This is a genomic window from Thalassotalea fonticola (assembly GCF_032911225.1).
In the GTDB taxonomy this organism is placed as follows: Bacteria; Pseudomonadota; Gammaproteobacteria; order Enterobacterales; family Alteromonadaceae; genus Thalassotalea_A; species Thalassotalea_A fonticola.
Genome location: NZ_CP136600.1, coordinates 4,671,390 through 4,729,060 on the forward strand (window position 1 = coordinate 4,671,390; position 57,671 = coordinate 4,729,060).

The 57,671-nt window shown below is 37.6% G+C and carries 52 protein-coding genes (2 of these 52 cut by a window edge); 36 read left to right on the forward strand and 16 right to left on the reverse strand.

Annotated features, from left to right (window positions below; all coding sequences use genetic code 11):
- Both RI844_RS19325 and RI844_RS19330 read right to left on the reverse strand, forming a co-directional pair.
- Positions 1-616, reverse strand: partial view of an aspartate dehydrogenase gene (locus RI844_RS19325; protein ID WP_348396274.1) — the 5' portion only. 197 nt of this gene lie to the left of the window's left edge; the window shows 616 of its 813 coding nt (coding positions 1-616); it begins with the start codon at positions 614-616; its stop codon lies off the left edge, out of view.
- 152 nt (positions 617-768) lie between these two features.
- The gene (locus RI844_RS19330; protein ID WP_348396275.1) at positions 769-2,085 is read right to left on the reverse strand and encodes an MFS transporter; all 1,317 of its coding nucleotides are present in this window, start codon (positions 2,083-2,085) and stop codon (positions 769-771) included.
- Between the two features lie 433 nt (positions 2,086-2,518).
- Between RI844_RS19330 and RI844_RS19335 the strand changes: the two genes are divergently transcribed.
- From RI844_RS19335 to RI844_RS19375, 9 genes are all read left to right on the forward strand, one after another.
- On the forward strand, positions 2,519-3,997 hold the full coding sequence (locus tag RI844_RS19335; protein ID WP_348396276.1) for a 2-hydroxymuconic semialdehyde dehydrogenase: 1,479 nt from the start codon (positions 2,519-2,521) through the stop codon (positions 3,995-3,997).
- 65 nt (positions 3,998-4,062) lie between these two features.
- Complete coding sequence (mhpD, locus tag RI844_RS19340) at positions 4,063-4,899, forward strand: 2-keto-4-pentenoate hydratase (protein WP_348396277.1); 837 nt, start codon at positions 4,063-4,065, stop codon at positions 4,897-4,899.
- Positions 4,892-5,872 (forward strand): acetaldehyde dehydrogenase (acetylating), encoded by a 981-nt coding sequence (locus tag RI844_RS19345; RefSeq protein WP_348396278.1) that lies wholly within the window; start codon positions 4,892-4,894, stop codon positions 5,870-5,872. The genes mhpD and RI844_RS19345 overlap by 8 nt, the downstream gene beginning before the upstream one ends.
- A gap of 9 nt (positions 5,873-5,881) precedes the next feature.
- A complete protein-coding gene (dmpG, locus tag RI844_RS19350; protein ID WP_348396279.1) occupies positions 5,882-6,961 on the forward strand; it encodes a 4-hydroxy-2-oxovalerate aldolase in 1,080 nt (359 codons plus the stop codon).
- 2 nt (positions 6,962-6,963) lie between these two features.
- On the forward strand, positions 6,964-7,755 hold the full coding sequence (locus RI844_RS19355) for a 2-keto-4-pentenoate hydratase (RefSeq protein ID WP_348396280.1): 792 nt from the start codon (positions 6,964-6,966) through the stop codon (positions 7,753-7,755).
- Between the two features lie 43 nt (positions 7,756-7,798).
- Positions 7,799-8,230, forward strand: coding sequence for a RidA family protein (locus RI844_RS19360; RefSeq protein WP_348396281.1), 432 nt, complete (start codon positions 7,799-7,801; stop codon positions 8,228-8,230).
- 45 nt (positions 8,231-8,275) lie between these two features.
- Positions 8,276-8,812: a 3-hydroxyanthranilate 3,4-dioxygenase gene (locus RI844_RS19365; protein ID WP_348396282.1), complete on the forward strand. Its 537-nt coding sequence runs from the start codon at positions 8,276-8,278 to the stop codon at positions 8,810-8,812.
- 57 nt (positions 8,813-8,869) lie between these two features.
- Positions 8,870-9,862: an amidohydrolase family protein gene (locus tag RI844_RS19370; protein ID WP_348396283.1), complete on the forward strand. Its 993-nt coding sequence runs from the start codon at positions 8,870-8,872 to the stop codon at positions 9,860-9,862.
- A 74-nt stretch (positions 9,863-9,936) separates the two neighbouring features.
- Complete coding sequence (locus RI844_RS19375; RefSeq protein ID WP_348396284.1) at positions 9,937-10,548, forward strand: fumarylacetoacetate hydrolase family protein; 612 nt, start codon at positions 9,937-9,939, stop codon at positions 10,546-10,548.
- A 32-nt stretch (positions 10,549-10,580) separates the two neighbouring features.
- Here the strand turns inward: RI844_RS19375 and RI844_RS19380 are convergent, their stop codons facing one another.
- From RI844_RS19380 to RI844_RS19390, 3 genes are all read right to left on the reverse strand, one after another.
- Positions 10,581-10,916: an SUI1 family translation initiation factor gene (locus RI844_RS19380; protein ID WP_348396285.1), complete on the reverse strand. Its 336-nt coding sequence runs from the start codon at positions 10,914-10,916 to the stop codon at positions 10,581-10,583.
- Positions 10,917-11,072: 156 nt separating this feature from the next.
- A complete protein-coding gene (locus RI844_RS19385; protein WP_348396286.1) occupies positions 11,073-11,999 on the reverse strand; it encodes an electron transfer flavoprotein subunit alpha/FixB family protein in 927 nt (308 codons plus the stop codon).
- Positions 11,999-12,748, reverse strand: coding sequence for an electron transfer flavoprotein subunit beta/FixA family protein (locus tag RI844_RS19390; protein WP_348396287.1), 750 nt, complete (start codon positions 12,746-12,748; stop codon positions 11,999-12,001). Before RI844_RS19390 ends, RI844_RS19385 begins: the two co-directional genes overlap by 1 nt.
- A 297-nt stretch (positions 12,749-13,045) precedes the next feature.
- Between RI844_RS19390 and RI844_RS19395 the strand changes: the two genes are divergently transcribed.
- Entirely contained in the window at positions 13,046-14,695 is a 1,650-nt protein-coding gene (locus RI844_RS19395) for an electron transfer flavoprotein-ubiquinone oxidoreductase (RefSeq protein WP_405054430.1), read from the forward strand.
- A 127-nt stretch (positions 14,696-14,822) separates the two neighbouring features.
- Here the strand turns inward: RI844_RS19395 and RI844_RS19400 are convergent, their stop codons facing one another.
- Positions 14,823-15,131, reverse strand: coding sequence for a DUF6170 family protein (locus tag RI844_RS19400; RefSeq protein WP_348396288.1), 309 nt, complete (start codon positions 15,129-15,131; stop codon positions 14,823-14,825).
- A gap of 152 nt (positions 15,132-15,283) precedes the next feature.
- Between RI844_RS19400 and ribH the strand changes: the two genes are divergently transcribed.
- From ribH to RI844_RS19420, 4 genes are read left to right on the forward strand one after another with little or no spacing between them, the layout of a single operon-like run.
- The gene (gene ribH / locus RI844_RS19405) at positions 15,284-15,748 is read left to right on the forward strand and encodes a 6,7-dimethyl-8-ribityllumazine synthase (protein WP_348390456.1); all 465 of its coding nucleotides are present in this window, start codon (positions 15,284-15,286) and stop codon (positions 15,746-15,748) included.
- Between the two features lie 12 nt (positions 15,749-15,760).
- Positions 15,761-16,177, forward strand: coding sequence for a transcription antitermination factor NusB (gene nusB / locus RI844_RS19410; protein ID WP_348396289.1), 417 nt, complete (start codon positions 15,761-15,763; stop codon positions 16,175-16,177).
- 20 nt (positions 16,178-16,197) lie between these two features.
- Positions 16,198-17,166: a thiamine-phosphate kinase gene (gene thiL / locus RI844_RS19415; RefSeq protein WP_348396290.1), complete on the forward strand. Its 969-nt coding sequence runs from the start codon at positions 16,198-16,200 to the stop codon at positions 17,164-17,166.
- Between the two features lie 33 nt (positions 17,167-17,199).
- Positions 17,200-17,673, forward strand: coding sequence for a phosphatidylglycerophosphatase A family protein (locus RI844_RS19420; RefSeq protein WP_348396291.1), 474 nt, complete (start codon positions 17,200-17,202; stop codon positions 17,671-17,673).
- Positions 17,674-18,031: 358 nt separating this feature from the next.
- Here the strand turns inward: RI844_RS19420 and RI844_RS19425 are convergent, their stop codons facing one another.
- Positions 18,032-19,525 (reverse strand): peptide MFS transporter, encoded by a 1,494-nt coding sequence (locus RI844_RS19425; protein WP_348396292.1) that lies wholly within the window; start codon positions 19,523-19,525, stop codon positions 18,032-18,034.
- Between the two features lie 470 nt (positions 19,526-19,995).
- Here RI844_RS19425 and wecA point away from each other — a divergent pair, with 470 nt between their 5' ends.
- The 20 genes from wecA (at position 19,996) to pgi (ending at position 45,352) form a co-directional block, all read left to right on the forward strand.
- A complete protein-coding gene (gene wecA / locus RI844_RS19430; protein ID WP_348396293.1) occupies positions 19,996-21,057 on the forward strand; it encodes a UDP-N-acetylglucosamine--undecaprenyl-phosphate N-acetylglucosaminephosphotransferase in 1,062 nt (353 codons plus the stop codon).
- 124 nt (positions 21,058-21,181) lie between these two features.
- Complete coding sequence (locus RI844_RS19435) at positions 21,182-21,586, forward strand: hypothetical protein (protein ID WP_348396294.1); 405 nt, start codon at positions 21,182-21,184, stop codon at positions 21,584-21,586.
- Entirely contained in the window at positions 21,579-21,716 is a 138-nt protein-coding gene (locus RI844_RS19440; protein ID WP_348396295.1) for a hypothetical protein, read from the forward strand. Before RI844_RS19435 ends, RI844_RS19440 begins: the two co-directional genes overlap by 8 nt.
- A complete protein-coding gene (locus RI844_RS19445) occupies positions 21,716-23,521 on the forward strand; it encodes a polysaccharide biosynthesis/export family protein (RefSeq protein WP_348396296.1) in 1,806 nt (601 codons plus the stop codon). Before RI844_RS19440 ends, RI844_RS19445 begins: the two co-directional genes overlap by 1 nt.
- 4 nt (positions 23,522-23,525) lie before the next feature.
- Positions 23,526-24,311 (forward strand): ABC transporter permease, encoded by a 786-nt coding sequence (locus RI844_RS19450; protein WP_348396297.1) that lies wholly within the window; start codon positions 23,526-23,528, stop codon positions 24,309-24,311.
- A complete protein-coding gene (locus tag RI844_RS19455) occupies positions 24,308-24,958 on the forward strand; it encodes an ABC transporter ATP-binding protein (RefSeq protein WP_348396298.1) in 651 nt (216 codons plus the stop codon). The genes RI844_RS19450 and RI844_RS19455 overlap by 4 nt, the downstream gene beginning before the upstream one ends.
- Positions 24,958-26,385, forward strand: coding sequence for a lipopolysaccharide biosynthesis protein (locus RI844_RS19460; protein ID WP_348396299.1), 1,428 nt, complete (start codon positions 24,958-24,960; stop codon positions 26,383-26,385). The genes RI844_RS19455 and RI844_RS19460 overlap by 1 nt, the downstream gene beginning before the upstream one ends.
- A gap of 25 nt (positions 26,386-26,410) precedes the next feature.
- Positions 26,411-27,541, forward strand: a complete 1,131-nt coding sequence (wecB, locus tag RI844_RS19465) for a non-hydrolyzing UDP-N-acetylglucosamine 2-epimerase (protein WP_348396300.1) — start codon at positions 26,411-26,413, stop codon at positions 27,539-27,541.
- Between the two features lie 15 nt (positions 27,542-27,556).
- Positions 27,557-28,822, forward strand: a complete 1,266-nt coding sequence (gene wecC / locus RI844_RS19470) for a UDP-N-acetyl-D-mannosamine dehydrogenase (RefSeq protein WP_348396301.1) — start codon at positions 27,557-27,559, stop codon at positions 28,820-28,822.
- 73 nt (positions 28,823-28,895) lie between these two features.
- Positions 28,896-31,310 carry a CgeB family protein gene (locus tag RI844_RS19475; protein WP_348396302.1) on the forward strand — a complete coding sequence of 805 codons (2,415 nt, stop codon included), beginning with the start codon at positions 28,896-28,898 and terminating at the stop codon, positions 31,308-31,310.
- Between the two features lie 41 nt (positions 31,311-31,351).
- Complete coding sequence (locus RI844_RS19480; protein WP_348396303.1) at positions 31,352-32,452, forward strand: class I SAM-dependent methyltransferase; 1,101 nt, start codon at positions 31,352-31,354, stop codon at positions 32,450-32,452.
- An 11-nt stretch (positions 32,453-32,463) separates the two neighbouring features.
- Positions 32,464-35,019, forward strand: a complete 2,556-nt coding sequence (locus tag RI844_RS19485; RefSeq protein ID WP_348396304.1) for a glycosyltransferase — start codon at positions 32,464-32,466, stop codon at positions 35,017-35,019.
- Positions 35,020-35,087: 68 nt separating this feature from the next.
- On the forward strand, positions 35,088-36,029 hold the full coding sequence (locus RI844_RS19490; RefSeq protein WP_348396305.1) for a hypothetical protein: 942 nt from the start codon (positions 35,088-35,090) through the stop codon (positions 36,027-36,029).
- A gap of 210 nt (positions 36,030-36,239) precedes the next feature.
- Positions 36,240-38,894 carry a glycosyltransferase gene (locus RI844_RS19495; protein WP_348396306.1) on the forward strand — a complete coding sequence of 885 codons (2,655 nt, stop codon included), beginning with the start codon at positions 36,240-36,242 and terminating at the stop codon, positions 38,892-38,894.
- A gap of 1 nt (position 38,895) precedes the next feature.
- Entirely contained in the window at positions 38,896-39,852 is a 957-nt protein-coding gene (locus tag RI844_RS19500) for a hypothetical protein (RefSeq protein ID WP_348396307.1), read from the forward strand.
- 41 nt (positions 39,853-39,893) lie between these two features.
- A complete protein-coding gene (locus tag RI844_RS19505) occupies positions 39,894-40,676 on the forward strand; it encodes a glycosyltransferase family A protein (RefSeq protein ID WP_348396308.1) in 783 nt (260 codons plus the stop codon).
- Between the two features lie 25 nt (positions 40,677-40,701).
- Positions 40,702-41,463, forward strand: coding sequence for a glycosyltransferase family 2 protein (locus RI844_RS19510; protein ID WP_348396309.1), 762 nt, complete (start codon positions 40,702-40,704; stop codon positions 41,461-41,463).
- Between the two features lie 61 nt (positions 41,464-41,524).
- Positions 41,525-42,481: a DHH family phosphoesterase gene (locus RI844_RS19515; protein WP_348396310.1), complete on the forward strand. Its 957-nt coding sequence runs from the start codon at positions 41,525-41,527 to the stop codon at positions 42,479-42,481.
- A gap of 72 nt (positions 42,482-42,553) precedes the next feature.
- Positions 42,554-43,564 carry a UDP-glucose 4-epimerase GalE gene (gene galE / locus RI844_RS19520; RefSeq protein ID WP_348396311.1) on the forward strand — a complete coding sequence of 337 codons (1,011 nt, stop codon included), beginning with the start codon at positions 42,554-42,556 and terminating at the stop codon, positions 43,562-43,564.
- 144 nt (positions 43,565-43,708) lie between these two features.
- A complete protein-coding gene (gene pgi / locus RI844_RS19525; protein ID WP_348396312.1) occupies positions 43,709-45,352 on the forward strand; it encodes a glucose-6-phosphate isomerase in 1,644 nt (547 codons plus the stop codon).
- 86 nt (positions 45,353-45,438) lie between these two features.
- On the opposite strand, the gene RI844_RS19530 is transcribed toward pgi, so the two are convergent.
- Positions 45,439-46,122: an EAL and HDOD domain-containing protein gene (locus RI844_RS19530; protein ID WP_348396313.1), complete on the reverse strand. Its 684-nt coding sequence runs from the start codon at positions 46,120-46,122 to the stop codon at positions 45,439-45,441.
- A gap of 352 nt (positions 46,123-46,474) precedes the next feature.
- Here RI844_RS19530 and putP point away from each other — a divergent pair, with 352 nt between their 5' ends.
- The gene (putP, locus tag RI844_RS19535; protein ID WP_348396314.1) at positions 46,475-47,962 is read left to right on the forward strand and encodes a sodium/proline symporter PutP; all 1,488 of its coding nucleotides are present in this window, start codon (positions 46,475-46,477) and stop codon (positions 47,960-47,962) included.
- 410 nt (positions 47,963-48,372) lie between these two features.
- Here the strand turns inward: putP and RI844_RS19540 are convergent, their stop codons facing one another.
- The 8 genes from RI844_RS19540 to RI844_RS19575 all read right to left on the reverse strand — a co-directional run bounded on the left by RI844_RS19540 (position 48,373) and on the right by RI844_RS19575 (position 57,011).
- Positions 48,373-49,086: a DUF3379 family protein gene (locus tag RI844_RS19540; RefSeq protein ID WP_348396315.1), complete on the reverse strand. Its 714-nt coding sequence runs from the start codon at positions 49,084-49,086 to the stop codon at positions 48,373-48,375.
- Positions 49,079-49,594: a sigma-70 family RNA polymerase sigma factor gene (locus RI844_RS19545; protein WP_348396316.1), complete on the reverse strand. Its 516-nt coding sequence runs from the start codon at positions 49,592-49,594 to the stop codon at positions 49,079-49,081. Before RI844_RS19545 ends, RI844_RS19540 begins: the two co-directional genes overlap by 8 nt.
- Before the next feature lie 161 nt (positions 49,595-49,755).
- A complete protein-coding gene (locus tag RI844_RS19550; RefSeq protein ID WP_348396317.1) occupies positions 49,756-51,387 on the reverse strand; it encodes a BatD family protein in 1,632 nt (543 codons plus the stop codon).
- Entirely contained in the window at positions 51,381-53,309 is a 1,929-nt protein-coding gene (locus RI844_RS19555; protein ID WP_348396318.1) for a vWA domain-containing protein, read from the reverse strand. The genes RI844_RS19550 and RI844_RS19555 overlap by 7 nt, the downstream gene beginning before the upstream one ends.
- Entirely contained in the window at positions 53,309-54,457 is a 1,149-nt protein-coding gene (locus RI844_RS19560; protein ID WP_348396319.1) for a vWA domain-containing protein, read from the reverse strand. Before RI844_RS19560 ends, RI844_RS19555 begins: the two co-directional genes overlap by 1 nt.
- A complete protein-coding gene (locus RI844_RS19565; protein WP_348396320.1) occupies positions 54,454-55,011 on the reverse strand; it encodes a DUF4381 domain-containing protein in 558 nt (185 codons plus the stop codon). Before RI844_RS19565 ends, RI844_RS19560 begins: the two co-directional genes overlap by 4 nt.
- Entirely contained in the window at positions 54,999-56,000 is a 1,002-nt protein-coding gene (locus RI844_RS19570) for a DUF58 domain-containing protein (RefSeq protein ID WP_348396321.1), read from the reverse strand. The genes RI844_RS19565 and RI844_RS19570 overlap by 13 nt, the downstream gene beginning before the upstream one ends.
- 54 nt (positions 56,001-56,054) lie before the next feature.
- Entirely contained in the window at positions 56,055-57,011 is a 957-nt protein-coding gene (locus RI844_RS19575) for an AAA family ATPase (protein ID WP_348396322.1), read from the reverse strand.
- Between the two features lie 198 nt (positions 57,012-57,209).
- Here RI844_RS19575 and fadI point away from each other — a divergent pair, with 198 nt between their 5' ends.
- Positions 57,210-57,671 carry the 5' portion of an acetyl-CoA C-acyltransferase FadI gene (gene fadI, locus RI844_RS19580; RefSeq protein ID WP_348396323.1) on the forward strand. 849 nt of this gene lie beyond the right edge of the window, so the window shows 462 of its 1,311 coding nt (coding positions 1-462); the start codon lies at positions 57,210-57,212; its stop codon lies beyond the right edge, outside the window.

A 57,671-nucleotide genomic window follows, 5' to 3' on the forward strand; every position in this document is an offset into this window, starting at 1 on the left:
TTTTATCCGCACCAACACCTGCTAGACCTAATGCTGCAGCAACATTTACGTTTGATGGAAATTTTTCAGCCCCTTCTCGAGCACTGCCTTTAAATACTTGCAGTGGTTCGGTTAAGTTTGAAATATCGATGTTGTTCTCAACGATGTATTTCGCTTTGGTCAACGATGTTGGTGGCTTACGGGTAACCATAGTTACTGAGTGAATTGTATTTTCAGCAGCAGCTCTAACTGCATCTAAGCCTAATAGGGCGCCAGTTGCTAAAATTATTTGGCCACCATTATTTTTGGCGACATCAACTATGCTCGGATTTTGTAATATTGCTGCACCGCTCACGGTAACTAATATTTTGCCTTGTTTTAAAGTGGGCTCGGCCACACTCATAAATGCAGAAGTAGGGGCGCACTCAATAACAATATCAACAATGTCGGCTAAATCTTCAGCCGCCACTACATCAATAGAATTGCTATAACCGCTAAGATTTGCTTTGGCTTTAGCTAAATTTCCAGATGTTACCGCTGTTAGCTCTAAACCTTCCATACCGTCATTTAGCGCCTGACCTACTACTTGGCCAATAGTGCCAAAACCGGCAATGCCTACTTTTAATGTGTTCTTCATAATTAAATCTTCAATATGTGTTATTTAAAACGTTATTTATTTTTTGTAATTCTTCCTTTTGTATTCTATACGCAGGAAGAGGGCGAACCCGCAGTACTGGTAAAAGCTACTGCAGACTCTAGGGAGTTTCTAGAACTAGAAAGGTAGAACCATTAGCTTTCGCTTTTACGAATTGGCAACTCAGGGTACTTACCCATCATCAGTATACAGACACAACAGAGAACCATAATCGCTGACATTGCCCATAAAACTTCGGTATAACGCCCTACCGCATCGTAAGTTAAGCCCATGATTAAAGGACCTATACTTGCGCCAAGTTTAAAGCCTGAATAACTATAACCGTAGATTTCACCAAATGAGCGTTGACCAAAGTACTTACTAGTAAAGTACGCCATCACATCAAATTCAGCGCCAATGGCAATACCAATTAATGCCGTACAAATAGCGGCTTCAAAACCAGTCGCGCCCATGGCAAATAAAGCAAGACCGATGACAGGCCCAAACATGAAGGCGATAACCACATAAGGGGCAAAGAACTTATCCATTAAATAGCCAGCGAGTAATCGGCCACCGACAATCGACATACCTAAATAAGCAAAAGTGCCAATCGCTTCTTTGATACTCATGCCGCGGTCAGTCATCATCGGAATTAAATGTACCAAGACCGTTGAAGTACAAAGACCGGTAATTAAAAATGAAGCAAACATCAACCAGAAGGTTTTTTGTTTAATTGCTTCTTTCGTGGTGTAACCCACTAATTGTGTATTTGGTTTTGAGAAAGAAGTTTGTTGTGCACTAGGAGCATCAGTTGATCCGTCTGGACATAAACCTATATCACTGGGTTTATCTTTAAAAACAAACTTACTAATAGGTAAGGCAACAACTAAGATAAGTACACCAATGGCAAGGTACGCTTCACGCCAGGTATAGTGCTCCATAAAGTAAGAAGCAATTAATGGCACCATTGTAGTACCTAGCCCAACACCCGCTAAACCAATACCTAAAGCAAGGCCTCGCTTTTTATTAAACCAGCTAACTAATAATTTGGAATAGGTTAACGGAGCTGTACCTGCGCCTAATAATGGGATAACAACACACATAGCGTATAAATGCCAAATTGACGGGGTAAGTAGCGACATTGACGCTATGGTGAGGGCAAATAAGAAAGTGGAAGGCACCAATATTTTTTTAACGCCGTGTTTATCTATCATTCGACCGACATAAGGGAAAAACACGATAGCCGTGATACCAATAATCGTAGGACCAAATGATATTTGCCCTCGGGTCCAGCCGAAGCTTGTTTCAAACGCTTTGATAAAAGTACCAAAAGACATAGCAATTACGCTATAGCCAAGTGACAGACCAATAATGGTACCGATCACAATCCACCAACCATAAAATATTTTATTTGTTTTCATTGTTTGATCCATTTCAGCTGTTGGTGCTGATTTAACTAATTCACTCGACATAAGAACCTCATTTGTATTTAGTATACGAATAAACCTAATTGTATACATTGAATCTGTCAAGCCTATATTTTTAGCAAAACGATAATTGCTCGAAATTGCCTGCTTATACTTTTACCCATTAAAAACACAACGAAGTGGGCAATAGTTAATTCATTTAAAAGTGCTAATTACACACATTAAAGCAGTAATGAAATATCTAGACATCAATAAAGATAAGCGCTTCATTAACTTTTAACTCTGTATTTCGACTTTGCTTTACATGTTCTTCATTGATGCTATTCGAGCACAGCTCTGGTTAATTTTCAACGCTAATAACCCCCCCCTAGTAATAACTTTTTTGTTATATCTGAGGTGGTAAATATTATTTTTCTATTATGTCTTGGTTTAATAAAGTAGGGGTATTGAAAAATACTGCCCAGAAAGAGCACTACTTATGAAAAACACTATACCTCATGCAGGTTCTGTCTTAAAAAATTACATCGGCGGCGAGTTTGTTAGCAGCGACCAGCTATTTGATAATGTGAATCCTGTTGATGGCACTGTTATTAACCAAGTTGCAGAAGCAAATCAAATCATGGTTGATCAAGCAGTGAACGCTGCACAAGCTGCACTTCATGGCGAATGGGGTAAGTTATCGCTAGAGCAGCGATGTGTGTTATTACACAAAGTGGCTGACGGTATTGACGCTCGGTTTGATGAGTTTGTTGCTGCTGAAATGGCTGATACAGGTAAATCTTTCTTCCAAGCCCGAACTATCGATATTCCCCGCGGCGCGGCAAACTTTAGAGTTTTTGCCGATATGGTGAAATCACAATCTACCGAATGTTTTCATACTGACACCCCCGATGGTAAAGGCGCATTGAATTATGCGGTTAATAAACCGCTGGGCGTGGTTGCGGTTATTGCTCCTTGGAATTTACCATTGTTATTAATGACTTGGAAACTTGCCCCGGCAATGGCGGCTGGCAATGTAATTATTGCTAAGCCTTCAGAAGAAACACCGGCAACCGCGACATTGCTTGCTGAAGTGATGCACGATGCAGGCATACCTAAAGGTGTGTTTAACCTAGTGCATGGCTTTGGCCATAAATCTGCCGGAGAATTTTTAACAACCCATAAAGGTGTGGATGCGGTTACTTTTACCGGTGAGTCAAGTACTGGTTCGGCAATTATGAAAGCTTCAGCCGATGGTGTAAAAGCATTGTCATTTGAACTTGGCGGTAAAAATGCCGGCATAATATTTGATGATTGTGACTTTGATGAAGCGGTTGCCGGTACTGCCCGTTCAGTATTTACCAACGGTGGACAAGTGTGTTTATGTACCGAACGCTTATACGTACAACGGTCTATTTTTGACAAGTTTGTTGCAGCGTTAAAAGTAAAAGCTGAAGCGCTTAATATTGGCTGGCCTCTAGATGAAACTACCGACATGGGGCCGGTGATCTCACATAAACATCGCGATAAAGTTCTTGCCTATTACCAAAGTGCTATTGATGACGGTGCAACTGTAGTGACTGGCGGCGGCGCACCAACATTTGATGATGCTCGCGATAACGGCGCATTTGTACAACCAACAATTCTTACTGGCTTGTCTGAGCAAAGCAAAATTGTAAAAGAGGAAGTGTTTGGCCCAGTCTGCCACATAACCCCATTTGACCAAGAAGAAGAAGCCGTTGCTATGGCTAATGATAGCGACTACGGTCTTGCGGCAACTGTGTGGACCACTAACTTACAACGTGCTCATCGCGTAGCTGGCCAAATGGATGTTGGTATCTGTTGGGTAAATTCTTGGTATTTACGCGATTTAAGAACGCCATTTGGCGGTATGAAGTTATCAGGAGTTGGCCGTGAAGGTGGCGTACATTCTCTGAACTTCTATTCTGAGCCAACCAATATTTGTATCAAGCTTTAGTACTGCTAAGCCTTTGAATATATGTATTACAGTTTACTAAAAATTTAATGAGTCAGGAAATTATTATGACATCAAATGCAACAAAATTAAGCCAAGACGAAAACGTTATTAAAGCAGCGGCGAATATTCGAGCTGCGCATGAATCTGGCCAGCCTTGTGCTCCAGTTCGCGATTTACTAACTGATAAATGCTTAGAGTCTGCTTATGCGGTACAACAAATTAACACTCAGCACTGGCAACAATCAGGCCGTAGAACGGTAGGCGTAAAAGCCGGATTAACCTCGCAAACAGTTCAAAGCCAACTTGGTGTAGATCAACCAGACTTTGGTGTGCTGTATGCCGATATGTTTATTGGTGATGGTGAATCAGTGGCAATCGATGCTGTGCTACAACCAAAAGTTGAAGCCGAAATTGCCCTGGTTTTAAAAAATGATATCGACCTAGTTAACCCTACCGTGGTTGACATCATTAATGCCACTGCATATGCCTTGCCGGCCATTGAAATTGTTGGCAGCCGTATTGCCGATTGGAATATTAATATTGTTGACACTATTGCCGATAACGCCTCTTCAGGTTTATTCGTATTAGGCAGTAAACCTGTTGCATTAACCGATCTAGATCTACGTTTATGCGGCATGGTAATGGAGCGTCGTGGTGAGCAGGTCTCTACTGGTGCCGGACAAGCTTGTTTAGGCAACCCATTAAACGCAGCAGTATGGCTAGCGAAAACGTTTGTTGAAAATGGCACACCATTAAAAGCCGGTGACATTATTCTAACTGGCGCGTTAGGACCTATGGTGCAAGTTGCACCAGGTGATGTTATTGACACTCGTATATCGGGTTTAGGCTCAGTGCGAGTTGCCTTTGCCGCGAACCAAAGCAAGGAAAATACTAATGACTAATTCAAATGCAAAAGTAAAAGTAGCAATTATTGGTTCGGGTAATATTGGTACCGATCTGATGATAAAAATATTACGCACGTCGAAGAATTTGGAAATGGCCGCTATGGTCGGTATTGACCCAGACTCTGATGGTTTAGCCAGAGCAAAACGCTTAGGTGTAGCGACTACGCATGAAGGTATTGATGGCTTAGTTAATTTAGCTGAATTTGCCGAGATTAAAATTGTCTTTGATGCGACATCAGCAAAAGCACATCAACATCATAATAAAGTGTTGCAACAATATAACAAACAAGTGATTGATTTAACCCCGGCAGCGATTGGTCCTTATACAGTGCCGGTAGTAAATATTGATGAAAATATTGCCCAGGGCAATGTGAATATGGTGACGTGCGGCGGCCAAGCTACCATCCCTATGGTGGCGGCGATTAGTCAGCACGCAAAAGTTCATTATGCTGAAATTGTTGCGTCAATATCATCAAAATCTGCAGGTCCTGGCACAAGAGCTAATATTGATGAGTTTACGCAAACCACTTCTCAAGCAATTGAGCAAGTTGGCGGCGCGGCAAAAGGTAAAGCAATCATTATTATGAACCCGGCGGAACCGCCAATGATGATGCGTGACACCGTTTTAGTACTAAGCGAATTGCCTGAAGATGCTGGCACTAGCGAAGCTGAAATTCAAGCCTCGGTTGAACAAATGGTCGCGAAGGTCCAATCCTATGTACCCGGCTATCGATTAAAACAACACGTGCAATTTGAACGTTTTGAGAAAGATGCGCCATTGCATATTCCTGGTTACGGCGACTTTGCTGGTCTTAAATCTTCAGTATTTATAGAAGTAGAAGGCGCTGCCCATTATTTGCCTGCTTATGCTGGCAACTTAGACATCATGACTTCTGCGGCGCAAGGTACAGCCGAGCGCATTGCCGAATGTAAATTCATCAATGCTCAACCAACCAGCGTACCCGCTTAAGGATTTATTATGACTCACTCTACTGCTCATTCTACTGAGAGCGCTGCGGCGAAAAAACTATATATTCAAGATGTGACATTACGTGATGGCATGCATGCTATTCGCCACAACTATTCAATTGACCAGGTACAAGCAATCGCAAAAGCCATAGATAAAGCTGGTGTTGATGCCATTGAAGTGGCACACGGTGATGGTTTAGGTGGCTCTAGCTTTAATTATGGTTTTGGTGCACATACCGACAAAGAATGGATTGAAGCGGTTAATGATGTTATTGAAAACACGAAATTAACCACATTAATATTACCGGGGATTGCGGTAAAAGAAGACCTAAAATGGGCATGGGATAGCGGTGTACGCTCTGTACGTGTAGCTACTCACTGTACCGAAGCTGATGTCTCGAAACAGCATATAGAATATGCTCGAGAGCTTGGCATGGACACCTGCGGTTTCTTAATGATGTCTCATATGAGTGAACCAGCAGCACTGGCTGAACAAGCCAAACTGATGGAATCATATGGCGCACAATGTGTATACATCACTGATTCTGGCGGTGCAATGAATATGGATGACATCGCCGCTAGAGCAAAAGCTTACAAAAAAGTTCTTAAACCTGAAACTGAGCTTGGCATTCATGCCCACCATAATTTATCACTAGGCGTAGCTAACTCAATAGTGGCTGCGCAGAATGGCGTAACCCGAATAGATGCATCACTTGCCGGTATGGGCGCTGGAGCGGGTAATGCCCCTCTTGAAGTGTTTATTGCCGCCGCCGCTCGTCTTGGCTGGGACCACGGTACCGATCTTTATACGTTAATGGATGCAGCCGATGAACTTGTTCGTCCACTGCAAGACAGACCAGTACAAGTTGATCGCGAAACCTTGTCTCTGGGCTATGCCGGTGTGTATTCAAGCTTTTTAAGACACGCTGAACATGCCGCAAAAACATACGGCCTAGATACTCGTGAAATATTAGTAGAGCTTGGCAACCGTAAAATGGTTGGCGGCCAGGAAGATATGATCGTAGATGTCGCGTTAGATTTACTAAAGCTGAAAAAGCAACAAGCAAACATTATTAAGCAGAGAGCATAACCATGACTGATTTAACCTTTGAGCAAAAGATTTCCAGCTTAGCTAAACAAGTGGATGATGCAGCATTTAATGCTACTGCAATTGCCCAGTTATCGGGCCAAGGCCATCAACTTAGCCTTACCGAAGCCTATCAAGTACAAGATAAATCACTGCAACGTCGATTAGATCGTGGTGAGCAGCAAGTTGGCATCAAAATGGGGTTTACCAGCCGCGCGAAAATGATCCAAATGGGTGTTGATGACATGATTTGGGGGCCACTTACTGATGAGATGTTTATTGAAGAGGGCGGTGAAGTGGCAATCAGTAAATTTATTCACGCCAGAGTCGAGCCTGAAATTGCCTTTTTATTAAAGAAACCGCTTAGCGGCAACTTAACCCTGACACAAGTGATGTCTGCGGTAGAAGCTGTTGCACCGGCATTAGAAATTATTGACTCACGATATGACAACTTTAAGTTTTCTTTAGAAGATGTAGTTGCCGATAATTGTTCATCTTCAGGCTTCACTATTGGTGCGTGGCAACAAGCCGGTGGTGATATTTCAAATTTAGGCATGGTGATGGAATTTGATGGCAATGCGGTTGAAATTGGTTCAAGTGCGGCGATTTTAGGTAATCCATATCGTTCATTGGCCGCTGCAGCTCGAGTTGCTGGTGAAGCTGGAAAAGTATTACCTGCAGGCTCTATTGTACTTGCTGGCGCTGCGACCGCAGCACAACCGATTAAGCCGGGCATGCACATTAAATTGCACTGCGAAAAATTAGGCGTTGCAGAATTCACCGTTTCAGCAAATTAGTTCACTGCTAGCAAGCATTAAGGTTCAAATTAAGGTTCAATTTATGACTACTACAAACAAGCCAAATGATAGCCAAGTAATTAAAGGCAAGGCAAAACCTAGAGGGAAATTCCCTCACTTCAAACGTGCTGGCGATTTTATTTATGTGTCAGGTACAAGTTCACGTTTACCCGATAACAGTTTTGTTGGTGTTGATGTCGATGAAATGGGGGCAACCAACTTGTCGATTAAAGCACAAACCAGAGCCGTGATAGATAACATCAGCGACATTTTACAGGCCGCCGGCGCCGACTTATCTAACGTAGTCGAAGTGAGCAGCTATTTAGTTAATATGAATGACTTTGCCGGATATAACCAAGTGTATAGCGAGTATTTTGATGAATCAGGCCCTGCCAGAACAACGGTAGCCGTACATCAATTGCCGCACCCACATTTATTAATAGAAATAAAAGTAGTCGCTTACAAGCCTTTATAAAAACGGCATTTAGCAATGATTAGAAAACGCATTTAGGAGTTTTTGATGAGTAACGAATTAATTGACAGTGTCAGCAGCTTACGTGGTTTTAATTTTCAACAATGGCTGAAAGAGCATGAACACCTGTTAAAGCCACCGGTAAGTAACAAATTGATTTGGGAAGATGCCGATTTAATGGTCACTGTAGTTGGCGGTCCTAATGAACGTTACGACTACCATGTTGACCCGGTAGAAGAGTTTTTTTATCAATTTAAAGGGAATGCCTTTTTACGAGTAATGACTGCTAATGGCCCAGAAGAAGTGCATTTAAAAGAAGGTGACATATTTTTGCTACCTCCCTTTGTACGCCACTCACCACAGCGCCCGGAAGAAGGCAGTTTGTGCTTGGTTATAGAGCCTAAACGACCAGAAGGTGCAAAGGATGCATTTGAATGGTATTGCCAGGAATGTAATCACCTGGTGCACCGTGCAGAACTGATCTTGAAGAATATATCTAAAGATCTACAGCCCGTATTTAAAGCGTTTGCCGCCGATGAGTCATTACGTAAATGTCCTCAATGTAATGCCATACACCCGGCGTAAAAACAAAGATAAAGAGTCATTTTGACTTAAAAGAATAATAGAACGAGAGGAAATATCATGTCAGTAGTAGATATGCACACACATTTTTTACCCAAACAATGGCCAGATTTGGCTGAAAAGTTTGGTGGTGGTGAATGGCCTTCGATGAGACATACCACACCAGGTAAAGCCATGCTTATGCAAGGTAATAAAGATTTTCGTCCAGTATATGAAGCATGTTGGGATCCAAAAGTACGTTTGGCTGAAATGGATAGGGACAATGTTGATATTCAGATAATGAGTGCCACACCAATTTTGTTTTCTTATGCAAAACCAGCTGAGCAAGCGCATGAATGTGCGAAAATATTCAACGATTTAGCGCTTGAAATGTGCAGTGAAGATCATAATCGTTTAAAAGCGTTGGCGCAGGTGCCGTTACAAGATATTGATAGATCTTGTGAAGAAGTAAGCCGTGCTGCTAAAAATGGCCACGTGGGTGTACAAATTGGTAATCATGTCGGCGATAAAAATCTAGACGATGAAGGCTTGGTTACTTTTTTACAACACTGTGCCAGTGAAAATATCTCAGTATTAGTTCACCCTTGGGATATGTTAGGTGGCGATCGTATGCCTAAATACATGTTGCAATGGCTTGTTGCTATGCCGGCAGAAACTCAACTATCTATTTTATCGTTGATTTTATCGGGAGCATTTGAGCGAATTTCGAAAGACTTAAAGCTTTGTTTTGCTCATGGTGGCGGTAGTTTTGCGTTTCAAATTGGTCGTGTAGATAATGCTTGGAAACATCGCGATATTGTTCGCCAAGATTGCCCTAATTTACCTTCTTCTTACTGTGAACGTTTCTATGTAGACTCAGCAGTATTCAGCGATGACTCGTTGCAGTTACTGACAAATGTTATGGGCGATGGCCGAGTGATGCTTGGCTCAGATTCACCATTTCCACTGGGCGAACAACGAGTAGGGACGTTAGTTAGAGAAAATAAACAGCTATCGGCAAGCTCGAAACAAAAGATCCTTGGTGAAAATGCAATGTCATTCTTTAATTTATAAGAAATTGTAGTTATTATCCGAGTTCAGGTAGGTTAGAATCCTTTTGAATTCTACAAGTGTTAGTGAGGCTGTTAGTGAACACGATTAACTTTGCAAATAAAGAAATCACCCCTTCAAAACTGGTGTGTATTGGTCGAAATTATGTCGACCATATTCATGAATTAGGTAATGAAGTACCAGATGATATGGTGGTATTTAATAAACCTAATTCGGCAATATCAGCTGAGTTGCACGCCTTTCATCAAGAGCAATTACATTACGAAGGTGAGCTATGCTTTTTAGTTGAAGCCAGTAAGTTTGTTGCCGTTGGCTTTGGCCTTGACCTGACTAAACGTGGCTTGCAGTCTAAATTAAAAGCGAAAGGTTTACCGTGGGAGCGGGCGAAAGCATTTAATGGAGCTGCGGTTTTAAGTGATTTTGTTGCTATAGATGGTATTGACGATTCGTTATCATTAGAACTTTGTATTAACGGCGAAGTTATTCAAGCTGGCGGCGTTGAATTAATGATGTATAAACCGATGCAAATATTGGAAGAACTATCTTCATTTATTGAGTTAGTTGATGGCGATATTGTGATGACAGGCACACCAAAAGGGGTTGGTCAGATAAATGCCGGAGATGTGTTCTCTGCAAAAGTTTTGCAAGGAGATATAACTTTATTAAGCCAGCAATGGACAGCTAAATAGCGGTTATATCTCAAGTTTAATCCGTTCTTTTATTAGCCACCAATAAACTTAACTTTAAAGCCGTTTTTCTCTAAAACGGTTTTGATAACATCGCGTTTATCTCCCTGAATTTCAATGATTTCGCCTACGACAGTACCGCCGGTGCCACAGGTTTGCTTAAGTTTTTTCGCTAATACTTTTAACGCTTTAGCGTCTAGGCCTAAACCGGTAATAGTTACCACACCTTTGCCTTTACGGCCTTTGGTTTCTCTGCGTACATGAGCAAACCCGTCTGATGGAGTAACGTCCATTTTAGGTTTTTCTTCTTTTACGCGACCGCCATCGGTTGAATAAACTAGGTTAGATAATTGATCTTGTAGTGATGACATAGTGAATTTCCAAAAATAAAGTATTGGTATTATAAACGTTTTTAAAGCGAAAACAGAACTGTTCCCTTCCATGGCAGTTCTAAGTTAATTAGTCCCTGAATTAAAAAAACCAATCGTAAGATTGGTTTTTCATGTTTTAAGCTTGTAATTTGCTGCTTATAGCTTGCCTTCAAGCTCTGGAAGAGCATCGAACAAGTCAGCAACTAGTCCGTAATCAGCAACTTGGAAGATAGGCGCTTCAGGATCTTTGTTGATAGCAACAATAACCTTAGAGTCTTTCATACCAGCTAAATGCTGAATGGCACCAGAAATACCTACAGCAATGTATAAGTCTGGGGCAACGATTTTACCCGTTTGACCAACTTGCATGTCGTTCGCTACGAAACCAGCATCAACAGCGGCACGTGATGCACCAATAGCTGCGCCAAGTTTATCAGCGATACCGTCAAGAAGATGGAAGTTTTCACCGTTTTGCATACCACGACCACCAGAGATAACAACACTTGCTGCACCTAGGTCTGGACGTTCTGAAACTGTAAGTTCAGCACCAACAAAGCTTGAAGTACCGGCAACTGTAGCATTACTTAACGCAACAACTTCAGCAGAACCAGTAGTTTCAACTGCGTCAAAACCAGTAGCACGAACAGTGATAACTTTAGTTGCATCTAAAGATTGTACTGTTGCAATAGCGTTACCTGCGTAGATAGGGCGAACGAATGTGTCTGCACTTTCTACTGCAATGATTTCTGAAATTTGCGCAACATCTAGTAAAGCGGCAACGCGTGGCATAAAGTTTTTACCAGTCGTTGAAGCATTTGCTAAAATGTGACCATAATCGCTCGCTAATTCAGTGATTAACAAACTTACGTTTTCAGCAAGTTGATTTTCATAGGCAGCGTTGTCAGCAACTAATACTTTACTAACACCAGCAACTTTTGCCGCTTCGTCTGCAGCAGCAGAACAGTTAGCACCAGCAACTAGTACGTGAATATCGCCACCAATTGCAGCAGCAGCTGCAACAGTTTTTAATGTGTCAGCCTTAAGGCTTGCATTGTCATGTTCTGCAATTACTAAAATAGACATTAGATCACCTTCGCTTCATTTCTTAATTTTTCTACTAACTCGTCGATTGTTTCAACAATAATACCGGCTTGACGCTCAGCAGGAGGAGTTACCTTAATTAGTGTCGTACGCGGGCTTAAATCGATACCAAAATCAGCAGCTGCTTTAACGTCTAAAGGCTTACGTTTAGCTTTCATGATGTTAGGAAGAGACGCATAACGTGGTTCGTTTAAACGTAAATCAGTAGTCACGATCGCAGGAAGGTTAAGCGCAACAGTTTGTAATCCGCCATCTACTTCACGGGTAACATTAACTTTATCGCCATCAACTTTAACGATTGAAGCAAATGTACCTTGTGGCATACCTGTTAGTGCCCCTAACATTTGACCCGTTTGGTTATTGTCTGAGTCAATTGCTTGCTTACCAAGTAAAACAAGTTGCGGTTGCTCTTCTTCCACAACTTTTTGTAAAAGCTTAGCAACGTTAATTGAATCTAGGTTTTGGTCTGTATCAATTTGAATCGCACGATCAGCACCTAGTGCTAATGCTGTACGTAATTGCTCTTGGCAAGACTTGTCACCAATAGACACAGCAACGATTTCTGTTGCAACACCAGCTTCTTTTAAACGTACAGCTTCTTCAACTGCAATTTCACAGAATGGATTGATTGCCATTTTAACGTTGGTTAAATCAACGTTTGAATTATCAGGCTTAACACGAACTTTGACGTTATAGTCAATTACGCGTTTGATCGGAACAAGTACTTTCATAGATACCTCTGTTATTTACCAAAAGTGGTAGTTAATTCCTGTTGTATTGCATTTATATTAAAATATTTATGGTAAAATTCAAACAACTGTTTTAAATTATTTAAACAAGCGTTTAAATTTTTGTTGGTGGAAGATTACTCATTGCATTACGAAACGTCAATGTTAACTTACATAAAATGTGACTTTCGGCAACATTATTACCTATTTTGCATAGGTTTGATTGTCATTAAATGCTATAAATAGCATATTAGAATTAATAATATTTTCAAGAAACAAATAAAATATAAGGGGAATCGCGTGGAACGTGAATCGATGGAATTTGATGTTGTGATCGTGGGTGCAGGCCCATCAGGTTTATCTACAGCATGTAAATTAATGCAAATGGCACAAGAAAAAGACCAGGAATTAATGGTCTGTGTTGTTGAAAAAGGCTCTGAAGTTGGTGCTCACATTCTTTCAGGTGCAGTACTTGAACCACGTTCAATGAATGAACTTTTTCCCGATTGGAAAGAACGCGGTGCGCCCCTAAACACGCCAGTTAACGGCGATGATATATATTTATTAAACAGCAGCGAAAAAGGCATTAAATTACCTAACTTCTCTGTTCCAAAAACTATGCATAACCATGGTAACTATATTGTTTCTATGGGCAATGTATGTCGTTGGTTAGCCGAGCAAGCAGAAGGCATGGGTGTTGAAATATTCCCGGGTTTCCCAGCACAAGAGGTAATTTATGAAGACGGTAAGGTTGCCGGTATTATCACTGGTGACATGGGCTTAGACGCTGAAGGTAATCAAAAAGATTCATACATGCCTGGCATGGAACTACGTGCTAAGTACACAGTATTTGCTGAAGGTTGTCGTGGTCATTTAGGTAAAGAACTTATCAATAAGTTTGACCTTGATGCGGGTAAACAGCCGCAACACTACGGCATTGGCTTTAAAGAAATTTGGGACATTGACCCTGAACTTCATCAAGAAGGTTTAGTCGTTCATTCTGCCGGCTGGCCTTTAACAGGCGATACCACTGGTGGCGGTTACTTATACCACGCTGAAAACAATCAAGTATTTGTTGGTTTAATTATTGATTTAAATTATTCAAACCCGCATTTAAGCCCGTTTGATGAATTTCAAAAGCTAAAACATCATCCGAAATTTTCACAATACCTTAAAGGCGGTAAGCGGGTATCTTACGGCGCTCGTGCTATTGCAAAAGGTGGTTTTAACTCCTTGCCTAAAATGACTATGCCAGGTGCTGTAATGGTCGGTTGTGATGCTGGTACGATTAACTTTGCCAAAATTAAAGGTAATCACACTGCAATGAAGTCGGGCATGTTAGCTGGCGAAACTATTTTCAATGCTATTGCCGCTGGTGATGAAGGCGGCAATGACTTAACTGCTTTCACTGACAACTTTAAAGCATCTTGGTTATACGATGAGCTCTACAATACTCGTAACTTTGGCGCGGTAATGCATAAGCTAGGCACCTTCTTAGGCGGCGCGTACAATACTGTCGACCAAAACTTCTTCGGTGGTAAATTACCATTCAACTTTAGCGATAACAGCTATGATCATGAATCATTAAAACTTGCTTCAGAATGCCCAGTTATAAACTACGCTAAACCTGATGGTGTACTCAGCTTTGATAAATTAAGCTCGGTATTTTTATCAAACACTAACCACGAAGAAGAACAGCCTTGTCACTTAAAATTAGCTGACATGTCTATTCCTATTTCAGTTAACTTAGCGAAATATGCAGAGCCGGCACAACTGTATTGTCCAGCTGGCGTATACGAAGTGGAAGAGGATGAAGCAGGGGACAAGAAGTTTGTGATCAACTCACAAAACTGTATTCACTGTAAAACCTGTGACATTAAAGACCCAAGCCAAAACATTACCTGGGTTACACCTGAAGGTACTGGTGGACCGAATTACCCGAATATGTAAATTTAAACATATTTAATAACAAAAGCGCCGCCGGCGCTTTTTTTGTTTTAATACTTTAGAAACGAGAAACGAGAAACGAGAAACGGTTGGTCCTAATTTATTAGGACGCTATCGAAGACATAAGCTGTTAACTATTATCACGCTCAAATTGACTAATCGACTTTTCTAAGTGCTTATCAATAAACAATAATGATAATGGCCTAAGAACAATGAAATAACCTACCAGAACAAACACCAAAGGTATCAAAAAGTACCAAGATTGAACATTTGCTAACATAAAAAATGGTGGTATTAAAATCGCCATTTTCAAAAGGTTTAACACAAACTTAGCTAAAGGTGACAACTTAGATGTCGCTAAACTAATAATTTCTTGGCGACTGCGAAAATCAAATTGTTGCAGTTGTGGAAATTGATTTGAAGAAAAATAGAATTTCATGATCTATCGTCTAAAATAAATGAGGTTGCCATTGTAACAAAGACAAAACTTGTCGCAAACTAATTAAAAAGGATGAGAAAACAAAATTTTGAGTACCTTATTAATTTGATCTTTGTTAGAATTGCGCCAATTTTTTAAACAGGTTAATAAAAATGAATGTAATTGAAGGCTCATTTGTAGCGTCGGGCAAAAAATTTGCCATTGTTGTTTCACGTTTTAACAGCTTTGTAGTAGAAAGCTTATTAGAAGGTGCCGTTGACGCACTTAAACGTCACGGTAATGTTGCGGATGCAGATATTACTATTGTTCGTGTTCCTGGAGCATATGAATTACCTGTTGCAGCAAAACGCATTGCGGCTAAAGGCGGATATGACGCAGTTATTGCTATTGGTGCAGTAATTCGTGGTGGTACACCACATTTTGATTTTGTTGCCGGTGAATGTAACAAAGGTTTAGCGCAAGTTGCTATGGAATTTGATATCCCAGTTGCATTTGGTGTTATTACTGTAGATTCAATTGAACAAGCGATCGAACGTTCAGGTACCAAAGCGGGTAACAAAGGCGCAGAAGCTGCCCTAAGTGCCTTAGAAATGGTAAACGTTTTAGATCAACTATAGGCGGAAAGCTTAGTGAAACCAACTCCTAGAAGAAAAGCCCGTGAAATTGCCGTACAAGCAATTTATTCATGGCAATTAACTCAAAACGATATTAGTGAAGTAGAAGCAAATTTTATTGCTGACAACGCTAAACGTCGTTTTGATGCTGAATATTTTTCACAACTGTTACGTGGTGTTGCCACAAATGTTGGTGAAATTGATGACGCCATTCGACCACTTGTAGATCGTCCTCTTGAAGAAGTCGATCACGTTGAAAAGGCTATTCTACGAGTTGGTATTTTCGAACTCCGTGATTGTAAAGAAGTTCCATATAAAGTCGTAATCAATGAAGCTATTGAGCTTGCAAAAGCATTTGCAGCAGACGACAGCCATAAATTTGTTAATGGCGTACTTGATAAAGTCGTAAAAACATTTCGCCCGGAAGAATAGTAGTTAACTCATTCAAACTTATGAAAGAATTTGAACTTATTAAGGAGTTCTTTACTGCTCAGCCTGTGAGCCGTAAAGACGTTGCAATTGGAATAGGTGACGACTGTGCACTTATTCGCGCGAACGATAACAAGCTTATCGCGGTTACCACCGACACTTTAGTTGCCGGTGTTCACTTCCCTCTAGATACTCCTGCTCGGGCCATTGGCCATAAAGCAGTCGCGGTAAATTTAAGCGACATAGCTGCTATGGGAGCCGAGCCTGCTTGGATCTCAGTTGCCATTACCTTGCCTGAGGTTGATGAAGAATGGTTGCGTGAATTTACCGCCGGCATGTTTGAGTTAACAGAATACTTTAATGTGCAACTCATTGGCGGCGATACTACGCAAGGCCCTTTGAGCATTACCATTACCGCGCAAGGTTTAGTTCCAGAAGATAAAGCACTGTGTCGAAATGGAGCGCAAAATGGCGACTACTTGTTTGTGACAGGTAATTTCGGTGATGCAGGTTTAGCGTTGGCCGCAATTAACGGTCAAATAAACTTAAATGACAGTGACTTTGCCAAGGTAAAAGCCAAGCTCGATTATCCACAACCACAAGTATTGGTTGGACAAATGATCCGTGAGTTTGCCACTTCTGCTATCGATGTATCTGATGGGTTATTAGCTGATTTAAGCCATATTTGCCGTGCATCTACATTAGGAATATCAATTAATGTTGAAGATATCCCGTTATCAAAAGCACTCACAGATAACTTAGAGCCTGAAGATGCCATTAATATGGCATTAACTTCAGGCGATGATTATCAATTAATATTCTCAGTACCCGCTACTAATAAAGTTGGCATTGAAACCGCAATGGCTCATGCAAATGTTGAGTTTAACTGTATCGGCCAATTAAATACCTCAGAAGAAATTAGCCTTAACTACAAAAAGAAACCGTTTACGGTGAAAAAAGTAGGTTTTGAACATTTCTCAATGAATGCATAAAATACTTAACGCCAATCATCAGACGAGCATACCATGACCAAAAAAAGTGCCAGTGAATTATTTAATATAAAAAACCCAGTGCACTTTTTAGCCTTAGGCTTTGGCAGTGGTTTAAGCCCTAAAGCTCCAGGCACTATGGGCACACTGGCCGCTATACCTCTATACCTTTTATGTTCACAACTTTCATTAAACGCATTTATTGCAATAACAATCTTTATCTCAATTATCGGTATTTGGATATGTGACAAAGCATCAAAAGATGCAGGTGTACACGATCATGGCGCTATTGTATGGGATGAAATAGCAGGCTTTTTCATTACCATGATTGCTGTTCCTGCCACCTGGCAATCAATTATTGTCGGTTTTATATTCTTTCGTATTCTTGATATTGCCAAGCCTTGGCCTATATCCATTGCAGACAAAAAAGTAGGCGGTGGCTTCGGTATCATGCTTGACGACATTATCGCTGGTATTTTAGCCTGCGTACTCATGCACTCGGTTTTTTAAAAGCCAGAGTCGTACAGCGAACGCCGTAATTAGCCTATCCATTATTGTCTTGAAAGCACAACCTGCAACATCGTGACTATGTCGTTAGTTACTAACGCTCAATAATACTAAAGAAGATCTCGACTTTCGTCGTGAGGACGTTGTGAATTTTCCTGATAAAAAAAACGTCATCGCGCTCATGGGAGTAGGAGATAGAGTAACGCAGGGAGCGGCTATTGAGTAGTTATTGTTGAGCATGGTTGCCAGAGACCCTGTCAAAAAAAAGGCAATAAAAAACGGAAGACAAGCTTCCGTTTAAAATAAACTATTAGTCGTTCAGATCCCGTATCAAATACGGGACGCCAAGGCGATTGTCAGCTTAATGCTTTTCAGAAATACCTTCGTGAGTACCTGTAACAGACATTTCTTCTTCGAACTTTTCTTCTAAGTCTTGCGGGTGTGAATCTTCTGCGCCATGCATCCAATCGACTAGTTTGTCACTTAACAGCCATAACATTATACCAGCCAAAAATGCCATAATTGCAACACCAGAAAAGGCTTGTAATGGACCAGTTTCACCAACCATTTGACCAACCCATGCAGCTAAGTAGTTACCAACACCTGAGAAGAAGAACCACATACCCATTAATAATGAAGTATATTTTAGAGGTGCTAGCTTAGTTACCATTGAAAGACCGATTGGCGATAAACATAACTCACCCATAGTATGGAATAAATAAGCTAATACTAACCAAATAACGTGTGCTTTAGCACCGTCAACATCACCAATTTGTAATGCAGCCATTACCATTGAGATAAAACCAAGGCCTAAGAAAAACATACCCATGGCAAATTTCTTCGGCGAATTTGGTTCGGCAGCGCCCATTTTTAACCACATAGCTGCAAATATTGGCGCTAATATAATTACAAAAATAGGGTTTACTGTTTGTAACCATGATGCTGGCATTTCCCAACCAAAAAATACTAAATCAGTTTTATATTTAGCAAAAAGGTTCATTGAACCTGCAGCTTGCTCGAAACCTAACCAGAAAATAATGGTGAAAAACGACATAATTAAGATAACTTTAACACGGTCACGCTCTTCTGACGTTAGTGGCGCATTTGATGCAGCAGTTTTACCTGTAGTTTGTTTAGCAGATGGTTCAACACCAACATTACCTAAGTACTTACTCGAAAGAGCGAGTTGTAATAGTACACCAACAAGCATACCAACACCGGCAACTAGGAAACCATATTGGTAATTAACTTTCTCACCGATAGTACCAACAACTAAGTAACCTAAGATAGAACCTAAGTTGATACCCATGTAGAAGATAGTAAACGCGGCATCACGACGCTTATCGCCTTCTTCATATAAATCACCAACCATAGTAGAGATGTTTGGCTTGAAGAAACCGTTACCAACAATAAGGAATACAAGACCTATCCATAAAAAAGGCACTTCCATACCAGAAATAAAGCTGTGCGGCGTACCTAGGAAAAATTGACCTACCATCATTAATAAGCCACCAACAATGATTGACTTACGTTGGCCCCAAACATTATCGGCCATCCAACCACCTAGTACAGGGGTCACATAAACGAAGAATGCATAGATACCTAAAATACCAAGTGCTTTAGATTGAATTGCTGTGTTGAAAAGCTTTTCGGCATCAGCCGCCGTTGGGTCGATACCAAAGTAGGCCATATCCCAGCCAAAACTGCCGGCAAACGCTACCAAGTAAAGTACAAAAATACCACGCATACCGTAGTAACTCATACGTTCCCACATTTCGGTACCAAAAAGTAAGAACAAACCTTTCGGGTGACCAAACATACTGCCCGCATTAGGCCCCATATTCGAATTAGACATTTAACTTCCTATATAACTTCTTATAATTTTAAAAACACAATGGTTATACCTACCGGAAAAAGTAAATGCAAGAGAAGTTAGTCAAACTGTAACAATTCGTATAAAGTTTTCTGTAAACATTTAAATGTATATTTGTACAATTAATGAAATTTTTAGTAATGAAATGATTTAAAATTATAAGTTTATTGAAAATTGCTTACACAAAAATTACAAATTAATATCTATTTCCTCTTTAATGTTGAGTTGAAATTATCTATAATTCCGCCCAATTAATGCTGTTTACTTAAATTTATGTATATTCAGCAAAAATATAAATCCCTGCTATTATTTATTCGACCTTAAAAAATGAATGTAGATTTAATTTTAAAGTTTTAGTAAATTAAAATAATAATAAATGGATTTATTTAAAATCCAGTGGAGCAGATTTATCTTTGGTATCAGTTACAGCTTAAATGTGAGAATGAAAACTAGTGTTTGATTTCTCAGTATTAATATATCCAGCTTGTACAGCCTTTCTTTTTGCTTTTGTAGCAATCAAAGTTATCAAACCTTTAGCTCTAGAATTCGGTTTAGTTGACACCCCAACAGCAAGAAAATTACACAACGGTAATGTTCCTCTTATTGGCGGTATATCAATTTTTTTAGCTGTTTTAGTTGCAACAACTATTTGGTTACCTAATACTCAAGAACTTCGCTTGTACCTTATTGCATCCGCTATGATGGTATTTATTGGTGCAGTAGATGATAAATACGATTTAAGCGTAGGTGTTCGCTTAGTTGGCCAGCTAATAATCGCCAGTTTAATGATTTACGGTGTTGGTGCATATATCCACGATTTGGGTAATGTATTCGCGTTAGGTGAAATTGATTTAGGTTGGCTGGGCATTCCGTTCACTTACTTTGCCATAATTGTTGCAATTAATGCTTTTAATATGATTGACGGCATAGATGGCCTTGTCGGTTCTTTAAGCATTAATACCTTTGCAGGCATTTCTGTTCTCTTTATCTACCAAGGGCATGAAGGTTATATTAGTTATGCTCTTATTCTTGCCACTGCTATTTTTCCCTATTTATTATTTAACCTAGGCATTCCTGAAGGCAAGAGCAGAAAAATATTTATGGGTGACGCGGGCTCTATGTTTATTGGTTTAAGCGTAGTTTGGTTGTTGTCAGAAGGATCACAAGGAGAGCTTCGCTCATTTAATGCTGTTACCGCATTATACTTAACGGCTATCCCGTTAATGGATATGTTGGCTATTGTTATTCGTCGCGTTAAAAAAGGTGTTTCACCGCTTAAGCCCGACCGAGATCATATCCACCACATACTATTACGCTTGGGGTATAATCAACGTCAAACTTTAATAATTATATCTTTTATCGCCGCTATTTTGAGCGCTGTTGGTATACTAGGTGAAATTTATTTAGTCCCAGAAAGCTTAATGTTTGCGCTGTTTTTAGCCATATTTGCTATTTATCATGGTGTGTTTAGAAGTACCAAAGCGTTAAATTACTTTATCAAAGTACCCAAATAATATTTCTTTATGTAAAACATTCTGTTAAGAATACTTTAGGATGGAAGATTTTTGCATTCTCATATACAATAAAGTATTACTCAAATAATCCAAAACTATTATTTTTAATTAAAATTATAAAAACATGAAAACTTTTTTTGCTGCACTTTTTCCTGCAAGTTTCTGTTTGCTAACAGCTTGTGTTTCACCTCCACCTGAAGTTACTGCGCAAGTACCATTAATTTCTAAATCAACATTAAGTTACTCTTCAGCTGAGGTATTACCTGAAGATTTATGGGCAAGTTTAAATAATGCTTATCAGGGCAACTCAATAAATTCTGATTACGGTTCAATAAATGTTGAGAATACTTATGTTTCAGCAATGGGACATTGGTGTATTGCTTTCAGCTTAGTTAAAAATGATGGCAATAAAACATTAAATCCACAAAGCAAGTATTACGGACAGGATCGCAGAGCGTGTAAAAGTGATAGTACTTGGTTTTTTATATCGCCACTGATGACCGATTATAATGGAGTGGTAAATGACTAATTTATTACTCAACACAATACCGTCTTATAGCATCTTAGGTTTTTCTGGCGAACGCCGCTATCTTGCATTATTGCCATTCTCGCGTATGCGGGAATCCATAACTTCGAAAATTAATGAAGAGGCCAAATAATGAAACCAACATTTAAAATCATTATTACAGTTCTTCTAACAATGTTATCACTTGCACCGTCGGCAAATGCAGCGCTGCCTAAGTCGGCCAAAATGGATGCGGCTAATCAAGCATTAGCTGGCAGCATGACCCCGAACCAAGCTTTAACACAACTTGATAGCACAGCAGCAATGACTCCAGATGTTACTGCTTTGAGTCAAGGTGAGTACACTCAAGTATATCGCTCTGGTACTATGCTGCCTGGTGAATACCCAATAGAGCAATTATTACCTACGGTAGAAGCCGGGTTACCAGCACCATATGGTGCGAATATTTTTGCTGGTGGTTATGAAACCGAACGAGTTGAAGGAACAAATGATGATTATTTAATTGCTCCAGGTGATAAAATCTCTATCTGGTTATGGGGCGCTATCAACTTTGCCGATGTTACTACCGTAGATAATCAAGGCAATATTTTCATTCCTGAGATCGGCCCGATACAAGTTCAAAACGTACCGGCAAGCAAAATAAATCAATTAGTAACTACGAAGCTAAGATCTATTTATAAGCAAAGTGTGCAGATTTACGTTAATTTATTAACCGCAACACCTGTCAGTGTGTATATTTCGGGACCTGTTATACGGCCTGGACAATATGCGGGAATGGCTTCTGATTCCGTTTTATATTTTCTTAAACGCGCAGGTGGTATTGATGCTGAACGTGGCAGCTATCGAAAAATACAAGTCATACGTGATGGTAAAAACTTAGTTACAATTGATCTTTATGACTTTATTCGTAAAGGTTATATGCCAAATGTTAATTTTAAAGATAAAGATGTCATTCTAGTCGAACCTCAAGGGGCAACGGTAGTTGTTACCACTGGTGCTAAAAATCCATTTAGATTTGAGTTTCTAGAGAATCAAGCTCAGGGTTCTGAACTTACCAGTTATGCTAAACCTTTAACTAAAATTTCTCATGTAGGTGTAGTTGGGACTCGTAAACAAGGTCCATTTTCGATTTACCAGCCTATAGATGAATTTAAAAGTTTCTCTTTAATGGATGGCGATAAATTGTTTTTTAATGATGACTGGGACGCACAAGTTTTGGATGTAAAACTTGAAGGTAGTTTTATTGGCCCTTCTTATTTTACGGCGAAAAAACCTACCAAATTATATGATTTGTTAAACCATGTGCAAGTCGATCCTGAACTCGCTGATTTCAACTCAATTTACATTCGCCGTGAAAGCGTTGCTTTAAAACAAAAAGAAATGATTGATCAATCATTAGACCGTTTAGAACGAAATGTGTATACCAACCCAACTATTTCTTCTGGTGAAGCTGCTATTCAAGTACAAGAAGCGTCGTTAATATCTGGCTTTGTTGCAAGAGCAAAACAAATAATGCCTTTAGGTAAAGTGATTGTCTCTGATAAAGGCGAAATAGCAAACATAAACCTAGAGCAAGGCGATGTAGTTGTTATCCCAGAAAAAACTGATTTAATACACATTGGCGGTGAAGTCTTAATGCCACAATCCGTTGTGTTTAATTCAAAGGCTACAATAACTGATTATATCGCTTGGACCGGTGGTTATACTGAACGAGCTAATTTTGAACGTCTATTAATTGTGCATGCTAATGGAATGATTTCTTTTCATGATGAAGATTCAGATAGCTGGATGTCAGAAAGCAATGCTCCTGCAATATTACAGCCAGGAGACCAAATACTGGTTTTGCCTAGAGTCGTGGCAAAATCAATGGAAACAGTGAAAGATCTAACTCAAATTATCTATCAAATTGCAGTTGCCGCAGATGTGGTTGCTAATTAAATAAATGGCTGAAATTAGAAAACGTTCTCGCATACAGATATGGCAAGATGTTATTTTTGCTATATTTTTGCGAGAAATAAAAAGCAAATTTAATGATAAAGTTGGAATTAGCTGGGCAATTATAAACCCACTAGTGTTTGTTTTTGTTCTATCATTCATGCGAAGTCAGTTAAGTGGTCCTATAACCCATACAATGCCAACTTTTATCTTTATGGTTTATGGCATGTTACTCATTCAACTTTTTCTTTCAACGTTCAGTTCTGCATCAAACTGTATTAAGAGAAATAAAGCATTATTTGCCTTTCGACAAGTGCAGCCTATAAGTGCCTTAATTGCTAACGGTTTATTTGAGTTACTTGTAAAAGCAATTGTAATATTGGTTATTTTACTGCTTATTTATTTAATGGGTGATGAAGTAAAGATATATAACCCGTTACTTGTGTTGTTTTATATTGTGCAAGTTTGGTTTATTTCGATGAGTTTGGGATTGTTATTTGCAATTGGCAAAGCCTATATAGACGAAATAGCTAAATTAGAGAGTCTGCTTTTAAGACCCATGTTTTTTATTTCTGGAGTGTTTTTCAGTCTGCAAGATATACCGGAAGAGTTTTGGCCTTATTTGGCTTGGAATCCATTTTTGCACGCGATAGAGTTAAGCCGTGATGCTGCCTACCCTAACTTTAATGCGATTGGTGTCAGCGATGGCTTTCTGTTGTTAAATACCCTAGCGTTTACGTTTATTGCATTAGCATGCTATAGGGTGTGTTGGAAGCAAGTGATTAGTCGATGATAAAACTAACGAATGTGACTAAATATTATCCATCTAAATTGGGTAATCAGTATATTCTTAAAAACCTCTCATTTGAAATTCCGAGTAATCACAATATTGCCATTCTCGGCAGGAATGGAGCGGGTAAGTCTACGTTATTTAGGCTGCTAGCTAGCAGTGAATACCCAAATAAGGGATCCATTGAATCTAGTCACAATATCTCTTGGCCTGTAGCATTAGCAACAGGGATTCACCCGCAAATGACGGGGCGCGAAAATACTCGATTTATTGGTAGAGTAAATGGAGTTTCTGATCTAGATGAATATGAACTCAGTGTTAGAGATTTTGCTGAACTTGGTCAAAAATATGACTTACCGGTTAAAACATATTCAAGTGGCATGCGCTCAAGATTAGCGTTTGCTTGTTGTATGACCGTCGGTTTTGATATTTATTTGATTGATGAGGCTACATCTGTAGGCGATCCAAAATTTAAACGTAAAGCAAAAGCTGCTTTGTTAGATAAAAGTAAGCAGGCAAATGTGATAATGGTAAGCCATGATACTGAAGAAATCCGCCAGTTTTGTGACAGCGCTATTATAATCCATAAGGGTCAATTAGAATTTTATAATGATCTTGAGTATGCTATTGAAGAGTATGAAAAATTATAATGAATAAACAACTTGAAGAGCTAGAGTTAAAATTCGAAAAATTTAAATCGTCTACGTCAGAAAAAGACTGGGAATCTCCAGACTTTTTAAGAGATGAAGCGATTGATATTGAAAATAAAGATTTAGAGTTAGCATATCGGTTAATGCAACGAGCACTTGTATTAAGACCGAATGGGCCATTAATTGCGAAGAAAGTTGACGAGTACAAATTAGAGCTAATTGACAATAAATCGTTTTTATTTATTAACGAAAAAAGTGAACAAACGAAAGCCGCTAAAGAAAAAAAATTTAAAATTCTCTCTAATAAACGTGTTAATAACGTTATTGCAAATCTTCCCGATTGGAGTAAAAAAAGCTTTTTTATATTTGTCAGCTTACCTTGGTTATTATTTACTTTTTATATGATCGTATGGGCCTCTCCAAGGTTTGAAAGCCAATCACAACTAATCGTTCGTCAACCTGATGATATGGCGACATTAGACGCATCAATGGCTATTTTGAGTGGTTTAGGCATGCCGTCTGCAAATACTGATACTCAATTAGTTGAAGCATATGTTTATTCCAATGATATGCTCAGTTATCTAGACGATACATTAAATTTGAAAGAGCAATTTGAAGATTCAAGTTACGATTTTTTTAGCCGTCTTAGTCCTTGGGCTAGCAGAGAAGATTTCTTATCTTTTTATCAGGCCCATGTGGTCATAGAAGTTGACGATAATTCGTCCGTTATTACTGTTAAGGTACAAGCATTTACTGCGGAATTAGCTTTATTACTTAACGAAACTATCGTAGATAGAGCTGAATGGTATATCAATAGTGTCGGGCATCAAGTTGCCAGAGAACAGCTTAAATTTGTGCAAGGTGAGCATGAAATTGTTGCCAAAAGGTTGGAGAAGTCTAAATCTAATTTATTACAATACCAAAGTGAGCACAATCTCTTAGATCCTACCGCCGAAGGCATGGCATACCAGCAAATAGCGTATACCATTGAGGGGCAGATATCAGCCAGAAAAGCCGAATTGTATGCGTTGCAAGCAACAATGTCGGAAAGTTCACCACAAATTCAAAACTTGAAACGCGTTATAACTGCTTTAGAACATCAACTCGAAAGTGAGAATAGTCGGTTAGTTGGCAATGATTCAACAACGGGGTTAACAGTTGGTGAGAAAATGGCTATATTTACGGACTATAAAATTGATCTAGAGCTTAGCTTGCAAGCATTTGCGTCATCATTAGTTTCATTAGAAAAGTCTCGAATAGAAGCGTATCGTAAACTACAGTATTTAGTCGTAGTAGAGAAACCTACGTTGCCAGATGAAAATAAATACCCTGAAGCAATATATAACTTGACGTTAATGGGGGTCGTGCTGTTGATGCTTTATGGAATTGGCCGGATAATTGTCGCTACAATACAAGAATTAAATTAAACGTAAAAATTAGGATTATAATTACATGAAAATACTTACAGTATTTGGTACAAGACCTGAAGCCATTAAAATGGCGCCACTGGCAATTGCATTGAATAGCGACGAAAGGTTTGAGCATAAAGTTTGTGTTACAGCTCAGCACAGAGAAATGCTAGACCAAGTATTAGAGTTGTTTGAGTTAACACCTGAGTATGATTTAAATATCATGAAGCCAGGTCAGTCTTTAAGTGATGTTACTTGCAATATACTTAAAGGTATAGAGCATGTTTTATCCGAATTTAAGCCAGATATTGTATTAGTGCATGGTGATACGGCTACTACATTTGCTACTAGTCTTGCCGCTTATTATCAACAAATACCGGTTGGGCATGTTGAAGCTGGTCTTAGAACTGGAAATATATATTCACCTTGGCCAGAAGAAGCTAATAGGAAATTAACTGGTGCAATAACAGCCTTGCATTTTGCCCCTACAGAAACTTCGGCGAATAACTTGAAAGTTGAAAATGTAGATGAGAAAACTATCCATGTAACTGGTAATACAATTATTGATGCGTTAATGCAGGTAGTTGATAAACTTGAAACTGATACTGAACTATCGGCAAAGCATGCAGAGCAGTTTGCATTTTTAGACATGAACAAACGCTTAGTGTTAGTTACAGGGCATCGACGAGAAAGTTTTGGTGGTGGGTTTGAACGTATCTGTGAAGCCTTGGTTAAAGTCGCAAAACAGTTCCCAGATGTAAATATTGTTTACCCAATGCATTTGAACCCAAATGTACGAGAGCCTGTAAATCGATTACTATCGCAAACCAATAATATCTTTTTAATCGAACCGCTAGACTACCTTCCGTTCGTTTATTTAATGAATCAAGCACATATAATTTTAACTGATTCTGGTGGGATTCAAGAAGAAGCTCCTTCGCTAGGAAAGCCTGTATTAGTTATGCGAGATACAACAGAAAGGCCTGAGGCACTTGCCGCCGGTACTGTTAAATTAGTCGGAACAGATGTTGAAAAAATACATAATGAACTTGTCACGTTGTTAACTGATGATGATGCATACAATGAAATGAGTTTTGCCCATAATCCATACGGTGATGGGAAAGCATGTGCTCGTATAGCAGATGCATTAATAGAATTTAGTAATAAAGAATAACAGTAGGGATAAAAAATGAGTTTTGAAACAATTTCTGTAATAGGGTTAGGTTACATAGGCCTGCCTACAGCAGCAGTATTTGCATCTCGAAAAGTAAATGTGGTTGGTGTAGATGTAAACCAACATGCTGTAGACACCATTAATAAAGGTGAAATACATATCGTTGAACCTGAATTAGATATTGTTGTTAGGGCAACTGTTTCAGAAGGCTATTTAAAGGCAACGACAACACCTGAGCCCGCCGATGCGTTTCTAATAGCTGTTCCCACACCTTTTAAAGGCGATTACGAGCCTGACCTTTCTTATATAGAATCAGCCTCAAATGCTATTGCCTCAGTTCTTAAAAAAGGTGATTTAGTTGTTCTTGAGTCAACTTCTCCTGTTGGTGCAACTGAGCAAATGTCGGTGTGGTTAGCAGAAGCTAGACCCGATTTAACTTTCCCGCAAACTCATGGTGAAGCATCAGACATTCGAGTTGCTCATTGTCCTGAGCGAGTATTACCTGGTCATGTTATTCGAGAATTGGTTGAAAATGATCGGGTTATCGGTGGAATGACGTCATTATGCTCGCAACGTGCTGTTGATTTATATAAAATTTGCGTAGAAGGTGAGTGTGTTATCACTAATGCTCGTACCGCTGAAATGGCAAAATTAACAGAAAATAGTAGTCGCGATGTTAGCATTGCATTTGCCAATGAACTTTCAATTATTTGTGACAAATTAGATATTAATGTTTGGGAATTAATATCTCTTTCTAATCGCCACCCACGTGTAAATATTCTCCAGCCAGGCCCAGGTGTTGGAGGGCATTGTATTGCTGTAGATCCTTGGTTTATTGTTAGTAGAACTCCCGAAGAAGCTAAACTTATTCATACTGCTAGATTAGTAAATGATGGTAAGCCTGCTTGGGTTGCGGACAAGGTTGAAAAAACAATTTCTGATATTGTTCATACAACAACTAAAACCATGACTGATATTAAAATCGCTTGTTTTGGCGTAGCATTTAAACCTGATATAGATGATTTACGTGAAAGCCCAGCTTTAGATATCACTAAACTGTTAGCATCTAAATATATGGGGCAAGTGAGTGTTGTTGAGCCTAATATTAAAGAGCTTCCTCAATCTTTATCTGAAAAGGGAGTTGATTTAATATCATTAGATAATGCTTTGACCCAATCCGATGTCGTGGTGATGCTTGTGGATCATAAAGAATTTAAAGCTTATCCTTATAAGAAAACAGAAATGCAAAATATCGTCGATACAAAGGGAATTTGGGCATAGTAACTTTGAGGTGAACTGCACTACTTGTTGCTCACCTCATATTTCAGGCAATGTTAACAAAATTTGAATATTCATGCTCTTCGTTAAAGAAATTTGGAAGTCAATATCCTCTAATTATCGTTTAAGTAAAAAAACAGATAAAATTCAAAAGAAAATATTAGATAAAAGCATTTCCAACTTGAAAGTTGCTTGTATTCTAGATGAGTTTTCTTACTCTTCTTTTTCTCCAGAAATGGAGCTACACAAAATAACACCTAATGATGTAAAAGCTCAACTTGTGGAGATCAATCCCGATTATATTTTTATTGAGTCAGCATGGAAAGGAAACGATTCATGCTGGCAAGGAAAGCTTAGTCACTTAGAAGCAAATGTCGTCGAAATATTTTGTTGGGCGAATAAAAATAATGTAATAACGGTTTTTTGGAACAAAGAAGATCCTGTTCATTTCAGTACGTTTTTGCCAGTAGCAAAGCTTGCCGATTACATCTTTACAACGGATGTAGATAGTATTTGCCAGTATAAGCAATCTTTAGGTCATAATCGTATATTTTATTTGCCATTTGCCGTTCAACCACACAAACATAATCCTATTGAGCGATATCAACGTAAAAATAAACTTTGCTTTGCTGGTTCTTACTATGCTCGCTACAAAGAACGCCAACACGATTTTGATAAGATCTTTGATTTAGGCAGCAAACTATGTGGCGTCGATATATATGATAGAAACTATGGTTCAACTGATCCTTCAGTGCAATACCCAAGTCGCTATCACAATTCAGTATTAGGTAAACTTGACTTTGAGGATATCGATAAAGCTTATAAAGGCTATAAATTCGGCATTAACATAAATACCGTAAAACAGTCGCAAGGAATGTTTGCTAGAAGGGCCGTAGAGCTAATGGCATCAAATACGGTTGTGATCAGTAATTACTCAAAAGCATTAACTTTGTTGTTTAATAACTTTATAATTATTAGTGATAAAGTTCACGAGTTAGAGCAACCTTTAAGAGAATTACTAGAAGATAACCTAAGTTATGAAAAGTTTCGATTAATAGGTCTAAGGCTTGTATTGGAACAGCATACATATAGTCACAGAGTAAATTTTATTAAATCCGTTATAACGGAATCTCCAAACTTTCAACTGCAGCCAAAAGTACTCGTTATAAACTTTTATCAAACAAATGACGACAAAAATATTTCTTTAACCAATTACAATAGGCAACGATTTAAAACTAAAGAGTTTATGCAAATAAATATAGCTGTTCTTAATAATGAAATATTGGCGAATATTGTTGAAAGGGCTAAGAATGTCCAATATGTTTCATTTATTAGCTGTGAAAACTACTATGGGGCTAATTATCTTAGCGACCTCATATTAGCGACAAAATATTTTAATGGTGATGCTATTGGAAAATTATCGAGATATTTATATGTTGATGAAAATTTGAAAAGAATTAATGACGGGCATACTTATTCAGAGGTCAGTTACTTACCATTGTTCAGTGCAATTATTAAATCCTCATCAGTGACAATCACGGATCTAAAACAATTTGCAAAACATAACTTTGAATATTCGCTGCACTATAATGAAATGCTTTCCATTGACCCATTTAACTATTGTGAGAAATTTTATGCTTCTAAAGGAACCTCTAAGTTATTAGATTTTAATGATCTAGAGATACCTAACAACATTGCAACTGTAAAAAGTATTAATGATTCATTAAACAAAAACAAATCAACAATAAATAATAAGGTTATCAATAACTCCAGCCTCAAGGTCTGGTCATTTAAACATTTGAGCAATATTTTAATAAATGAGTTCCCTCATGCAATTACGACGGAGGTTGATAAAACCCTTAGCTTAAGTTCAAATTTAAAACCGGAACAAAATGTATATATTTACTTTGATAACTTATTGCTGCTAGAACGTGTCATCGATATAAATAACGCATATTTTTATTTTGATTGTTTAAATGTTAATGGAGATTTTAGGCTTGTTTTCGAGTATTACGATGTACATAAACAAAAGTTGTCATTAAATATTCATGAAAACTTTGAAGGGGAGTACGCATTAAATATTCCGGCTAACTGCAAATATTTTAAAATAAGTATTCGAATACAAGGCGCCGGAGAATTAAATATTAATAGTTTAACATTCGGACGAAAAATATATGAACCAGCGAATCTTTTTCTAAACTATGACTGTTTAATTTTAATTCCTAAATGTAAACAGTCTCTAGTTTTAAAGGAAGCATTAATTTTGGCCAATAAACCAAACAGACTATGTGCCGTTTACATTATAAACGATTCATCTGAGCAAATATTTAATAGAAATCTTGGGGTGGATATTTTTGAAGCGAGTGAAAAGTTGTTAATAGAGTCGTTACAATGCACTTCTAGCTTAAAAGTTAATATGGTTTATCTGTGTAATCAACAAGATAAGATATTAATAAATCGTATCAATTCTGCTAAAATCAATCACAAGTAAAAATACGGTATTAGCCCGTTATTATATAATTAGGAAAATTAATGAAGCCACTTGACCAAATTTATGAAGCTTATTACAACGGATGGGGAGAAGAATTTGGGCAAAAAGTTCGAAATCGTATTCATTGGGTTTGTGAACATTCTACTGGCGAAAATATATTAGATGTAGGATGTTCACAAGGCATTACCAGTATACTGTTGGGAAGAGAAGGCAAAGCTGTCATTGGTTTAGATCTTCTACAAGAATCTATAGACTTTGCTAATGAAATGCTGTTGAAAGAAGAGAGTGCAACGCAAAATAGTGTTGAATTTATTGCTCAGAACTTTATCCATTTTGATTCAGCGGATAAAAAATTTGACTGTATCTTATTAACAGAAGTGGTTGAACACGTAACACAACCTAATAGGCTAATCGATAAAGCGGATAAGATTTTAAACGATAATGGTCGGATGATAATTACCGTTCCGTTTGGAATAAATGACTATTTTGATCATAAAAAAACATATTATTTAAATGATTTGTTAGAGTTAATTCCAAGCTCATATAGTATCGAAGAGCTTTCTGTGTTGGGTAAATGGGTTGGTATTTGTATTGTTAAATCGTCTAAAGATGATGATCCTGTTGATTATCAACAACAACTAAAATTTGCAGAGTCTCACTTCTACAACCTAGAACGTGAATTAATTAATACTAATTCAATATTAACTAAAAAGCATAAGGCCGCTACTGACGAACGTGCCATTTTTAGCAAAAAATTATATGAATCCCAAAATAATTTTAATTCAGAGATAAGTTTATATAAAGAAAAACTAAAAGAATCAAATCAAGCGTTGAACACACTCGATATTGAATTTAAAAAAGTCGAGTCTAAAAATATTGGTTCAGAAAACAGTTTGGCCTTACAAGCGCAAAAAATTTCTTCTTTAGAAAAGGAACTTGTGAAGTTTAAGCAATCGACCAAATCTCATATGGCTGCTTCTAATAAATATAAAAGTCAACTAATTAGTTCATTAAACTCTGAAGAAATAGCTCTAACCCAAGTTAAGAATTTAGACATGAGACTTAATAAGTTATTAAAAGCAAAAGTTGTAAAAGTGCTAGTAAGATTATGGGCAATTAGAAGATCTTTGTTTAACAAATAGTAGAATTTAAAATGATAAGTAAAATTAACGAAAGATTGCAAGAAATCAAAAAACTAAAAGCAACTTTAGCAGCTGATAATATTGCTAAACAAAAGTCTATAAAAGCTAGTACACAGAAATCTAGAAAAGAACAGGGCATAGATAATTTTTTTGCGAGTACGGTTGAACCTATTTTAAGTAAAATTCCAGAAAGTAACGGATCTCGATATTATCAAAAACTTGAATTAACCATAGGCATAATTGCGGATGAGTTTCTATACAAGTCATTTGAAGGCATTGCTAACTTTATCTATATCACGCCATCTAATTTTGAAAAGTATGTTGATAAGTTAGATTTGTTCATTGTTGCCACGGCATGGAAAGGCTTAGATGGAGAGTGGCAAGGTCTGGCAAATATTAACAACATTGATAAACGTCAGGCAGTATCAAAGTTTATAAAAGAATGTAATGATAAAGATATTAAGACCGTGTTTTATAGCAAAGAAGATCCTGTTAATTATGAATACTTTATTGGTATAGCTAAACAGTGTGACTATGTATATACAACAGCGCGTGAAATATTGGGTGATTATAAAGAAGAGTGTGGGCATGAGCGTGTTGCAACATTGGAGTTTGGAATAAACCCTCTTTATCATAACCCTATAGGCCTAAGAAACCATGATCTTTCAGATAAAGTTATTTTTTCAGGATCTTGGTATGAGAAATATCCGGAACGATGTAAAGATAATCAACTTATCTTTGATGGAATAATCAAATCAAAATATGATCTAAAAATAATTGATCGTAATTATCATTTGTTTTATGGACCATATATTTTCCCTGATAAATATAATGAATTTATTTCACCAGCAATTGAACATAAAAAACTACAAAAACTGCATAAACTGTATAATTGGGCAATAAACCTTAATACAATTCAGTTTAGCCAAACCATGTTTGCAAATCGTGTTTATGAATTACAAGCAATGGGAAATATCCAGTTTTCTAATTACAGTATTGGGGTAAATAGTCAATTTCCTAATGTTTTTATAATAGAAGATGAAAATGAAATCCCGGCCATTATCAATGCTTTTGATGACCAAGAAATATATAGACATCAGATGGTTGGCGTTCGAACTGCACAATCAAAACATTGCAACCATGATAAATTAGTAGATGTATTTAAAAATGTAGGTCTGTCTGTGCAACAGACAATTAGAAAAGTGATAGTTTTAGTCGAGCAGCATAATGATTCATTGCAATCTTCATTTGAACGTCAAACTTTTACTAACAAAACAATAAAGACTGTAAATGAACTTGAAGAAGCTGATCTTGAAGAAAATGACATTATAATTTATTTCAGTGAGAAATATTTTTATGATGAGTTCTATATTGAGGACTTAGTAAACGGTTTTAAATATACCAACAGTGATTACATTACCAAAGACGCATATTTTAATGGTGTGCAATTTACATCTGGCATTAATAATAATTATGTTGATTATGTGAAAGATTTAAACCTTACGGCTTATTGGGCAAAATCTTTCACTTTAAATCAATTTAAAGGTAAGCAGCTAACTGGAACTATTGAAAATGGTTATAGCATTGACCCATTTGAAGTTCATAACTTAATCAGAACTACAGACGAACAACAAAAAGAATACAAATATTCCGTATTGATCCCTGCCTATAACAACGGTGATCATCTTTTGAATAAATGCTTCAATAGCTTGCGAAGAAGTTCTACGTTTATGGATATGGAGGTTGTGATAGTTGATGATGGTTCTACAGATAATTATACGCCGAAAATTATAGCTCGATTAGCTAGGCTTTATCCAAATGTAAAAACGTACTTCTATCAAGATGGAGGCAGTGGTAGCGCTTCGCGTCCGAGAAATAAGGGTATTGAATTAGCATCCTCTGAGTATATCACTTATTTAGATCCCGATAATGAAGCGTTAAATGATGGTTATACAAAATTATATGAAAAAATAACTTCTGAATCTGCAGATTTAGTCGTTGGCAATATGCTGCGATTGGCAGAAGGGAAACTAGTATTCGATCCAAATAAGGGAAAAGTAAACACATTATCTTCGGGTAAAGAGTTTATTGAGGAATATAATTTTCCAACTCAGAGCACACAAGCACTGATGTTAAAGAAGTGTCTTTTAACTGACAACGATATAGATATGGTTCATGGTGCAGTAGGTGAGGATACGTTATTCTATCATGAATTATTATTACACTCTAAATACACTGTTTTTATTAATGAAATGATCCACATATATTATGCCGCTGTAGAAGGATCTACAGTAAATACAATCTCTTCAGGTTTTTTCAAAAAGCACCTGTTGCTTGAGAAAGAACGGGTTTTACGATTTTCTAAATATGGTTTGTTAGAAGCTTACAAAACAACCCGTTTTGAATATTATTTTAGATATTGGTATTTAGATAAATTCAAGATAATTAAGGCTGGTGACGAAGAAGAAACGAAACAAGTACTTGTTGAAATATTCAATATGTATTCTAGTTTAGACTCGGTAGATGATGCCGTAATTAAGTCAGCCATATTGTCATTTTCTAACTAGCGTTAGTTAACGTACTTTAATTCAATAAGGCGTGTATTTCGCCTTAATTTGAGTGGATTAATATAACAATGAATTATATAAAAAAAGTTACTATGGGCATGATTAACTTTTTAAGTAACGTTAGGCCTCAAGATAAAGTTAAAGTCAAACAAAGAGACAATATACTAGTTAATGTGCCACATTATAATTTTAAATATTTGACAAGTTTAAAGTTAAACTATGGCGAATCAACTTGCAGTATATTTGATGAACAAATCGAGTTGAACTTTTATTCCTTTATTAAAAAAGAAAGCTCGAGGTTAATCATTTTATTACCTGGCGCTGTAGATCGATCTAAAGGTGCTGTAGGGTTTCAAAGGTATACCTGGGCTAAAGAGTTAAATGCGAACGTTATTTCTTTTTCTGATCCTACTATAACAGAATCTAATGATTTAAAGATTGGTTGGTTTCAAAACGTTTCAGCAAATTTTGGTGTTAATTATTTGTATAAAACTGTCAAGTCTGTCCAAAAACAACTTAACATTAAAGATGAAAATGTTTGCTTTTTTGGTTCTTCTGCAGGAGGCTTTGCAAGCTTGAAAGTTGGTGAATTCAACTTGAAAGCTACTGTAATAGCAATCAATCCACAAATTTATCTAAAGAATTATAGTAAGAATTTTTATATTCCTTTATTAAAATATAGCTATGATAGAGATAATGACTTAAGAAAGAAATATATTAACCGTCTTAAGGTAGACTCTAAATTAATTACCAAAAGACAAGGTGATACAGTGATTTACCAGAATATCCAAGATAAAGAACATGTGAACCTTCATTTAACCCCATTTATTAATATGTTAAAGCCAACTCAGTATAATGAGATTAGATTAGACGAATTTGAAAAAATACAACCTGGAGTTAGTGTTATTTTATATGATGATATAGTGGCGAAACACTCGCCCCCAGGTAAGTCAGAGACTATTGATTTTATTAATCAAATATTTGACTGCGATAAACTTAATAGTAATTAAGTTTATCGCTTTTAATAACATCATAGTAGATTTGGTAACAACGTATTGTTTTAACATTTTGTAAAATATAAGTGAAATACACTGCTGTCAAAAATAGTGTAAATGGAAGTTAATCTATTTACCAAGCTTTTTAGCATTCAGGCATCTTACTGTTTTCTTGTAAAGATAAATAGGGAATTGGTGCCATTTATAGTTTAATTCGAGTAATACATGGGCACTGAAACAAGCGACAAAAAAAACGAAATTGAATTTAAGCAATTGAAAACTGAAAATGTGAGTTTACGCAAGGAGCTAAATGACTTACAAAATAGCTTTGCTTATAATTTAGGTAAGTTGTTGGTAACGGAAGCTCGTACGATTAAAGGCTTATTATTCTTACCTGCGAAACTATTTCAATTATGGAAAAGCCATGCAGGGCAAAGAAAAAAATTTAGGATTAACCTTAAAACACAATTCACCTTAGCAGAGTCTAGACTTAACCGAAAATCTATGGCTAAAATTGAACTCCCTAATGAGTTAGAACGCTATGAATATACTGAATTAATAAACAAGAGCATTAACTTCAGCAATAATGACAAAGAAATACTTGTTTATTTGGCCAAGAAAAAAGATGTATCTAACACCGTAAATGTAGATATTGATATTGGCAAAAAGTGCAATTATATAATTTCAGATGATTTTGTTCATTGTATTAGCTTACCGTTAACTGAAGAAGTAAATCGAGCGATCGTGAATGTTTCCCACACCAACTGCAGAAGTTTGTACTTTTACAGCGAAAAACTTTCACAAGGAATCAACATCATTGTTCCTGTTTACAAAGGGGAGCAATATGTTCACCGTTGTATTGAAAGTATTAACAGACAAACAATCGATAAATCATTACTCGATATCATACTAATACTGAATGGCCCTAAAGATAATTCTGAGCAAATTATATCTGATTTTATTGAGCAAGAACCAAATTTGAATATTGTTGTTATGAAGTCAGAGATAGCAAATGCTTCAGCAGCAAGAAATCTTGGAATAGAAATCGCGAAACGGCAATACACAGTGTTTTTAGATGTTGATGATGAACTGTCATCGAATTACCTCTCTAATTTAATGAACAAAGCTAGCCCTGAAACAATAGTTATTTCTAACCTAAAGGATATTCATGGCAGTAGAGTGATGCAATCTGGTTTAGCTATAAAACCTTTAGATAAGAAAGGGCTCAGTTGTGCACTAAATGATTACTCTTCTTTAGTTACGATGAATGGTTGCAAACTAATTCCAACATTCTATCTAAAAGCAACTGCATTTGATACAGCATTAAAAAGTGGTGAGGATGTCATTCTAATGGCTAAAATTATTGCTCTATTTAAGCCTCAGATTTGTGGTGCCGCGAATTACGAAGAGACTTATTACATACGCCATATAGTTGCGGATTCAATAAGTCGACAGGTACAGTCTTTTGAGTTTAATGTTAAGCAAAGGTTGCAGGTAATAGTTGCTTTAGAAGGTTTAATATATTCGACATCAGATGACTTGGTATATAATTTCTTAACATCTAAAATTAAAGCTCAATCAGATTTCGTGATAAATTACTTAACTGAATTTGAAAGTGATTACAAAACGTTTGTAGAAGTAGCTAAACAGCTCAATATATCAAATGAATCTATACAGGCTATTGCTCAACGTTTGAGTAAAAGCTTGGTTATAGCATATTGCTTTTCACCTTATGCGGATACGAGTGCCGTAGTTATGGCAAAACGTACTCGTTATATGAGTAAACCCGTTGATGTCATTTATAATAAAATGGATAGAGTGCGGGATAAGGATGAAAATTTACCCGGTATGATCTCATCATATATAGGTAATGAAAAATGCCTTTCTACATATACAAGTTTTTCAAATTGGTTGGTAATTGAACAGTTTTGTTCTAATTCTTTGCGTCAAATTCGAAAGTGGAAAATGGGTGGCAAAGAATATAAATGTTTATATAGTCGAGCTATGTGGCCAGCATCACATTTTGCTGCTGCTTTAGTTAAATTAAGAAGTCCACAAATTAAATGGCTTGCAGAGTTCTCAGACCCTTTATATTTAGATGTTCATGGAAAACCTAGAAAAGGCGATATCAGTTATTCTTGGTTAGATAAAAATGGTTTTATTGCTGCCATTAAAAAGTTAGATATTGATATCCCAAAAACCAAAGAGCTATTTTTTTGGTGTGAATTTTTGCCATACATTCTTGCCGATGAACTTCTTTTTACAAATGAAAATCAGCTTGAATATATGTGTTCTTATATTAAAGACGAAGACATTATTCACTTAGTAAAAAGCAAGGCCACTATTTCTCATCATCCTCAACCCTTAAAACAGGATTATCAGCTCAAAAGTGTGCAATATCCATTAGATGAAGCAAAGGTTAACTTCGCCTATTTTGGCACATTTTATGCGACTAGGGGGTTAGGTGAATTATTTGCAGCTATTAGAGAGTTAACAACCACAGAGCGCTCAAAGATTTGCGTGCATATTTTCACTAATGAACAAACTCGGCAGTTTATCGATAATGATTTATCCGATTTACATGACGTTATCGTTGTTAACGATTATGTCTCATATTTTGAATTTTTAAACCTTTGTACCAAGGTCGATTGTTTAGTCGTTCGAGATGCTGAAACAAAGGGAAATAAAATAATTAACCCTTACCTGCCTTCAAAACTTAGTGACTATTTAGGCAGTGGCACAGATGTATGGGCTCTTTATGAAAAAGGCAGCGTTTTGAACAAATATGTTAATGATAATCAAGTGAAGTACTCGTCTGAGATCTTTGATAATATTGATGCGAGTAACACGTTAACACAAATTATTCGGGACAAAATCTAGCATGACTAAGCTTTATATACATATTGGCCAAGAAAAAACAGGGACAACGAGCTTACAAAAGTTTTTGTGTGAAAATAGAGATTTATTGTTTCGAGATTATGGCGTTTTATACCCATATCAAAAATATTTGAGTACCGATAAAAGAGCTTTTTTTAATCACGCTAAGTTTAGTGGTGCCTTTTTGCCACCCGAGCAGCGAAGTTATGTCAATATGGACAATAACATTGATGCAGGCATTGTTGTCGAGAGTTTAAGAAAGCTTATCTCAAGGAAAAAGCCTAAGGTTATTATTCTGAGCAGTGAACATTTTTCGTCTAGGTATACACAGGTACAAATAGAGCAACTAGCGAAGATGATTGATTTTTGTAATGTAAAAATCATCTCTTATATCCGCCGACAAGATGATTATCAAATATCTAGATTTTCTGAAGCCCTTAAGTCAGGTAGTGTTCACGCATTAAAGCTGACTAAGTTATCATCATCAAATAAACGTTTGAATTACTATGAAAATTTAAAACCTTGGTTTAATACCTTTGGCACAGCGTCGTTAATTTTACGGCCATTCAACAAAAACAGTTTCGCTAATGGCGATTTATATTCTGACTTTCTAAGTGCTATAGGAATTACTAATATTGAAGGGTTTACAAAACCAGAAGAAAGTAATTTAAGTATAAGTAAAGAGGAAGCTCTGGTTCTCTGTCAGCTAAATCAGAGTTTATTGCAATGGAAGGATGTAACAGGCAAAGATTCTAAAGAAAAGTTCCAACGATCCCAGCAAATCCGTAAATCTATTTTGTCAACAATGCAAAACAATAGAGATATTAAACCACACACACCACTTAGAAAGTGCTTTTCTATTAGCGATAGAAAAGAGTTTTTGGCAAGCTTCTTGGAATCCAATAAAAAACTATCAACAATGTTTTTTGATGGAAAAGAGCTTTTTGAGCCAATTGAATAAGGTGTCTAACTATTAAAATTCTAACATTAGCATTTTCAACCATGGGTACAAATATAAATAATCTGCTGCCTATGATTGAACGCTTAGTTGTGATTAGCGGAATAGATTTTTTAATTTTGCATCAAAATTCCAATCAAGTAGAGATCAATGAATATCATCAATCGATAAGAGTTTTACCGCTCGATAACCTTGGCCTAAGTAAAAGCCGAAATGCAGCATTAACGTACGCACAAGGTGAATTTATTTGGTTATTAGATGATGATGTGATGATTGAAAAAAGTCGACTATTAATACTTTTAAAACACTTACAAAACAATCCAAGCGTTGATTTTTTACGCGTCTGGATTAATTGTTTGGAAAATTCAGACGAGTTCTTTAAAAATTATCAACACCTGGCCCGCATTCATAAACTAAACCTATTACAGTTTAGTTCTATAGAAATTATTTGTCGCCGGGACTTTGTTCGTCAGCATAATATACAGTTTAATGAGCGAATTGGGTTAGGCACACCTTATCAGGCAACTGAAGAAGCCAATTTTTTAATTGATGCTTGGCAGTGTAATGCACGCTTTGCTAGTTATGAAGAGCCATTTGTACAACACACCTGTAACTTTGAAGGTAGGGTATTAGCAACTGATAATATTATGCTCGCAAGAGGAGCTACAGCATCTCGTTATGGAGTGCTTGGTGTAATGTTAAGCTTAAGGTGGGGGATTAGATATCTGATCAAATATAAAAAAATATCTTATTTTATATCTATTGTTAAAGGCCTTTACTTAGGTTACGACGGCTTTAATAAAGCTATAGACTCCAACTCTATATAAATTTTCAGACAAACTAGAGCTATAAATGCAAAAAACACCTACAGTCTCCATAATCATGGCTACCTATAATTCCTCTGGCTATCTAATGGATACAATAAACTCTATTCTTGAACAATCATATACCGATTGGGAACTATTAATCACTGATGATTGTTCAAATGATGGCACCTATAGAATGCTAAGTGCTTTAACTGCAGAGCACGAAAATATTCATGTTTGGCAGAATAAAAAAAATAGTGGCGCAGCAATTTCTCGAAATAATTCAATTGTTAATGCTAAGGGGCGATATATCGCTTTTTTAGATTCGGATGATATTTGGCATAATAAAAAACTTGAATTGCATTTACAGTATATGCAACAACATCAAGCAGGCTTGTCATTTACCAGTTATGAACTTATTGATGAAAACTCTGCTCCGTTACAAAAAATTGTTGATAAACAAGATTTAGGCTGGGTTGATTATCAAAATTTGCTGAAGAAAAAAGCAACGTTTGGTTGCTCTACCGTTATTGTTGATACAAATTTAACGGGTGACTTTCAAATGCCGTTATTACGTACAGGGCAAGATTATGCTACTTGGTTAATGCTAATTAAGCGAGTCGATAAAGCATTGCATTTTCCACAAACACTAACAAGTTACCGAATAACACCCGGGTCAATTTCGCGAAATAAATTTAAAAAAGCTAAGCGACAATGGCAAATTTATCGTCAGCAAGAACACTTGAATCTTTATAATGCACTGATTAATTTCCTGTTTTACGCTTACCGGGCAGTATTTCGTAGATAGAAACAAAAATACCTATTATAATCTTTAGAGTTAAAAATGTTTTTTTAAAGAGATTAAAATCATGCATTACGATGTATTTAATGGCGATGCCGATGGTATTTTAGCCTTGCTGCAATTACGTTTAGCAGAGCCAAAAGAAACAGCTCTTATTACCGGTGTTAAAAGAGATATTTCATTAGTTAAGCAGGTTGATGTTGGACAGGCAACTAGTGTAACTGTGCTTGATGTATCAATGGAAAAAAATACAGGTGCACTATCAGAACTTCTAGCAAATGATATTCCTGTTTTTTATGTTGATCACCATCGTACAGGTGACATTCCAGAATCTCCTTTATTAACTTCATTAGTTAATACTTCTCCAGATGTTTGTACTAGTTTATTAGTAAATGATTACTTAAAGGGTAAACATCATCTATGGGCCATTGCTGCGGCATACGGTGATAACCTTAAAAAGGTTGCAGCACGCCATTGTGTTTTGAATGGTGTTGGCAGCCAATTATCTACTCAATTAGAAGCTTTAGGGACCTATGTAAATTATAACGGCTATGGTCGCACTACCGATGATTTGCATTACCACCCTGCTGATTTATATCAAAAGCTTTTAGCTTATGAACATCCAGAAAATCTGTTTTCTAATAAATCATCACTTTTTTATGACTTGGAATCTGCCTATGAGCAAGATATGAATATGGCTCAAACTGCTGAGGTATTGTTTGATAATAATATTTGTAAAGTGGTTTGTCTTGATGATGCGCCATGGTCTCGCCGAGTAAGTGGTGTATTTGGCAATGAGCTTGCAAACCAATCGCCAGATAAAGCTCATGGCGTGTTAACTCGAAATTTAGATCATAGCTATACTGTTAGTGTGCGCGCCCCTTTAAATAACAAACAAGGGGCTGATGAGGTGTGTATTCGGTTTCCTACTGGTGGTGGTCGTGCAGGCGCTGCTGGTATTAATGCATTGCCAGAAGAGCAGATTGAGACATTCATTTCTGTGTTACAGAATTATTATGATTAGAGCCTGAAGCAAGTTCAGGAAATAATATAGTGTTGTTGACCTCGATGATGCTTATTTTTATATGGAATTATTATGAGTTTATTAATTACCGGTGGGTCCGGTTATATTGGCAGCCATACGGTTGTTGAGTTATTTTCAGTAGGACAAAAAGTTGTAGTTGTTGACAACCTCTCAAACTCTTCAACAAAGTCGTTAGATCGTGTTGAGCGAATCACAGGAATCAAGCCTGCCTTTGTTGAAGCTGATGTTTGTGATAAAGATGCTATGCGCAAAATTTTTATCGAGCATGAGATTAGTGCGGTCATTCATTTTGCCGGTTTAAAAGCCGTTGGTGAATCTACTCAAATACCATTAAGTTATTATCACAATAACGTATCTGGAACCGTGGCTTTATTAGAAGTAATGGCCGAGTTTAATGTTAAGAAACTAGTCTTTAGCTCATCGGCTACTGTGTATGGTGAAAACAATGTATCACCTTTAGTTGAAACCATGCCTACGTCAGCAACAAATCCTTATGGGCAAACTAAGTTAATGGTTGAGAACATTTTGTTCGATTTAGCCAAAAGTGATCCTGATTGGTCAATAATATCTCTTCGATACTTTAACCCTATTGGCGCGCATAAATCAGGCCTAATTGGTGAAAACCCAAATGGAATTCCGAATAACCTTTTACCATTTGTGTCGCAAGTGGCAGTAGGGCGCTTAAAAGAACTAAATGTATTTGGTAATGATTATGACACTGTCGATGGTACGGGAGTTCGTGATTATATTCATGTGGTTGATTTAGCTGTTGCTCACGTAAAAGCAGTAGACGCTTTGAGCAAGCTTCCAGGTTGTACTGCAATTAATATTGGTACTGGTAACGGTACCTCGGTTTTACAGATTGTTGATAAGTTTAAAGAAGTCAGTGGTGTCGATATTCCGTTTAATATCAGCCCGCGTCGCCCAGGCGATATTGCTACAGTATTTGCAGAGGCTAAATTGGCTAATGAGTTACTTGATTGGCAAGCAGAACGTGGTCTGGACGATATGATAAGTGATACTTGGCGTTGGCAGTCTAATAACCCTGATGGTTTTGATTAGTATCCATTGCACCCTATACTTTGTTTTTAGATAGACCACTATTTAAAAGTGGAATGATACTTATAGCTGGCTCATTATCAGCCTTTTTTTATACAATATTTACGCAGTTTTAAAATCAGTACTTTCAACACCTAAGGAACGTGTGTGTTTACAGCGAATCAAATAAACTCTAACTATGTTGTCCAATTAAATGACATAGCCAAGCACTTTCAACAAAATTCTATTTGTAGTTTATTTAAACAAAGTTCAAATCGATTTGAACAATACTCATTAAGCGCTTGTAATATTTTTTTGGATTACTCCAAACAAAATGTAGATGAAGATGTTATAAAGTCATTGGTTTCTTGGGCTGATGATATAAAGTTAAACGATGCAATTGCTGATATGTTCAGTGGTGAAAAGATAAATCATACTGAAGGTCGCGCTGTTCTTCATAGTATTTTACGTGCGCCCGCCGATAAGCAAAGCTCAGTTTTGGGTGAGCAAGTCGCTAATGAAATTGCGGGCGCTAACCAGAAAATGCGAGAGTTATGTTCAAAGCTTCATAAAGGTGAATACTTAGGCTGTACCGGTAAGGCTATTACTGATGTTGTCGCTATAGGTATTGGGGGCTCATATTATGGCGCTAAAGTAGCGCAAGAATCTTTAAAGCCATTTCATCAACAAAAAGTAAAAGTACATTATTTGGCAAATATAGATGGCAGTGCCGTTGCAGAAAAATTGGCGGTTTTAAATCCAGAAACAACGCTCATTATTGTCATTTCAAAAACATTTTCTACCCAAGAAACATTATTAAACGCACAAAGTGCTAAAAGCTGGTTGACGAGTTACCTAACTAATTATGATATTGCAAACCACTTTGTCGCGGTTAGCTCTAATATTAGTAAAGCCAAAGAGTTTGGCATCAAAGAAAGTAATATTTTACCAATGTGGGATTGGGTAGGTGGTCGTTTCTCTTTATGGTCTGCGGTTGGTTTACCGTTAGCGATTGCTATAGGTTATGAAAATTTTGAGCAAATGCGTGCTGGTGCTTATCAAATGGACGAGCATTTTCAGCAAGCCCTCTTTTCTGAAAACATGCCGGTATTAATGGCGTTAATAGGTATATGGAATTCAAGTTTTTTGGGTTATAACTCGTTGGGTATTTTACCTTATGATCATTCGTTACGTGCCTTTCCTGGTTATTTACAGCAAGTAGATATGGAAAGTAATGGTAAGCGTGTTAATCATAATGGTGGTGAGGTTGAATTAACCACCGCACCCATTGTTTTTGGTCAAGAAGGGACCAATGGTCAACATGCTTTTATGCAGTTAATGCATCAGAGTAATGAAATAGTACCCGCTGATTTTATTGTTTCTCTTACATCAAACAGTGATTATCACCACCATCACACTATGCTAGTAGCTAATTGCTTTGCGCAAAGTGAAGCGCTGATGGTAGGTAAAACCTTGGTACAAGCTAAAGTTGAATTAACTAATCAGGGGTTATCTGCTGATGACGTTGACAGATTAGCACCGCATAAGGTCATGCCCGGTAACTCACCTTCAAATACTATCGTCTTTGAACACCTAACACCGAAAGTATTAGGTGCATTTTTAGCTTTGTATGAGCATAAAATTTTTGTGCAAGGCGTTATGTGGCAACTTAACTCATTTGACCAATGGGGCGTAGAGCTTGGTAAAGAGTTAGGTACATCGATATTGGCGGTAATGGGAGGTGAGAGTAATGATGCTTTATCTACTTCAACGCAAGGGCTAATTTCTAAGTATTTGGATAAGCGTAAATAGATTCTGGATGTTTCTATAATGACAGGACGAATGCCATTCAAAATGGCCTTGTTTTTGTTTTTGTTTTTATGTTGAAAAAAGCAATCTTATGCGAATGATAAATCTAGGTCGAATTTACTTTTGGGCTTAGACTTTATGACTTCAGGTTTATCAATAAAGAAGCCTTGGAAATAGTCAAAGCCCAAGTTTAGAGCTTGTTTGTATTCTTGTTGATTTTCAACTTTTTCAGCCAGTAGTTCGATGTGTGGAAATTCAACAAGATGTTCAATTAATTGAATTATTTCTTCAGTTGTACTTTGCCTGAAATCTACTTTTATGATTTTTATGAAAGGAAAGAAGTCATGCCATTGTTGGTGGTGAACAAAATCATCTAGGGCTATGCAGTAGCCTTTTTCATGCAAATATTGGCAAATTTTCAATAATTCAGGGCAAGGTTGTTCCGTTTCCAGTATTTCAATAATGACGTGTTCAATGTCAAATTGCTGTGGATAGCCTTTTTGTAATGTTTCTAGCGTGAAATTGATAAAAGCTGGTTTTTGCTTGGTAATGGTTTTGCTTTGCCGACTTTCAAGCGTGGTTTGAATCAACTTCACCGTCGCTAAGTCAGCATCAATATCAGGGAATACATTAATTAAGCTGTCTCTGAATAGTAATTCGTAAGCAAAAATTTTATTGTTTTTATCAACAATAGATTGTCTGGCAGCAAAACCTTGTATTGCCTCATACCTTTCTTGATTTTCTTTTATTGATAATGTTTTATTAATTTGCATTTGAAGCCAAAAAATCTTATTTAGGATCGATTCCAAGTTTCATCAAATGATGAAACCTAATTAATACGTTAACACATAGAAAGGAAATAAATAGTTAAATTTTATTACCTAAGTTGAGCTCAGCCTTGCCGTTGTTGCCTTCATAAAAATATCAAATAGTATTATTCTAATTAAAACAGATTGTTAATAAAAAATAATACGTAAAAAATAGTAATTAAACCTCAATTAGATTTATCATATGAGTTATTTATTTTTCTTAACTGTATATAAAATTAATTCAATAGGGTTTAACTTGATAAATTTTGTCATGGTATATACTTAATTAAGCATTTTTATTACTTAGGAGTCTAACTTGGCCATTGGTACTATATTTTCATTAGCAGTTTATTTTATCGTAATGATCGCAATAGGTTTATATGCATTCAAAAAATCTACAGATGATGTATCTGGCTATATGTTGGGCGGACGAAGTTTAAGTCCTTCAGTGACGGCTTTATCTGCCGGAGCTTCAGATATGAGTGGTTGGATCTTGATGGGCTTACCGGGGGCTATGTATATCACCGGTTTAAGCAGTATGTGGATAGCCGTAGGCTTGGTCATTGGTGCCTACGCAAACTATAGAATTGTAGCGCCGCGTTTACGTACCTATACAGAGCTTGCTAATGATTCTATTACGTTGCCTGATTTTTTTGAAAATCGCTTTAAAGATGATAAGCGCTTTCTTCGTATAGTATCTTCAATCGTCATTATTATATTTTTTACCTTGTACACTTCATCCGGAATTGTTGCTGGCGGTAAATTGTTTGAAAGTTCATTTGGTTTAAATTATGAGATAGGGCTCTATGTAACTGCTGGTGTTGTTGTTTGCTATACCATGTTTGGTGGGTTTTTAGCGGTGAGTTTAACTGACTTTGTGCAGGGCTGTATCATGTTTATTGCCTTGATCTTAGTGCCCGTTGTGGTGATATTTAACGTTGGCGGTTTAGCTGAAGTACAGCAAAGTATCGAAAGTATAAACCCTGATTTATTTAATATGTTCAGTGGCGTTAGTACTATTGCGATAATATCGGCAATGGCTTGGGGGCTTGGTTATTTTGGCCAACCGCATATTATTGTTAGGTTTATGGCAATACGATCTGTTGAAGATCTGCCCGTGGCGCGCCGTATCGGCATGAATTGGATGATAGTGTCTATTTGTGGTGCTATGGCAACAGGGTTCGCTGGTATCGCTTATGTTGCCAAAACGGGTACACCGTTGAGCGATCCTGAAACAATCTTTATTCTATTATCACAAGTTTTATTTCATCCTTTAATTGCCGGTTTTCTTTTGGCTGCAATTCTTGCGGCAATTATGAGTACTATCTCATCACAATTGTTAGTGACATCAAGTTCATTAACGGGTGATATTTATAAAACCTTTTTAAACAAGGATGCCAGTGAAAAACAGCTTGTTATGATTGGAAGACTTTCGGTGTTGCTTGTAGCTATTATTGCCGTGTTCTTGGCTTATGATAGGAATAGCACTATTTTAAGTTTGGTAAGTAATGCATGGGCTGGTTTTGGCGCTGCATTCGGCCCGCTTGTTATTCTTAGTTTGTACTGGAAACGTATGAATAAACAAGGAGCACTTGCCGGAATGTTAGTTGGTGCTTTTACTGTGCTATTTTGGATTTATGCACCAATTACAATGAATGGTCAAAACTTAAGTGCTTGGATTTATGAAATTGTTCCTGGATTTATACTTTCAACTGTCGCTATTGTGGTGGTCAGTAACATGACAGAACAGCCTGATGATGAAATTCAGGGGGCCTTTGCTAAGGTTGAAGCTATTCATAACTGATTATTGAATAAAAGAGGCTACGCCTTAACGCGCGAATTAAATCACGCTAACCAAACTTTTCTGGCATTGTCGCACTCCCAGCCGTCATTGCCGCGAAGGCTGTAACCCATAGTAGTTTGGAGACCCGAACGAGCCGAGTATGACGTTTTAATTCACCGCTATTACGTGAATTTAATCACGCTAACCAAATTTTTTGGCATTGTCGCACTCCCTGCCGTCATTGCCGCGAAGGCGATAATCCATAGTTGTTTGGAGACCCGAACAAGCCGAGTATAACGTTTTAATTCACCGCTATTACGTGAATTTAATTACGCTAACTAGGATGAGCACTTCCATGTAAAAAAAGGCCTGCAGTGCAGGCCTTGAGGGTATGACTGGGGTCATACGTACGAGTCTAAATTTATTTTAACTTAAATTGACCATTCTATGGTCTGATCAATTTTTTGCTGCCATTGTTGCAATGGCTCGTTCTTGTTACCCATTATAATTACATCACCTTGTTGGTACTGATGGGTAATACCTGTAACCGAACCATCACTAAATTGGTCGGTAAATTTTAAGTGAGTAGATTTAGGTACAAGAAACACTGTGACATTATCAAATTTACCTTCAAACACCATATGGATGCTATCCATGCCGTCAAAGTAACAATCATCGATTGAGATTAACTTGCCTAACTTTTCCTTAAAGCCAACGTTTAAATCAGAAACATCATCATTGAAACTAGCCAAGCTGTATTGTGCATTGCCTTGTTTGGCGAAGTTATCTGCTTCATGGTGATAATGCGCTAATGAATAATCAGCAACATTAGAATAAGCTGGGCTAGAGTTGATAAAGCTTACGCCAATGCCTACCGCGAAAGCAACAGAAGCCGCCATCGCCAGATGCACTCTAGATTTCTTCTTAGTTTGCTGATGAGAGTGCAAACTTTGACGTAAAATAAGTTGCTCGGCTAAATTCTCCGGCACTTCAACATTTAATGCTTTAGCAATGTGTGAATCTAAAGTTTTTAAATCATCAGCAAAATCTTTTCGCTTTTTGTCACTCGCAGTGGCATCGATTATATCTTGATCTTGGCTATTTGGATCTGAATATAGTCTTCGTCTGAATTCTAAATCATCCATTAATGCGCCCCTTAATTTCGTTATCTTTTTCAATTGCTTCTTTGAGTTGGTTTCTCGCTCTAAATAAACGAGTCATCACTGTGTTCTTGTTCAGGTCTAGCATGTTAGCTATCTCTTCACCGCTAAAACCACCGATAACCTGCAATACCAAAGGTTCTCTGTAATCACTTGGCAAGCGCGCTATTTTTTCTCTTAACCAATGATCTTCAAGTTGTTGTTCGGTACTGGTTGAAAAATTATCGACCGTACTCCCTTCATCGTATTCACTCATATCAAATTGTTTGCGTTCAAAGCGGCGAGCATTTTCTCTACGTAAAATAGTAATAAGCCATGATTTTGCTGCTTTTTGATCTTTTAACGAATCAAGCGCACGCCAAGCTCTAAGGAATGTTTCCTGAACTAAATCTTCGGCGATATGTTTGTCGTGAACTAACCAGAATGCGTAGCGGTATAAGTCACCGTGCAGTGCTTTTACCAAGGCTTCGTATCTAACTTGTTTACTTGCCATATATGGGTTCCAAGTTTTTCTTAACAATATTATTGTTGGTTATTAGTAAGGACCAATCAAAGGTAATTTAAATTTCGTAAATTTAAAAATTTATTTAATTTTATCTCAGAATACAAAAATGCCCGCATTTAACGGGCATTATTTACTTAGAGCTTTAAACTTTATGGGTTAATAGTAATGGCAACTTGTTGCTCTTGAATCGTTTTAGTTTGCAGTCTAGATATTATTTTTAATAATTTAGCGCCCTGCCAATTACCGGTATTGGCTGAATAATAATTTCGTTGGAGCTCTGCTAACGCCTCATTAAAATCAACACTATTAAGTTTTTTACTCACTTGTTCTAAATTTGCAAAATGCTCATTTGGATATAAATCTTTAGCCCAAGTTGGTAATAGCGCAATGACTTGCTCACCATTATTTTGTGTACATGCCGCTAATAATTTTAAATAGCTTTGTTTATCATCAGGCGCAAATGTTGCTTTATTAAAGCTTATTTTGCCTTTAAGTTTCGCCGTATAAAACCAAGTTAATACAGTAAGTATCCATCCGGCTAAAAATAGCCATTGCAGCGTAGTATTTTGCTCTGTCACAATTTGCACTTGTGGCTGTGCTGATTGGGAAAATGTCGGTGATACTGCTTCAATACCATTAATAGTAATTGTTTTCCCTGGTATTACCGCTTGTTCTAGTTTATTAAGTTTTGTATTCCACCAAGGCACAACTAGGTCGGGCAGAGTATAGGTGCCTGGCTTGGTTGGTACGATGGCAAACTCTTGAACTTTTTGGCTAATTAACAAACCATTTTGTACACCACTTTGGCTTTCAGCTTGATCCGGATATATTTTTAAGCCACTGGGTACTTCAAAGTTTAGTTCAGGTAATTGTTCAGCACTAAGCGCAGCTGCGGTTATGGTTACTTTACGGGTGATTGGTTCGCCTAATTCAAACTCTGTTCCGTCGCTTGGCCATTCATCTTCTATGTTTATTAGCTCGCTAGGTAACCATTCACCCGAGTAATTGTCAGGCATAGGCTTTACGTTAATGTCGATTTCTTTACCGCGAATACTTACCGGCTTGCCTCTGTCCATGCCTGAGAATAAAGAGCGCTTATTGCTGATGGTAATTTCACCCTCAAAGGTAGAGCTGTGCAGCACAAATTTACCGCTGGTCTGAGGTTTTACAGAATATACTCGTTCAATAATTCGATAGCGTTTACCGTCAATTATTTGAGTGTTTTCTTGATCTTGACCTATTTGCTTAATTTCAGCACCAGTCATTTTGGGCTCGGTTAATACACCGCGCTTTAAGTTAACGGCTAAGTGTAAACGCACTCTAAGAGTAAATTGCTGTTGTACATACACTTCTTGATTACTTACATCAGAAGTAATGTACAAGTCTTTCTGTTGGCTTGTGCCTTTTTCATTTTCAGCCAAAACAACTAGGGCAATAGGTTGTGTGCTCACCCCATCCACTGAAAGAGCGGGGATCACTACTTTGCCTTTTTTACGAGGAATAAGTAGCGTTGTCCATTGCGTGGTACGGGTCATATCAAAATTGACCATATTGGTTTGACTACTAACTGACGTGCCACCAACAACAAAATCTTTTTGCAATATGCTTGGGTCAAATGCATCGGCAGAAACTGAATCATCAGCGACTATGGTTAATACAATTGATTCATTGACAACTGCTGGGTTTTTATCAATACTCGCGGTAACGTTGGTTAACGCATTTGCCAAAAATGTGGCTAATAGGGAAACTATAAAAACGCTATGTTTTATCGTTTTTACCATTTTTCTTTTACTCCAATACTGCTTCTATTTTGACGACGTTTTTGATATTCCAATTTCATTTTATTACGTAATAATAATTGGGGATCATCGGTAACTTTTCTAAGCATTTGTTCATGCTTTTGGTTTAACTCGTTATTTTCATTACTGGTGCCGTCAACTACACCAGCACTCTGTTCATCTTGTGGGTTTTGCTCTTCAGCTTGCTCTGCATTTTCAGTTTGAGCGCCGGCATTTTGCTCCTGCTCAGATTCATCTTGCTCAGCGTTTTGTTGCTCATTGTCACGACTTTCTTGATCGGATTCTTGTTCATTAGGATTCTGCTCAGCATTTTGATTTTCCTGGCTCTGAGAGTCTTCTGATTGACTGTCGCTGTTTTCACCTTCTTGCTCTTGCTGGCTTTGATCTTGTTGCTGTTGATTTTCGCCATTTTCACCCGACTGTTGCTGGTCTTCTTTTTGCTGCTCAGACTGGTCTTGATTCTGATTCTGATTCTGATTCTGATTCTGATCCTGTTCTTGATTTGAATCGCCTTGATTTTGCTCTTCTTGCTCTTGTTGCTGTAACTGCTCAATTATGGCTTTATTGATTGCCGCATCCTGATGTTCAGGATTTTCAGCCAATACATCATCGTAGGCTTTAATCGCCTGTTCAAACTGCTCAAGTTTAGCCAAAGCATTACCTTGGTTATAACTAGACTCAATCGACTCAACTTGTTTAAACGCCTCTAGTGCTTTTTCAAAGTCACCAGCTTTGTAGTAACTACTGCCTTGCCAAAGTGGATCGACGAATTGCTCAGCCGCTTCACTAAACTGTTGTTGCTTAAAGTGTGATTCACCTTGCTGATTTTTAGTTTGCCATAAATCATCCCATAGGCTTGCTTGGGCTGTTGGAGCATGCAGTGATGAAGCAACAATCAAGCTTAATAACACCGGAGTAAATAATACACCGCGGCGGAAGTAGCTCAGCATTAATGGTAGGGCAATTAATAATAGGTACGGCCCCATTTCTTGCCATTGATCGCCCAAGTTGTCTTGCTCATTCTGCAATTCTTTTTTGGCATCAAGTGTTTTTAATTCACTTAGATTTTCTAGGTCGCTTTCATCTGCGGTTATTTGACTATACACACCACCACTATTTTTACTAATCCCCGCAAGTCTAGGAGAGTTCATTTTGGGTATTACGATGTTACCACCTCGGTCTTTCATCAATTCACCGTTGGCTAAAGTAATTGGCGCACCTTGCTCGCTGCCTACACCTAATATATTTATTCTATGCGGGTGCTCACTGGCAAAGTCATTAATATCAGCGAGTTCATCTGAGCTAATACCATCGGTTACCCAATAAATATCACCTTCTATATGGCCTGCATTTTGTAGCATTTCGTTTGCTAAAATCAAAGCTGGGTAGGGATTAGAACCCAATTCAGGCATTATGCTCGGTGACAGTGAAGGCAGAAGAAGTGTGATATTATTTATGTCGGCTGTCAGTGGGCTAATAATAAATGCATCACCAGCATAGGCAATTAACCCTATTTCACCTTCATCAATTTTTTCAACTAAATCCATGGCTTTATAACGCGCCATGGTTAATCGGTTTGGCTTAATGTCAGTAGCAAGCATAGAAAATGACATGTCCATAATAAGCACAGAGCCGCGCTCAACATCAAATACCGGTTGTGGTAGTTTTTGCCAGGTAGGGCCAGCCAATGCAAAAATAAATAATAAACCGATAATTGATGCCGGAATAAGTGACACTGGTTTTTTATTTTCATTGCTACTTAATAACATGCTGGTTAAATGTTTTGGTATTACATGGTGCCAGGCGCTACTTGAAATTCTAATTTTTCTAAGCTGCCAAATCACCCAAATTAACACGACAATTGTCAGTAACCATAAAGGGCGGATAAAATGAAATTCACTCATTATATTTGCTCCTTTGTTGTGGCCATTGTTTCAGCTTGCTTATTTGGACGTGAAGCAGGTTTAATCTTGCTCACTTTGTCAACTGCTTTAATTGACTCCGGAGACTGTTTTGTAAATGGCTGATTAGGTTTGGTTTTATTGTTGGTGTCCGAAGACCAATTAAAAATAGAAGTGACACCTAGATATTTAATCATCAGCATTTGTATGATCATTAACACTATTGCTACCGTTAATGGGTAGTAAAACAATGCGGTAAGGGGGCGCATTTGTTGTTGGTCTTGTTCTACTGGTTCAAGTTGGTCAAGCATTTGATAAATTCTTGTCATCGACTCGCCGTCGGTTGCTCGAAAGTAGGTACCGCCAGTTTGTTTAGCAATTTTAGTTAAAGTATTCTCATCTAAATCGCGAGACGGATTAACTTTGCGAGTACCAAATAATGAACGTTCAAGCATTACTTCAGCACCAACACCTATGGTGTAAATGGTGACATCTTTTGCTACCGCTAACTCTAGGGCTTGCTCCGGAGTTATTTTTCCTGAAGTGTTTTGACCATCGGTGACTAGTAATAACACCCGGTTAGACTCTTTTTTATTAATAAAGCGTTTAACCCCTAATGCCATAGCATCACCAATCGCGGTTTTTTGCCCAACTAAACCAATAACAGATTCATCCAGCATCTGTTGTATGGTTTCTCTATCAAAGGTCATTGGTGTTTGCATATAAGCATCATCACCAAAAAGAATAAGCCCTAGTCGATCGCCACTTCTGCGTTCAATAAAATCACCTAGCAACTCTTTAAGCATCACTAAACGGTTAACGGTAGTGCCGTTTACGCGCATATCTTCAATTTGCATACTACCTGACAAATCGACTGCGATGATCATCTCTCTACCTTGGGTAGGGATTTGAATAGGCTCGCCTAGCCATTGTGGTCTTGTTACAGCTAACACTAATAAACACCAAACAACAATTGCTAGCCAAACGGGCAACTGTTGTTGCCCCATTGCGGATGTTTTTGAGCTGGCACCAGGCAATAATACCGGTACTTTTAAAGCCGCAGAGCTTGCTGTTTTTTTCGGTGATAAAAAATAAACTATTAATGGTAGGGGCAATAATAAGGCTAGCCATGGCCATAAGAAATTAATCATGAACAAACCTCATTGGTACCGATTGTATTTTCTTTACTTTCTTGGTTAGAAGGGTTCATAACGCCTTTAGCTTCTATATCTTTTATTTCTGCCTCTTTTACTCCTAAAAACAGGGCATGATTAACCCACAATAAAGCAGCCTGTTGCAGTTCTTGGGAATAAAGAGAATGCGTTGATTTACGATACTGCTGCATTAGTGCATTTTCTGCTAGTTGCACGAAATTTGCCTGTTGCTCCTTCGGTAATTTATTTGATAAAAACGTTAATAATTTATCGCCGTGTATTGCTGCCACATCACTACGTTTATAGTAATGCATGCTTACCCACTTCAAAATTGCAATTGACTGTTCAGTCGTTAAATTATCTAACTCAGTTAATTGTTTTCTTGCTTGGCGTTTAACCGATGATTGTTTACGCTTGGCCGTGAATTTCTTAAAAGCAAAAACGCTTATCGCAATTAAGCTGATTAGTAAAAGCCACCAGCCTGGAGCAACTGGCCAGCCATGGATGTTTTCGGGCAAGTGAATATCTTGTAAATTCGCTAACGGATCCAAGATTCAACTCCTGATTTTAATTGATGTTCAATGCTACTGCCTGCTGAAAAACTGATAAAGCGAGCACCAGCTTTTTGATACATGTGTTGTTTTAATTGACTTAGCATTTGTGCTTTTTGCTGATAACGCTCTGCGGCTTTTTTATCACCTAAGGTAAGTTGCTGTTTCACTTTACCGTCGGTTACCGCAACAGATGTTTTATGCTGGCTGTCTGGCAATTCTGATTCTAACGGATCAGATATTTGGCAGATCACTAATTCACAAACACGGGAAATTTGCGTTAACGGCAATAATACTTGTTCGTCAAAATGATTACCGTCGGTAATTAAATAAACTAATGAGCCCGGACGAGCCAATTGTCTCAAACGATTACAATTTTCAATAAAGTAATCATTACTTGTCGGGTTATCTTGTTGCCAGTGCTCTAAACCTTGTAAATGCAATTCATCTAAGGCATGCAGATAATGCAACACTCCGTTTTGTCTGCTTCTAGGCTTAAGCTCTTGGTGATCAAGTTCATTGAACACCAGCCCGCCAACTCGATCGCCACGCTTTTTCGCATGCCAGGCTACTAATGCAGCAATATGCGCCGCTTGAACAGACTTAAACAATAATTTTGAGCCAAAAAACATTGACTGACCTAAATCTGTGGCAATCAATACCGGGCGTTCCACTTCTTCTTTAAACAGTTTGGTGTGGGTTTCACCGGTACGTGCAGTAACACGCCAGTCAATTGCTCGAATATCATCGCCAGTTTGGTAATGTCTTACTTCATCAAACTCCATACCTCTGCCTTTGGTGCGGGCGAGGTAATTACCGGATAAATGCCCATGCAAAGCTTTTTTAGGCGCTAGATTTAACAGTGATGCTTTGCCCTGATAAGGTAAAAGCTCGTCAATTGTTAAATTGATGCCATTACTGTGCAAGGCATTAAGTTGTTCACTTATGCCAAGATTAGCGTCAAAGTTTTGGTGTTTATTCCACCACATATTTTTTATACCTGTCACTTTCTTTGATTTTTATTTTTCTAGGTAACTTGTGGATTATCCAACGGCTACTAAGGTTAAAATGCGATCAAGAACTTGATTGGTCGTAATACCTTCGGCTTCGGCTTGATAGGTAAGCATTAATCGATGGCGTAAACAGTTATGAAATACTGCTTGAATGTCTTCAGGACTAACAAAGTCGCGACCGTTAAGCCATGCGCGTGCACGTGAACATCTATCTAAGGCAATAGTTGCACGAGGGCTAGCGCCATAGGCTAACCATTTGCCGAGATTATCATCATATTTTTCACCATCACGAGTCGCCATGATCAAATCAACAATGTATTGCTCAAGTACTGGTGCCAGATAAATTTCTAGTGTTTCTTTGCGCGCAGTAAATATCTCAGCCTGGCTGATATTGGTTAATGGTGTTTTTTTCTCATTTAGCGCTTCGCCGCGATTCAATCGTAAAATTTCCAGCTCAGATGCTGCGTTTGGATAATCGATTTCCAAATGCATTAAAAAGCGATCAAGTTGAGCTTCTGGCAGCGGGTAAGTACCTTCTTGCTCTAATGGGTTTTGTGTTGCCATTACTAAAAATAAGTCAGGTAATTTGTAAGTGGTTTTACCTACGGTTACTTGGCCTTCAGCCATTGCCTCTAATAAAGCGGACTGAACTTTTGCCGGTGCCCGGTTAATTTCATCGGCTAATATCAAGTTTTGAAATAATGGTCCGTGTTGAAAAACGAAGGTGCCGTCTTCTGGGCGGTAAATGTCGGTTCCGGTTAAATCAGCAGGTAATAAGTCAGGAGTAAATTGAATGCGGTGAAAGTCTGCATCAACACCATCAGCTAACGAGTTAATTGCTCGTGTTTTTGCTAAACCAGGGGGGCCTTCTACAATAAGGTGACCGTCGGCTAATAGCGCGATTAGTAAATTTTCAACAAGTGCGTGCTGACCTACAATTTGCTCACTTAAGTGTTCTTGTAGTTTAGAGAATTGTTCGATTGCCATAATAATTATTATTTTCCGTAACAGCAGTTAAATACAGTAATTGTGCTTATGTTTTATATATAAGGATCATGGTATGCGAAATCAATGCTTTTAAAAAGACTCATTTGCAGATAGAATCAAATAAAACTATCAGGTCGGACCACTTTTGGTTTTTGCTTACAATTTGGCAAATTTATTGACGATAATAAAGGAAACATAATGGGAACTCAGCAAAACGTAAAAACAGCTCACGGTGAACGCATTGCAGTTGTTGCAGGCTTAAGAACACCGTTTGTGAAACAAGCGACAGACTTTCACGGCATACCCGCTCTAGATTTAGGCTCTATGGTAGTTAATGAACTTATTGCAAAAAGTGATATCGATCCGGCGATTATTGAACAACTAGTTTTTGGTCAAGTGGTGCAAATGCCAAAAGCACCAAACATTGCTCGTGAAATCGTGCTTGCCACGCAAATGAATGTTGCTACCGATGCTTATAGTGTTTCTCGTGCGTGTGCGACCAGCTTCCAATCAACAGTTAATGTTGCTGAAAATATCATGCTAGGTAATATTGATGTCGGTATTGCTGGCGGCGCAGATTCAATGTCGGTACCACCTATTACTGTGACCAAAAAATTAGCTCGAACCTTATTAGATTTATCAAAAGCTAAAACCTTTGGT

Coding starts and splice junctions, on each gene's coding strand:
- RI844_RS19330 (WP_348396275.1), bottom strand. CDS start 2,085: ATGTCGAGTGAATTAGTTAAATCAGCACCAACAGCTGAAATGGATCAA.
- RI844_RS19335 (WP_348396276.1), top strand. CDS start 2,519: ATGAAAAACACTATACCTCATGCAGGTTCTGTCTTAAAAAATTACATC.
- mhpD (WP_348396277.1), top strand. CDS start 4,063: ATGACATCAAATGCAACAAAATTAAGCCAAGACGAAAACGTTATTAAA.
- RI844_RS19345 (WP_348396278.1), top strand. CDS start 4,892: ATGACTAATTCAAATGCAAAAGTAAAAGTAGCAATTATTGGTTCGGGT.
- dmpG (WP_348396279.1), top strand. CDS start 5,882: ATGACTCACTCTACTGCTCATTCTACTGAGAGCGCTGCGGCGAAAAAA.
- RI844_RS19355 (WP_348396280.1), top strand. CDS start 6,964: ATGACTGATTTAACCTTTGAGCAAAAGATTTCCAGCTTAGCTAAACAA.
- RI844_RS19360 (WP_348396281.1), top strand. CDS start 7,799: ATGACTACTACAAACAAGCCAAATGATAGCCAAGTAATTAAAGGCAAG.
- RI844_RS19365 (WP_348396282.1), top strand. CDS start 8,276: ATGAGTAACGAATTAATTGACAGTGTCAGCAGCTTACGTGGTTTTAAT.
- RI844_RS19370 (WP_348396283.1), top strand. CDS start 8,870: ATGTCAGTAGTAGATATGCACACACATTTTTTACCCAAACAATGGCCA.
- RI844_RS19380 (WP_348396285.1), bottom strand. CDS start 10,916: ATGTCATCACTACAAGATCAATTATCTAACCTAGTTTATTCAACCGAT.
- RI844_RS19385 (WP_348396286.1), bottom strand. CDS start 11,999: ATGTCTATTTTAGTAATTGCAGAACATGACAATGCAAGCCTTAAGGCT.
- RI844_RS19390 (WP_348396287.1), bottom strand. CDS start 12,748: ATGAAAGTACTTGTTCCGATCAAACGCGTAATTGACTATAACGTCAAA.
- RI844_RS19400 (WP_348396288.1), bottom strand. CDS start 15,131: ATGAAATTCTATTTTTCTTCAAATCAATTTCCACAACTGCAACAATTT.
- ribH (WP_348390456.1), top strand. CDS start 15,284: ATGAATGTAATTGAAGGCTCATTTGTAGCGTCGGGCAAAAAATTTGCC.
- thiL (WP_348396290.1), top strand. CDS start 16,198: ATGAAAGAATTTGAACTTATTAAGGAGTTCTTTACTGCTCAGCCTGTG.
- RI844_RS19420 (WP_348396291.1), top strand. CDS start 17,200: ATGACCAAAAAAAGTGCCAGTGAATTATTTAATATAAAAAACCCAGTG.
- RI844_RS19425 (WP_348396292.1), bottom strand. CDS start 19,525: ATGTCTAATTCGAATATGGGGCCTAATGCGGGCAGTATGTTTGGTCAC.
- RI844_RS19435 (WP_348396294.1), top strand. CDS start 21,182: ATGAAAACTTTTTTTGCTGCACTTTTTCCTGCAAGTTTCTGTTTGCTA.
- RI844_RS19440 (WP_348396295.1), top strand. CDS start 21,579: ATGACTAATTTATTACTCAACACAATACCGTCTTATAGCATCTTAGGT.
- RI844_RS19445 (WP_348396296.1), top strand. CDS start 21,716: ATGAAACCAACATTTAAAATCATTATTACAGTTCTTCTAACAATGTTA.
- RI844_RS19450 (WP_348396297.1), top strand. CDS start 23,526: ATGGCTGAAATTAGAAAACGTTCTCGCATACAGATATGGCAAGATGTT.
- RI844_RS19455 (WP_348396298.1), top strand. CDS start 24,308: ATGATAAAACTAACGAATGTGACTAAATATTATCCATCTAAATTGGGT.
- RI844_RS19460 (WP_348396299.1), top strand. CDS start 24,958: ATGAATAAACAACTTGAAGAGCTAGAGTTAAAATTCGAAAAATTTAAA.
- wecB (WP_348396300.1), top strand. CDS start 26,411: ATGAAAATACTTACAGTATTTGGTACAAGACCTGAAGCCATTAAAATG.
- wecC (WP_348396301.1), top strand. CDS start 27,557: ATGAGTTTTGAAACAATTTCTGTAATAGGGTTAGGTTACATAGGCCTG.
- RI844_RS19475 (WP_348396302.1), top strand. CDS start 28,896: ATGCTCTTCGTTAAAGAAATTTGGAAGTCAATATCCTCTAATTATCGT.
- RI844_RS19480 (WP_348396303.1), top strand. CDS start 31,352: ATGAAGCCACTTGACCAAATTTATGAAGCTTATTACAACGGATGGGGA.
- RI844_RS19485 (WP_348396304.1), top strand. CDS start 32,464: ATGATAAGTAAAATTAACGAAAGATTGCAAGAAATCAAAAAACTAAAA.
- RI844_RS19490 (WP_348396305.1), top strand. CDS start 35,088: ATGAATTATATAAAAAAAGTTACTATGGGCATGATTAACTTTTTAAGT.
- RI844_RS19495 (WP_348396306.1), top strand. CDS start 36,240: ATGGGCACTGAAACAAGCGACAAAAAAAACGAAATTGAATTTAAGCAA.
- RI844_RS19500 (WP_348396307.1), top strand. CDS start 38,896: ATGACTAAGCTTTATATACATATTGGCCAAGAAAAAACAGGGACAACG.
- RI844_RS19505 (WP_348396308.1), top strand. CDS start 39,894: ATGGGTACAAATATAAATAATCTGCTGCCTATGATTGAACGCTTAGTT.
- RI844_RS19510 (WP_348396309.1), top strand. CDS start 40,702: ATGCAAAAAACACCTACAGTCTCCATAATCATGGCTACCTATAATTCC.
- RI844_RS19515 (WP_348396310.1), top strand. CDS start 41,525: ATGCATTACGATGTATTTAATGGCGATGCCGATGGTATTTTAGCCTTG.
- galE (WP_348396311.1), top strand. CDS start 42,554: ATGAGTTTATTAATTACCGGTGGGTCCGGTTATATTGGCAGCCATACG.
- RI844_RS19530 (WP_348396313.1), bottom strand. CDS start 46,122: ATGCAAATTAATAAAACATTATCAATAAAAGAAAATCAAGAAAGGTAT.
- RI844_RS19540 (WP_348396315.1), bottom strand. CDS start 49,086: ATGGATGATTTAGAATTCAGACGAAGACTATATTCAGATCCAAATAGC.
- RI844_RS19545 (WP_348396316.1), bottom strand. CDS start 49,594: ATGGCAAGTAAACAAGTTAGATACGAAGCCTTGGTAAAAGCACTGCAC.
- RI844_RS19550 (WP_348396317.1), bottom strand. CDS start 51,387: ATGGTAAAAACGATAAAACATAGCGTTTTTATAGTTTCCCTATTAGCC.
- RI844_RS19555 (WP_348396318.1), bottom strand. CDS start 53,309: ATGAGTGAATTTCATTTTATCCGCCCTTTATGGTTACTGACAATTGTC.
- RI844_RS19560 (WP_348396319.1), bottom strand. CDS start 54,457: ATGATTAATTTCTTATGGCCATGGCTAGCCTTATTATTGCCCCTACCA.
- RI844_RS19570 (WP_348396321.1), bottom strand. CDS start 56,000: ATGTGGTGGAATAAACACCAAAACTTTGACGCTAATCTTGGCATAAGT.
- RI844_RS19575 (WP_348396322.1), bottom strand. CDS start 57,011: ATGGCAATCGAACAATTCTCTAAACTACAAGAACACTTAAGTGAGCAA.